The organism is Altericista sp. CCNU0014, assembly GCF_044923475.1.
Taxonomy (GTDB): Bacteria; Cyanobacteriota; Cyanobacteriia; order Thermosynechococcales; family Thermosynechococcaceae; genus JAAURS01.
Map to the genome: position 1 here is coordinate 3,771,729 of NZ_CP137338.1, position 56,140 is coordinate 3,827,868.

Genomic DNA, 56,140 nt, shown 5'->3' on the forward strand with positions numbered 1-56,140 from the left:
AAAGCGATCGCACGCTTCGATCAAGGCGCTGCGGATGCCCGGTTCGGTCATGGAATGGCCCGCATCTGGCACGACGATGAGTTCGGACTGGGGCAGCGACTTGTGCAGTTCCCAAGCCGAAACCATGGGGCACACGACGTCGTAACGCCCCTGCACGATGACCGCTGGCAGGTGACCGATGCGATCGCAGTGGCGCAGCAAGCGATCTTCCGTCTCGAAGAAGCCCTTGTTCGTAAAGTAATGGCATTCAATGCGCGCAAACGCATCGGCAAAACTATCTTGGGCGAAGCGCTCTTGAAGCCCCGGATCGGGAATGAGCTTGCTCGTGCTGCCCTCCCACACCGACCAAGCGCGCGCGGCCACCGCTCGAATCAGGGGGTCGGGACTCGTCAGGCGGCGGTAGTAAGCAGAGACTAAATCGTGGCGTTCTTCCGGGGGAATGGGTTTGAGGTAGGCCTCCCACGCATCGGGAAAAAGATTGCTAGCGCCCTCTTGGTAAAACCAGCGAATTTCTCGCTCGCGCAGCAGAAAGATGCCGCGCAGCACTAAGTGCGAGCAAGCATCGGGATAGGTTTGGCTGTAAGCCAGGGCCAGCGTGCTGCCCCAACTGCCGCCGAACGCAGCCCAGCGTTCGATCTCCAAGTGTCGCCGCAGGGTTTCGATATCGCCCACCAAACTCCAGGTCGTGTTTTCGCGCAGCTCTGCGTGGGGGGTGCTGCGCCCGCAACCGCGCTGGTCGAAGAGTACGATCCGCCATTTGTCGGGATGGAAATACTGACGGTAAAAAGGTTCGATGCCGCCCCCCGGCCCGCCGTGAAGCACGACAATCGGTTTTCCGCGGGGGTTGCCTGCCTGCTCGTAGTAGAGGGTATGCAAGTCTGAGACCCGCAGCATACCGCTGTCGTAGGGGTCGATTGCCGGATAAAGTTCGCGCATGGAGACAGAAGGGGGGAACAGCGACCTTCGCGCGATCGCGAGAGCCGCAGCGGTTTCAAAATCTTAAGGGGGCAGTTGTTTTGTCGCGCAGTAGGGTAGCGTCTTCAAACCTACCACAATGCGATCGCCCTGCCTAAAGGCCCTCCAGCATGGGAAAATGATGGGGGCTGTATTTCACGGATTTCTTTAGTATGCAATCGCCCCAAGACGTCAGCGCCGCCGTGGCCAAACTCTACGACACTTACCCGTTTCCCCCCGATCCGCTCTCAGACGATCCGCCCCCTGGCTATAACTGGCGCTGGAACTGGAATACGGCCTATAGCTTCTGCACGGGCCAAAAGCCCGCCCGGCAAAATATTCGCATTTTAGATGCGGGTTGCGGCTCTGGCGTGAGTACCGAGTACCTGCTGCACCTCAACCCTCAAGCAGAAGTGGTTGCCATCGACCTGAGCGCGGGCACTTTAGCCGTCGCTCGAGAACGCGCCCAGCGTTCCGGCGTAGCCGACCGGGCCGCGTTCGAGCAATTGAGCTTATTTGATGTCGCGCAGCTCCCAGGAGAATTCGATTTGATCAACAGCGTGGGCGTCCTCCACCACACCGCTGACCCCATTCGAGGCATTCAGGCGCTCGCCAAAAAGCTGGCTCCCGGCGGCATCTTTCATATTTTTGTCTACGGTGCGTTGGGGCGTTGGGAAATCGGTCTGATGCAAGAGGCGATCGCCCTGCTCCAGGGCGATCGGCGCGGCGACTACCGCAACGGCGTGAGCGTCGGTCGCCAGCTCTTTGCCGCACTGCCCGACCAAAACCGCCTCAAGAAACGCGAAACCGAACGCTGGTCTCTGGAAAACCATCGCGACGAATGCTTCGCGGATATGTACGTCCACCCCCAGGAAATCGACTACACCATTCCGACCCTGCGGGAACTCATCCAAGCGTCGGGACTGGAATTTTTAGGCTTCTCCAACCCCAAAATCTGGCAATTGGAGCGCTTAGTGGGCAGCAACCCCGATCTCGTGGAGCAGGCCGCTCGCCTAGACGAATGGGAACGCTATCGCCTGATCGAACTGCTCGACCCGGAATCCATGACCCACTACGAATTTTTCCTCGGGCGATCGCCCCTTCCTCGCACCGACTGGTCCGAGGATAAAACCCTCCTCGCCGCCATCCCCGAACTCAACCCCTGCCTCGATGGATGGCCCAGTCATTGCCTCTTTAACAGCGATTATCAAATTATCAATCTTTCCGAAACCGAACATGCCTTTCTGAGCGCCTGCGAAGCCAACCTTCAAGATCCGCGTCGTTCCGTCGCCCAGCTCGCGAGCGAGCATGCCATGACCCTAGAGGAAGTGCGATCGCTCTTAGAGCGGCAACTCGTACTGCTGTCCGCTGGCGACCCGCAAATGTAAAATTCCTATTAAGTATTGTTACCCTCGCGTGATATTATTAACCGTGGCCTGCCGTTTAGCACCTTAAGCAGCCAGCCTGTGAACCCAGCCAATTCGCCGATTCAACCGCCGCCTCCCGATGGGGAGGCCGTAACGACTGAATCCGAGTCGTCCAATCGCTCAATGGATGAATACTATCAACTCCGTCAGGAGCTGCTAGTGACCACCCTTGTTTTGATGGCGATCGCTGTTGGCCCCATCTGGTGGTTTTATTCCCTTAAAGTCGCCCTAAATTATTTAGTTGGGGCGTGCACAGGTGTGGTTTACTTAAAATTGCTGGCAAGAAACGTTGAACGACTTGGAACGCAAGAACAGAAAGTAGGAAAAAGCCAGCTCGCCGTCTTTGTTGGGGTCATCATTTTTGCAACCCAATGGGAACAGCTTGAGGTCTTGCCAATTTTTCTGGGGTTTTTAACCTATAAAGCTGCGATCCTAGTCTACACGCTAAAAATTGTGGCCAAGTCTCAATAAATTATACGACTTTCACAAACGTCGGGTAATTTGAGGCATTTTGCGTAAAGTTCCAGTGAGGTTGTGCAACCTATGCACCTTGGCAGCCTTCTGCTCAATTCTTTCGACCTTCATTCTCTGCTTCCAATCGCAAAATTGGAAGTGGGACATCACCTTTACTGGCAGGTGGGCGGCCTCAAAGTTCACGGTCAGGTATTTATTACCTCTTGGATCGTGATCGGTCTGCTGCTCATTGCGTCCTTCGCTGCCACTCGAAGCGTTCAGCGAATTCCTAGCGGTATTCAGAATCTCATGGAGTACGCGCTGGAATTTGTGCGGGATTTGACCAAAAATCAAATCGGCGAAAAAGAATATCGCCCTTGGGTTCCCTTTGTCGGAACGTTATTTTTGTTTATCTTTGTCTCAAATTGGTCTGGCGCATTGGTGCCATGGAAGCTCATCGAATTGCCGGAAGGCGAACTCGCTGCGCCCACCAACGACATCAACACGACCGTTGCGTTGGCGTTACTGGTTTCCTTGGCTTACTTTTACGCTGGGTTCAAAAAGAAAGGACTGGGCTACTTTGCGAAGTACGTTCAGCCAACGCCCGTTCTTTTGCCAATTGCGATTCTAGAAGATTTCACCAAGCCGCTTTCGCTCAGTTTCCGACTTTTCGGAAACATCCTCGCTGACGAGCTGGTCGTGGGCGTTTTGGTGCTGTTGGTTCCCCTCTTCGTGCCCTTGCCCGTGATGCTGCTCGGTTTATTTACGAGCGCCATTCAGGCTCTGGTGTTTGCCACCCTTGCGGCTGCCTACATTCATGAGGCGCTCGAAGGCCACGGCGAAGAGGAGCACGAGGCGCACTAGAGCCAATCTAGCGGCCTCATCCAAACCGTCCTACTCGTTCCATCTGGGTCCGGCGTCAGTCTTTCGTCTGACCTTTCAATCCAAATTTTTTTAATCTGTCCTCGTACTTGAATTCGCGAAAAGGAAAAGCATCATGGATTCGTTAGTTGCTGCTGCTTCAGTTATTGCTGCTGCCCTTGCTATTGGCCTCGCTGCAATCGGCCCCGGTATCGGTCAAGGGAATGCATCGGGAAGTGCTGTAGAAGGGATTGCCCGTCAGCCTGAAGCTGAAGGCAAAATTAGAGGAACGCTGCTATTGACCCTAGCGTTCATGGAATCCCTGACCATTTACGGCCTGGTCATCGCCTTGGTGCTGCTCTTCGCAAATCCTTTTGCGTAAATCAAGGTCGGCCTTTTGTCGTCAGGAGGCATCCAGACAGGTGCTTCCTGGTGGCAAAAGGCTTACTGCAATAGGAGAAAGAAAAGCATGTTCGATTTTGATGCCACTTTGCCCATGATGGCAATTCAGTTTTTATTGCTCACTGCCGTTTTAAACGTGGTGTTCTTTAAGCCACTATCCAAGGTACTTAACGAGCGCCAAGAATACGTCAACGGCAACAATACCGAAGCCCGCGAGCGTCAAGACAAGGCCAAGCGCCTCGCTCAGGACTATGCAGAGAAGTTATCCTCCTCTCGCCGTCAGTCCCAAGTCATTTTGTCGGACGCGCAGGCAGCGGCTCAAAAGCAGGCCGCCCAGCAGGTAGCTGAAGCTCAACGTCGCCTTCAGGAGCAGACCATGAGCGCTCAACTGGTGCTGGAGCAAGAAAAACAAACGGCATTCGGCCAGCTCGAGCGGGAAGTTGGGTCTTTGAGCCAGCAAATCCTCAAAAAGCTGCTGGGTTCCGAGTTAGCCCATTAAGCAACAGCTCCCCCGCCTTTAAGAATCGCCTCACAATCACCAGCACCGCAGTTACGGAAAAAGAACATGGGGATGTTTTACTGGCTAGCCATCGAATCGGGTATGGCTGAAGTTTCAGAAACGGCTGAAGCCCACGGCTTTGGCATTAATACCGATATTTTTGAAGCAAATCTAATCAACCTCGCCATTGTGATCGGCGTGGTGGTTTATTTTGGCCGAGGCTTTTTAGGCAAAGTTCTGTCTGAGCGTCGTTCTGCGATCGCCGCCGAGATTAAGGAGTCTGAGACGCGCAAGCAGACCGCCCTTAAAACCCAGTCCGAGCAGGAGCAAAAGGTGGCACAGGCGGAAGCAGAGGCGCAAAGGATTATAGCCGACGCGCAAGAGGGGGCGAAAAAGACCCAGGCAGAAATTTTGGCCCAGGCCATTGTGGAAATTCAGCGTCTTGAGGCCAGTGCCTCCCAAGATACGAACTCCAGCCAAGAACGGGCGATCGCCGAACTGCGCCAGCGCGTTGTCGAACTGTCTCTCAAGCAGGTCGAGCAAGAGCTGCAGGCTCAGTTGACCAACAATGAAAACGCTCAGCGCCAGCTGATCGACCGGAGTATTGCCCTACTGGGAGTTGACGCATGAATACTGCTACTGCTGGAATGGTGGATCCCTACGCCGAGGCGCTGATGGCCCTCGCTCGAGATTCGGGCTTGACCGACGACTTCGGGAATGATGCCCGCTCGATTCTAGAGATGGTCGAATCTTCGCCCGAATTAAAAGACGTACTGGCAAACCCGTTTGTGAAAGGAGATGCCAAAAAGAAAATTTTCAGGCAGCTTTTAGAAGGAAAGGTTCACGATTACTTTCTAAACTTTCTCCTGCTGCTGGTCGATCGCCGCCGCATCTTCCTGCTAGAAGACATCTGTCGTCAGTACCGCGTGCTGCTGCGCCAGCTCAAAAATACGGTGTTGGCTGAAGTGACCGCAACCCTCGAGCTGAACGAAGGCCAACGGGACGCCGTCATTCAAAAAGTCAAAGCCTTGACCAACGCCTCAGAAGTCGAGCTTGAGGTCAAACTCGATCCAGAACTCATCGGTGGCGTCATCATAAAAGTGGGGTCTCAAGTGCTCGACGCGAGCATTAAAGGCCAGCTCCGACGCATTGGTATTTCGTTGCTAACCGCGACGGCCTAAATCTTAACTTTCTTGATTTGCCCGTTTCAATTCGATTAACCCAGAACCCAGATTCAGAGCAAGCCCATGGTAAGTATCAGACCTGACGAAATCAGCACAATTATCCGCCAGCAGATCGAGCAGTACAACCAAGATGTCAACGTCGAGAACGTTGGCACCGTTTTGCAAGTCGGTGACGGTATCGCCCGGATCTATGGGCTTGAAAGAGCCATGTCCGGCGAACTTCTAGAATTTGAAGACGGCACCATCGGCATCGCCCTCAACCTCGAAGAAGATAACGTGGGCGCGGTGCTGATGGGAGACGGTCGCGAACTGCAAGAAGGCAGTACCGTTAAAGCCACGGGCAAAATCGCTCAGGTACCTGTGGGCGAAGCCATGATCGGTCGGGTGGTGGATGCGTTGGCGCGTCCCCTCGATGGCAAGGGCGCGATCGACACCAAAGAATTTCGGCTGATTGAATCTCCCGCCCCTGGCATTATCGAACGCAAGTCCGTCTACGAACCGATGCAGACCGGGATTACCGCCATCGACTCCATGGTGCCCATCGGTCGGGGTCAGCGGGAACTGATCATTGGCGACCGTCAAACCGGAAAGACCTCCGTGGCCATTGACACCATCCTGAATCAAAAGGGTCAGGACGTGATCTGCGTTTACGTGGCGATCGGTCAAAAGGCTTCGACCGTAGCCAATATTGCAAACGTGCTGCGCGAGCGCGGTGCTCTCGACTATACGGTTGTCGTCGCGGCTAACGCCAACGACCCTGCGACGCTCCAGTACCTCGCTCCCTACACGGGCGCGTCGATCGCCGAGTACTTCATGTACACCGGCAAGCACACCCTGATCATCTATGACGATTTGTCGAAGCAGGCTCAGGCTTACCGTCAAATGTCGCTTCTGCTACGCCGTCCGCCCGGTCGCGAAGCATACCCTGGCGACGTGTTCTATCTCCACTCTCGCTTGCTGGAGCGCGCCGCGAAACTCAGCCCCGAATTGGGCGAAGGCAGCATGACCGCGCTTCCCATCGTCGAAACCCAAGCGGGTGACGTTTCGGCCTACATCCCCACCAACGTGATTTCGATTACGGACGGTCAAATCTTCCTCTCTTCCGACCTATTCAACTCCGGCCTCCGTCCTGCCATTAACGCAGGGATTTCGGTTTCTCGGGTCGGATCTGCGGCGCAGATCAAGGCCATGAAGCAGGTGGCAGGGAAACTGAAACTGGACTTGGCTCAGTTTGCCGAACTCGAAGCGTTTGCTCAGTTTGCATCGGACTTGGATAAAGCGACCCAAAACCAACTGGCGCGGGGCGCTCGCCTGCGGGAACTGTTGAAGCAGCCTCAATACTCCCCCATTCCCGTTGAAGAACAGGTGGCCGTGATCTACGCAGGCACCAACGGTTACTTAGATGAGATCGATGTGGAGAAGGTGACGGCCTTTGTCGCCGGACTGCGAAGCTACTTGCATAACAGTCAGCCCAAGTATGGCGAAACCGTACGGGCAGCCAAGGCGCTCACGCCTGAGGCTGAGGGGATCCTGAAGACCGCTATTGCCGAGTACACCAAGACCTTCACCGCAGCCGCATAGGGGATTTACGATGGCCAATCTAAAATTCATCCGCGATCGCATTCAGTCGGTGAAAAATACTAAAAAAATCACTGAAGCAATGCGTCTCGTGGCTGCTGCTAAGGTGCGTCGCGCCCAGGAGCAGGTTATTGCAACGCGACCCTTTGCAGATCGTTTAGCCCAAGTGTTGTTCGGACTTCAAACGCGCTTGAAGTTTGAAGAAGCCGATCTGCCGCTGCTCAAACAGCGCCAGGTCAAAAAGGTAGCGCTGCTGGTGATTACGGGCGATCGCGGTTTGTGCGGCGGCTATAATTCCAGCATCATCCGCCGCGCCGAAGAGCGCATTCAAGATCTCAAGAAAGAGGGAATTGAATATACGCTCGTCTTGGTAGGACGAAAAGCAACGCAGTATTTTCAGCGTCGGGAACAGCCGATTTCCGAAACCTACGTGGGACTAGAGCAAGTCCCTACGGCAGCCGAGGCGGCTAAAATTAGCGACGAGCTATTGTCGCTATTTCTCTCGGAAACGGTGGATCGGGTGGAGCTAATTTACACGCGCTTTGTGTCGCTGGTGAATTCCCGTCCTGTGATTCAAACGCTGTTGCCTTTAGACCCGCAAGGTCTAGAAACCCCCGATGACGAAATTTTTCGTCTTACGACGCGGGGCGGACAGTTTAAGGTGGAACGCGAAAAGGCTCCTGCTGAAAAGCTACAAGACTTGCCTCAAGACATGATTTTTGAGCAAAACCCTGTAGATATTTTGGATGCGTTGCTCCCGCTGTACCTGAACAACCAACTCCTCCGCGCGTTGCAAGAAGCCACGGCTAGCGAACTCGCAGCCCGGATGACGGCAATGAATAATGCCAGCGACAACGCTAGCTCTTTGATTTCAGCACTGACGCTGTCTTATAACAAGGCACGTCAAGCCGCAATTACTCAAGAGCTGCTCGAAGTTGTGGGTGGTGCGGAAGCGCTGAAGTAGTTGCTTTCAATCGATCGAAAAGCCGATGTTGATGTCATATCAACATCGGCTTTTTTACGGGATGAGTGCTCTATAGAAGCGATGTTGGAAATGGCTCGCCAGTGTTGTCGATATAGGCCAACTCCAAAAACAGACGCGATCGCCATCTTTCAGTTCATTCGCAAAGCGATCGCCTTAAGTCCCGGCTGACAGAACTAGGCGATCGCTGTATTTTGGACTGCATGAAACAGTGTAAGTACATAACTCGCTGGAGTAGCGAAAGTGGTGACTTCTCATTTCAACATTGCCCCAAAAAGCATACTTTCCAGTAGCCTTTCTAGGCTTCGTTTGTTTGTAACCAGGTTCTCAAATCGGCAAGGGTTGAAAAATCCAGCAAGGCATCGGCAAGCGCTTCAAGCTGATAGAGGGTCAACGATTGAATCTGAGATTGCAGTTCGGGCGAAACGTCGCCAACGCGTCGCGCAAGTTGACGAAGAATGACCGTTTGCTCTCCTTTAAGGATTCCGCGTTCTTCGCCTTCTTGTTGAATTTCCTGATAAATCACGGATTCGCGCATAATGTCCTCCCGAAATACTTGACGGATCAAAGTTTTGTTGAACCGCAGCCCTGCCAGTAGCTGTACGTAAGCAGACGCTTCGCGGTGCTGCTGGGTTGACTCTATTGTACTGACCCGTTGAGCGACTTGATTCAAGAGCTGCTCTGGGGATTGAGTGGCAGCTAAGATTGCAAGGGGCAACAGCGCTATGTCTTCTAGAAAAATCGATGGGTTTTGCTCCCAAATGCGCCTTGGCGATCGCAGTCTCCCAAAGATATGAAAGACGATTGCACCAAATTTCAAACCCAAAAATACACTCATCCAAAAAAAAAGAACGATCTTTCTCCTAAAGACAGAAATGGTGGTCACATACTTCATTGCCCCTCACGTCATTTTTAAGCAATTCTGCTGTAAATAAGGTCGAAATCGCAGTGAGTATCATCTAACATACACTATAATTATTTGCAGCTAATGCTGAGAACTGTCAAAATTATTTTTCAATATATGCAAATAGACAGATCTAAATCGTCTCAAAAAGAAAATGATTCTACCCAAGCTTTATTTTCTTTAGTTTATGATTCATTTTGAATATGACAATAGCAAAAGCCAATCCAACCTCATCAAGCACGGAATTGATTTTGTTGAAGCTCAAAGACTTTGGAGTGATCATAATTTGATAGAAATTCCTGCTAAAGTCCAAGATGAGCCGAGATTTCTAGTTATTGCTAAAATAGATGACAAGCATTGGTCAGGAGTTATCACCTACCGTAATCAAAATATTCGAATCATATCTGTTCGTAGATCTCGTATACAAGAGGTTGAATTTTATGAAAGCTCAGGAATTTGACCAAAAATTTGATACTGGGGATGATATGACCCAAATGCTTGATCTCTCTAAAGCTCAACGTCCCTTGCGAGATCAGAAAAGCATCATAAGCACAAAAACCAACACGAAGTTCTTTGAAAATACAAATCAAGATTCAATCAAGATCGAAATATTACAAATTTCTGGATGGCTAAAATTATTAGAGCCATCATGGATAAATTTAGGAATCATGTCCAGTTTTTTGGGAGGGCTAATATTTTTAATTTATTTTGTCCATATCAAATATTTTCCAGAGCTTGATTCTCAGTCACTGCTATTTTTTATTGTAGCAACAACACCTCTAGGGCTTTTTTTGTTTTTGGCATTAGCTCTTTTATTACTTTATCCAGGATTTATGTGGACAAGCATTTTGAATTTAGATGTTTCCATATATCCTTTGTTTTCAGACAATAGAATCATGATTCTAAAAGAAATACCGAGAGAAAAGATCAAGTCGGAAAACAAAAACTATGTTTTAGACAAGGATTATAAATTCAGCAAAAACAACTATAATTTTAATAATTTTAAAATATTCATAATTTATGCGTATACATTTTTTGCTGGATTTCTATTCTTTAATCTGTATGCGTTTTTCATGCTAAAAAATGCAGTCATAAAAACAATAAATTTGACAAAAGAAATTAGATTTGATTTGACAACAAAAGAAATAGCTTATGTTTCCTTGAGTCTATATATTTTTATGTTTATTTTTATGATCTTAGTGATTCACAAGAATTATTTCAAGATCAGTAGTGGATTTGAAAGAAAGGTAAGTATATTTCAATCAAGCTGGATAGTTATAAGGTTGTTTTTATATTCAATAGTTAGTTTTTCTTTGTCCTTAATTTGTTGGTCTATAATTACTTACTTCTTTAGCCGATCTACAGATGGATCAAATTATTTTTCGCCCCAAAGTGAGCTGCTATCCATAGTATTTGCAACACTTATTTCTTTCTTGACAACAAACTTGATCGTGGTTTGTAGATATCCTAAAAAACAATTTTCATTTTTACTTGATTTTGGCATTGGTTCTATGATTCTAGTATTTCTAATTGTATCTCTGGACAAGATGCTAATTATACCTGGAAAAATCATGAATATTTATGGATGGGGAAATATAGATAATGCTTCCATAGTTGTAAATCGTACAGGATGCCAAGCGATTGAAAGTATGAACATTAAGATAGCAAAATCCTGTTCAGAGAAAGACAGAACTTACAAAGTCGAGAGAGTATGTATTCTGTCTTCTATAGGGAAAAACTACTACCTTAGATTTCCAAAATGTAATCTTCAGAAGGGAGATCCTATGCCCACAGAGTTTGCTCTTGAAAAGACTAATATAATCTCTTGGTCAAGGCAGAATTTGAATCAAGAAAAACTTAAAAAGCCCAAATAGCGTAATGTTTAGTGAAGATTTAATAATGATTTTTAGGAGCTGATAATACTTATGACAATGGCATTTGCGTCTAAAATTAGATCAGCCTAATTAATGATTTGGTCAAACGCCAGTGTTTTGCATCAGACTTAACAAAGTAGATAGTTTCTATAAGGAGCCTATCATGGTTGCTAGCCTCGGTTCTCGTTGGGACTTATCAGTAGACAACCGCGCGGGTCAGCTTGCCCTAGTGGTGGAGGTCAAGCGCAAAATCGGTGCATCGCCCCAATGGGCCGCAAGCCTCCGAAGCAATATTCTTGCCCATGGCACCTTCCCAAAAGCGCCCTACTTCCTGATGGTCTTTCCAGACCAATTTTATCTATGGACTGGTGCTGACGCGCAATTAGATCGGAGTGAGCCTACTTACACCACAGATGCACGTCCCATTCTTCAGCCTTACCTCGAACGAGCTGGGGTAACGGCTGAAAAAATCAGCAGCCAAAGCCTTGAACTCATCGTTGAATCTTGGCTTAGAGAGATTATTTACTCCGAGAACCCCCATGAAGACCTTGATGAGTCTCAGCATTGGGTAATTGACTTAGGACTCCATGCTGCCTTAGCCGGAGGCAAAATCGAGCATGAGGCCGCTGCGTGAATATTTATTATGTTGATGAACTCCAGCAATTGAACTGTCGGATGATTCCACGATTTGAACATGGGTATAGCTTTCTTCAGTCGCAGCGATCGCCCTAGAATAAGGTTTCCATTAGTCAAAATATCAAGATATTCGGATCGATCGTGGGGGGTAGAGACATACTCAGCAAATCCTCATCAAAAACTTAGGTCAGAGTCAGATTTTTTTCAACAATATGCTCCATAACAGATAAAGACCCACAAACTCAGCGGTTAGCCATGCTCAAAACCCGATCCTTTGTCCTCATGGCTGCGATCGCCCTTCTCACCAGCTGCACCAACACCCCGCCCTTGGCCCAAAGCGTCAACCCATCAGCAGCAACCGCATCGGCTCAACCGCTGTCCTATGACACCTACGGGACTGTGTTGAAAACCTACGTCAACGCCAAGGGCTTAGTTGATTACCCAGCCCTCCAGGTCAATCCCCAGCCCTTAAAAACCTTCATCGCAAACCTTGGGGCAGTTTCTCCCAGCACCTATGCCGCCTGGAGCGAACCCGATAAAATCGCCTTCCTCATCAACGCCTATAACGCCATTACCTTAGAATCCATCATCGACCAGAAGCCGCTCAAAAAGAGCATCAAAGATATTTGGGGCGTCTGGAACTCAAACAAACATACCCTCCTCGGCGAAGCTAAAACCTTAGACAACATCGAGCATCAAATCCTCCGAAAGCAGTTCGACGAGCCGCGCATCCATGCCGCCCTAGTCTGTGCCGCCATGAGTTGCCCGCCCCTGCTTCCAGAACCCTACACAGGCGCAAAACTCAACGCTCAACTGGACGATCGCGTGCGGCAGTGGTTATCTTCAACCGGATTGCAAATCGATCGCACCCAAAACAAAGTCAAGATCTCAGCCATCTTTGACTGGTTTGGCGACGATTGGCAAAAGCAATACAGTGTAGAAGGCAAATTTGCAGGCAATGCCAAACAACGCGCCACCCTCAATTTCATTAGCCGCTATGTCAGCGCCCCAGATCGAGACTATCTCGCCCAGGGCCAGTACAAGCTGAGCTACCTAAACTACGATTGGTCGCTCAATCGCCAATAAGGTGGACAGCCGCGAAAGCCGCACAGGCAGAACCCCAACGGTTCTGCAAACCGCCCACGATTTAACCTTCTATTTTTACGGAAACCGCCTGCATGAGTTACCTCGAAACCACCGCGCAATTTTACGCCGATGCCGCCGAAACGCCTCAAGTGGGTCTGTGCTGCGTCACCGCGCCGCCGATCCAGTTGCCAGGGCTAAACGTACCGGACATCATGCAGCAGATGAACTACGGCTGCGGCTCTACAGTCCATGCCGCAGAGTTATTCGGCAACCCAACGGTATTGTACATTGGCGTGGGCGGCGGTCTAGAAGCACTCCAGTTTGCCTATTTCGGACGCAAGCCCGGTACCGTCATTGCCGTCGATCCAGTGCCAGAAATGCGCTTCGCCGCGCAGCAGAATTTAGCCCTAGCCGCAGAGCAAAACGATTGGTTCGATCCCGCCTTTGTCCAGATTCTAGAAGGGGATGCCTTTTCGTTGCCCGTCCCCGATGCTTCGGTGGATGTGGTGGCTCAAAACTGCCTGTTCAATATTTTTGAGGCCGCAGACCTACGGAGAGCGTTACAAGAAACCTACCGCGTCCTCAAACCAAGGGGGCGGTTGCTCATGAGCGACCCCATTGCCAATACCCCCATCCCCGTCCATCTCCAGCGGGACGAGCGGCTGCGGGCGATGTGTCTATCGGGGGCGATGACCTACGCCGAATACACGGAATTTATCGTGGATGCGGGGTTCGGGCAGGTTGAAATTCGGGCGCGACGGCCTTATCGCCTTCTAGATTGCCATAACTATGAAATCGAAACGCCCCTCCTCCTGGAAAGCCTAGATTCCGTTTCCTATAAAGTGCCCATTCCCGAAGACGGAGCCTGCATTTTTACCGGAAAAACGGCCATCTACACGGGCGCAGAAGCACTGTACGACGACAATGCCGGACATGTTTTACACCGAGGTTTACCCGCCGCAGTCTGCAATAAAACGGCAGCAAAACTTGCCGCCAAACGCCCTGAGGATATCCTCGTCACTCCTTCGACTTGGCACTATACGGGCGGAGGTTGCTGTTAGGATTACTATGCATAAATCGCAAACTATCGCTATCAATTTGCCAGAAAATACGGTTGTTACGCCCTTCTCAGAACGGCTCGAAGCTCCGCTCAAGAAGGCACCCATAAGCGTCCTGCAAATTAACCTGGGTAAGCGCTGTAACCTTGCCTGTACCCACTGCCACGTCGAAGCAGGGCCAAACCGGACAGAAGAACTATCGGCAGAAGTCTGCGATCGCTTAATCGCCTTAATCCGTCAATTCCCGCAGATCGAAACCGTAGATCTCACGGGCGGTGCGCCAGAGATGCTCTACGGCTTTAAGCCGATTGTGGAGGCAGCGCGTCTGGCAGGCAAACAGGTCATGGTGCGCTCCAATCTCACCATTTACTTTGAAGAGGGGTTTGGAGATATTCCAAACTATTGCGCCCAGCACCAAGTGCATATCGTCGCCTCCTTGCCCTGTTACTTAGCCGATAACGTCGATAAAATGCGCGGCCACGGCGTGTATGATGCCTCGATTCGGGCGCTGCAATGGCTGAACCGCTTGGGCTACGGACAAGATCCAAACCTAAAGTTGGATTTGGTCTACAACCCGCCCATCCCCACCCGCGATAGCTCCGCACCAGGAGTCCGCCCGTTTTCTCTCACCCCCGACCAAAACCAATTGGAGCAGGATTACCGCGTATTTCTACAAAAACACTTCGGTATTTCCTTCAGCCATTTATTGACCATTACAAACCTGCCTGTGGGCCGGACAGGACAATATTTGGAACGCCAACAGCTTTACCAACCCTACGTCCAGTTCTTAGCCGACCATTTCAATCCCCGCACCGTGGCAGGACTCATGTGCCGCAACGAGCTATCGGTGGACTATCGAGGCTATGTTTACGACTGCGACTTTAACCAGATGGCTGAAATTCCCGCCAGAATGGCAGATGGAGAGCCGTTAACCGTCGCCAAACTTCTGGCCGCAGGCACTTTAGATGTCATCGACGAGATCCAGACCGCTCCCTATTGCTATGGCTGCACCGCAGGCTGCGGCTCTAGCTGCGGCGGGGCGCTAACCTAGCAAGAGAAGTAGTATCCAAGTCCTTTGCTTCCCATCGGTCTACCGCGAACAGGTTCTCCCCCTCAACAGGTCTCATGGCGCTCATGCATCCCTTGCGTTCCCTTCTTAAACTCAGGTTTTGGCTGCTGCTGGGGCTGGCCGCTGCGGCGGCGATCGCCCTCTACGCCTTCAACCTTCAGGGGACGCTGCACGCTGGCTGGCTTTGGCTCATAGAGGTAGGGTTCTCGGATCCCCTCATGTTCATCTTCTTTTTTAATCTCGCCACCCTCCTTTGCGTGCCCGCTTCTTTACTCGCCATCAAGGCAGGGTTTGTATTTGGACTAGGGTGGGGGTCGCTCTATGTTTTAATTGCCGCCATTATTGGGGCAACTCTTGCCTTTTTGATGGGGCGTCATCTAGCCCATCAGTGGGTGTGGCGCAAGGTCGAGCATAACGTGCGGTTTTATGCGATCGCTCAGTCTGTGGCTCACGAGGGTTGGAAGATCGTGTTGCTGACGCGACTATCGCCGCTGTTTCCCTTTAACCTCACCAACTACGCCTTTGGCGTCACTCAAATTTCCCTCAGGAATTACGTTCTAGGATCTTTAGGCATCTTGCCCGGCACGGTTTTGTATACCTACATGGGTTCTCTTGCCAACGAGTTAAGCATGACCGAATTCTCCGGCGCATCCATGCCGTTAGGGATTCAGATAGCGCAATGGGGAATGCGGCTGATTGGACTGGCAGCAACGGTTGCAGTCACCCTCTATATCAATCGAGTTGCTAAAAAAGCCTTAAATCAGCGCGTGGCTGCGGTTCCGCCGCAGGGGAGTCCGCTCCAGAAGTAGCTGGCTAGGAGTGGATTTCAACCCGCGTCGGCGGGTTTTGTTCTTGTAGCCGCGATTTCAATCGCTGGGTTTTATTTAATCCACGATCCTTACTTAATTGCTATAACTTGAGGCAAAACATCCATCGCGATCTTCAGAAAAACTCTACCCGCTTTCATCTGTCATTCATATTGGCGCAGTAGGGTTAAACTCATGCTTCTGCAAAGCACGTAACCATACAACTGAAACGTCGCCCCCCTTAATTCCCGTCGTCAGCCCTACAACGCCATGCCCTACAAACACCCATTCGCGATTCATCACCATCGCCGGATCTTGCCCTTTCTGGCCTGGATCGTACTGAGCTTTGGCCTTGTGTCCATGTTGACCGACTCCCCAGCGATCGCCCAAGCCGCCGTTCCGCAAGCCGCTACCGGATTTAACCCGCAAGAACTCCTCCGTAACGCCCTGGAATGGGTGAATGGACTGGGTGCTGTGGGGGCGATCGCCTTTATTGCCCTCTATCTGCTTGCTACGGTCGCCTTTTTTCCTGGTTCAATTCTGACGTTAGGTGCTGGCGTTATCTTTGGCGTTGGACTAGGGTCGCTGTATGTCTTTATCGGCGCTACCTTGGGCGCTACTGCCGCCTTTTTAGTGGGGCGCTATTTAGCGCGAGGCTGGGTTTCTCAAAAAATTGCGGGGAATCGTAAATTCCGCGCCATCGACGAAGCCGTCGGTCGGGAAGGATTCAAAATTGTATTGCTGACCCGTCTTTCCCCCATCTTTCCCTTTAACCTGCTGAACTATGCCTACGGCGTCACAGGCGTCTCCCTCAAAGACTACGTGCTTGCCTCCATTGGCATGATACCGGGCACCATTATGTACGTTTATATCGGCTCTTTAGCAGGCAGCATTGCTACCCTGGGGACAGGCGCACAACCGACTAATCCAGGCGTGCAGTGGGCCATCCGCATCATTGGATTCATCGCCACTGTTGCGGTCACGGTTTATGTCACTCGCGTTGCCCGTAAAGCTTTAGCAGACGCCGTTCCAGACTCTGAAGGAGAAATACATGTCTAATTCAACCGTCGAACCCGTCCGCATTTTGCCGATGGATGAATACAACCAGACCCTGGTGGCCGCCGTACATCCCAACGATTGGGTCAATCCCACGCCCGCAGCAACCTACGATCTAGTCGTGATTGGGGCGGGCACTGCGGGATTAGTGGTCGCCGCCGGAGCGGCGGGGCTAGGGCTAGGGTTAAAGGTGGCGCTAATCGAGAAACACCTGATGGGCGGGGATTGTCTCAATGTCGGCTGCGTTCCTTCCAAGTGCGTTATCCGGTCGTCGCGCGTCGTAGGGGAACTCTGGGAAGCCAAATCACTAGGGATTGAGGTACCTGAGGCGATCGCGATAGATTTCCCCGCCGTGATGGCGCGGATGCGACAGGTGAGGGCGGGGATTAGCCACCACGACTCCGCCACCCGATTCCAAACGTTGGGCGTTGACGTGTTTTTAGGCAATGGACGCTTTAGCGGCAGTTCCACGATTGAAGTGGGCGGTCAGACCCTGCGGTTCAAAAAGGCCGTCATTGCCACGGGTGCGAGAGCGGTACGACCCAACCTCCCAGGTATTGAAGACGTCGGATTTTTAACCAATGAAACGGTTTTTTCTTTAACCGAACGTCCTAATCGCTTAGCAGTCATTGGCGGAGGCCCCATCGGCTGCGAGCTGGCTCAGGCATTTCGGCGCTTAGGATGCGAGGTGATATTGTTTCATCGCGGCAACCATTTGCTCAATAAAGAGGATGCCGATGCTGCCGAGATCGTGCAAAAAACCTTCATTCGCGAAGGGATTCAGCTCGTACTGGGCGCACAAATGCAGCGGGTCGAAAAGACCGATGCCGGAAAGGTTCTTTACTTCCAGGTCGAGGGCAAGCTGGAGTCGATCGCCGTCGATGAAATTCTAGCGGGTGCAGGCAGAGCGCCCAATGTGGAAGGACTGAACTTAGAGACTGTGGGAGTAGATTTCGATTCTAAAACAGGAATTAAAGTGAACGACTATCTGCAAACCTCTAACCCTAAGATCTATGCAGCGGGCGATATTTGCATGAACTGGAAGTTCACCCATGCAGCGGATGCGGCGGCCCGCATTGTCATCAAAAATACCCTGTTTTCGCCCTTTGGGTTAGGTCGCGCCAAGCTCAGCGATCTCACGATGCCGTGGGTGACGTTTACGGATCCTGAAATTGCCCATGTGGGACTTTCGGAAGCGGAGGCCCACGATCGCGGAATTGCGATCGACACCATTTTAATTCCCCTGAGTCAGGTCGATCGGGCGATCGCCGACGGAGAGTCCGCAGGGTTTTTCAAAATCCATCACGAACGGGGTTCCGATCGGATCGTAGGCGCAACGATTGTGGCGCGCCATGCTGGGGAAATGATTTCAGAAGTCACCACGGCGATCGTCGGGAAACTCGGTCTTAGCACCCTGAGCGGTGTGATTCATCCCTACCCCACCCAGGCAGATGGCATTAAAAAAGCAGCAGATGCCTATCGGCGGACGTTACTAACGCCCAGAACAAAAACGCTGCTGAAATGGCTGACGAAATTTTCTTGAATATCCATGGGAGAGGGTTCGACGCACAATCGAGAGTTATCTCTGTGGAGGGGCGATCGCCCCAGGCAAAACTGCTGGTGGGCGTTTCCAAGGAGATCGCCGCCCAGTTTGTGAAAGCGTTAGATCGCGCCGAACGAGAGCAGCCGCTCACGGTAGAGGCCGCGATGGCGATCGCCCAAAAGCATAATGTGCAAATGGTTGCCTAGAAGCCTCGCGCCAAGCCACAGCAGCATGAGACTTGACCGATCTGCTATTAGGGAGGATCGATCGCTTCTTTGACGACTTTGTCAGAAACAATCTCCGATCCAAATAATCCAGGAGTTTTACCATGGCTGAAATCGAAATTTACAGTGCAACGCTCTGTCCTTTTGCCCACAGATCCCGTTTAACCTTACTGGAAAAAGGGGTTCCCTTTAAGTTAATTGAAATCGACTTGCAAAATAAGCCTGCCAACTTTCTAGAAATTTCTCCTTACGGCAAAGTGCCTGTCCTCAAACATGGCGATCGTTGCGTGTGGGAGTCTGCCATCGTTAACGAGTATCTCAACGACGTCTTTCCGGAACCCCCGTTGCTTCCCCAAGACCCGATTCAACGCGCTCAAGCTCGGATTTGGATTAATTTTGCCGATACCCGATTGTTTGCTGCCACTGGCCAATTGTTATACGGTCGGGATTCTCAACCGCGAACGGCAATATTAAAAGAGCTGACTGAACACTTGCGATTCATGGAATATGAGGGTTTGCGAAAAATTTCCGCTCGCGGGCCTTATTGGTTGGGCGCAGAACTGAGTCTCGTCGATCTGACATTTTATCCTTGGTTTGAGCAGTTGAGCGTACTGGAACAGTTCCGAGACTTTCAAATGCCGTCCGGATTGGATCGCCTTCAGCAATGGCAGGACGTATTAGCCCAACGGGAATCCGTGCGATCGATCGCCAAGTCGCCGGAATTGTATCTGGAGCATTATGGGCGGCTGGCTTACGCAAGCAGAAATTAGGCTACCTTAAGCCGTTATTTTCCCATCGGTATATGATTACGCTGCAAACGATGGATGGAAAACTCGCACAATCAGAGGAGATTATGCGATGAAAGCGGAACAATTCGAAGACGTTTTGCAGTTCTGGTTTCCTAACCTACCCAGTACCGATCCAGCCGCGCGGGTACGGCAGTGGGAATGGTGGTTTCGCGGGGGCAGAGATGCTGAAATCATCGAGCATTTTCCGCCGTTACTTGAACGAGCAATCCGGGGGGAACTCGACGACTGGTCGCAGGAACCGCGATCGCGACTGGCTCTAATCCTTGTGCTCGACCAATTCTCGCGCACCATCTATCAGGGTACGGCTCAAGCCTTTGCTCAAGACAAGAAAGCTTGCGAACTGGCGATCGCAGGGATCGCAAACGGTCACTACGCGGCGCTAAAAACCCCGTGGGAGAAAACCTTCTTCTTCTTACCCCTGGGACATACCGAGGATCTCCAGCATCAAGACCAGGCGATCGCCCTGGCCGATGAGCTAGTGCATGAGTCGCCTCCAGAATATCGTTCTTTACTGGAATTCTCCGCTGCCCAAGTCCGCCGCCATCGACATATTATTGCCCAATTTGGGCGACACCCGCATCGCAATGAGGTTCTAGGCAGGCAATCAACCCCCGAAGAACTGGAGTATCTCGCGAGGGGTCAGCTCGTTCATAGGCACCCGTTTCCGCCTGATTTAGCACAGTTTCTTTCATGATTCAGTCGTTCGGTTCGCACTTTCAAACTGATAGGTTCTTGTCTTACAATCGTTCGTTGAGGATATGACTTACAGCCTCTTTATATCGTATAGGAATAGGAAAACTCATCCACGCTGGGAATAAAGGAAAACGTGGTTAGTGTCCCTAGTTTTTCGCCACAGATTTGAGACGGTCATGCTTGGTATGGTCACGCTGTAAGACCAAGAAGAAAATGGTCAAACAACTGTCTTCATTGGGGAACGCACCAATTTCATCGGACTTGTTCCTAAACTCTCGAAACAATCGTTCGAGCGCATTAGTGGTTCGGACGAGTGGATATAAGGATGGGTTCAAATCATAGAAATTAAAGGTCAAAACAATATCTCTCAAAAAGGAGCGGATGGCATTAGGTTCAACAGACTGCCAAGTCTCGACAAAGACCACCAATCGCTCAATGGCTTCCATCCAATCATCGGTTTTATAGATGTCATAGGCGTCAGTCTTAATCTGGGTATAGCGAAGCTTCTTTGCTTCTGGAAGGTCTAGGGTCTGACCTTGCGCATCTTGGATGGATAAATTCTCATAGCCCAGATGACGCAGCATTGCCCTGATTTTATGAGTGATGCACAGTTGATGCTGGGCCTGAGGTACCCAGGCTTTGAGCACAGCGGGCAATCCATTGGTCCCATCACTGACGACAACCTCAACCCCATCAAGCTTCAATCCACGCTCCTGTAAACCCTTGAAAAAAGACTCCCAGGCGAATTGAGATTCACTCTCGGCAATCTCATAGTGCAAGATTTCACGAGTGCCATCTGGATAAATGGCCATTGCCACTAAAACAACCCGTTCTTCGGCTTGACGCAAGGCGCGCACATGTCCAGCTTGGTCTTCAAAGGTTTCCCCGCTTGCATATTGAATTCTCACCCAAACACCATCGACAAGCAAAATGGGTACAGCAGTGGTAATTTTTGCCGTGCGCCGTTGATTCATCTGCTGTTGAGCGGCTTCTGTGATTCGGTTGATGGCATTGACCGATAATACAGCCCCGAGTAATGGATAGAGCGCTTCTTGCAAGTCTCGCAAGGACAGGCCCATGACATACAGACTTAGACAAAAGTTTAATAGACTGCCAAGGCCCCGTTGATAGCGCCCCAAGATTTGCCAGTCTCGGTCTCTGTTCCCATGGCGCAGCTTGGGTACCGACAAGGATTCGATGCGCCCGTATTCGCTATCAAGGACTCGCTTGAAGTAGCCAGACCGACGAGGTCGTTCTCCCGCAAGCTGATTGAGATGCTCTTGTAATTCTTCGCACAGAGCTGCTTCTAAGACGCTTTGCGTAACCCCCAGAACCTCTGTATTCAGTTTTTCCTGTAGGACTTCGTTCAACTCTGGATATGGATTTTGGGTTTGAACCCGCAGTATTTGGGCTTTGCGTGTGACGATATCCATTCTCTGTTGGCCTGAATCTCTTATCCTCAGACCTTTTCACGCTTTGGCCTCTATGGCGAAAAACTCAGGACACTAACAAAACGTGGCTTATATCGAATCGTAAGAATATTGGGTTTCGATAGCTCCCAATTATATGACTTTATCCTTCGCCATGAAATGAATCTGAAGTAGGTACCCATGCAGATACCATTACTTCTGAATTCGGTTTTACTCAATCCTTGAGATATCAAAACAATATACAGAGACAGCAACAAAGCAAGGTCAGCTACTTTTTTTATCACTAAACTGGCGTACTGGGGATTACTCATTGAAATTTGCTTGAAGAATGACCAAGCATTGAAGCCTACAAATATCACCCCAGCCAAACCCAGTAATACTTGAGTTACCCATAAGTCCTCATTTTTGCCAATATCAAGTAATAAGATGCCAGCTTTTTGCTTCCGAACATACCAACCCAGCGACAAGGCGACAAAGGCTATAGCACCACAAAATTGAAGCCCATAAAGACCATAATCTCCTAACAAATAATAAATCAAAAAACAAGGCAAAAAATAGATAGGAATTGACAACAAAAATAAAATAAGGAAATCGCGTATTGACCTTTTTGCGACTTCATGTCCCATCATTTCGACTGTCGATATATAAGTTATTCCTAAAATAAAAGCTAAAGAAAAGAGAAGGATGCCCAATAACTTAAAAAAAAATCATAACATCTTCCTCATCTTAAGAGATGCCTAAAAACACGACTTTAATTAATAATTCCTAAATCAGTAACATTCCTGACAATCAAAAGGAGCGTCTAAGGGACTGTTTGAGAAGTCCCATTCATCCCTGCATTTGCCTCTCAGCCCTCCTAAACTGGGAGTTCTGAATAGCTCAAAGTAGATCAAAGTCCCCCAAAATGGGGGATTTAGGGGGCGAGTGCAACGATCTTGCAACTTTTCAAACCGTCTTTAAGCCAAACCAGTCATATTCGTGACGATCTGGGGGCGATCGCTCTCAATCATCTGTAAATTGATCGATCTGCAAGATAAATCCGGGCAAAACTGATTCTCCAGATAGGAGAGTAGGAAGCGATCGCACTTCTTTCGCTTGCCCTTGGCGATAAATTTCTGTCTGTTGATCTTGGGGATTAAACAGCCAGCCAAGCTTTACGCCACTGTCCATATATTCCTGCATTTTTTCCTGAAGCATTGACAAGCTATCCGTTCGCGAACGCAATTCGATTACAAAATCCGGCGCAATCGGCGGAAACTTCTGACGTTGTTCGGGGGTGAGGGCTTGCCATCGAGAGTTTTCTACCCAAGCCACATCGGGAGAACGGTCTCCTCCGCCTGGAAGCTTAAATATTGTGGAAGAGCTGAAAACTTCACCCAGTTTGGTTTGACGATTCCAGATATTCACGTCGGTAATGAAACCTGCTTCTCGTCTGCCGCTATCGCCGCCCACAGGTGGCATAAAAATCAAAATTCCTTTGGCGCTGCGTTCGATATTGAGGTCGGGATTGGCGATACACAGTTGATAAAACTGCTCATCGCTTAAATGAACGTGATTTAGATCGACCGTGAGGGGAAATGTCAGCGCGGTCATTGACCTGGCTCCGAAAAATCAAGCGGTTTGTTTACTTTACAGAATAGCGGTACTGAGATCTGGCGTAGCTGCTTCTATGGAAATTCCTGGAAGTGCAACAGCTCGCACCTCAGGCGTAAACCCAAGGCAACCCCGCGAAGAACGGGCAAACTGCTCGGGGCTACCGCTGACAAAAAAGCGGGTTGAGGGATGGCGTTTGCCACTTTTAAGGTTGAGCAGCTCCAATTCCTGAGTTGCCGCTGCCGCCATGTGCACAGCCGGATCCACCAGGGTAATGCGGTTTGGCAACAGGTCCTGAATGACTTGAGAGAGATGGGGGTAGTGCGTGCAACCATAAACCAGCGTGTCGATACCAGCCTCCACGAGGGGTTGGAGGCGATTCCACACAATGCTGGGTGTCTTGGGGTCGGCAACTCGATTGGCTTCAATCAGCGGCACGAATTCGGGACAGGCAACCTGAAAAACCTCTACCTCAGGATCGATCTCTAAAATCGCTTTGCGATAGCAGTCGCTGCCGACCGTCGCGGGGGTTGCAATGACCCCAATACGTCGGCCTTGCTTCACCGCTGCTTTTGCGCCAGGTAAAATGACACCCAAAATTGGAATGCTAAATTCGTTGCGCACTACATCTAATGCCACAGCAGAACTCGTGTTGCAGGCCATAATTGCCATTTTGACAGGCTGCTGGACCAGCCAATCTAAAATCTGACGCCCCAAACTTTGGATTTCGTGAGGGGGGCGATCGCCGTAAGGGACGTGGGCCGTATCGCCAAAATATAGAAAAGACTCCTGGGGTAGCTTCTGCTGAAGTGCCTTCAAGACCGTCAAACCGCCCACACCGCTATCAAAAACGCCAATCGGTAAATTCTGAGACGAGATAAAAGATGACTGACCGGGTGCGTATCCCGGCCCAACTCCACGATCGCGGCGACTCAGCACAGCTTCAGATTCCTTACACACTCACACTGAGTACGTATTATTACTGATAACTTCTAAAATGTCCCTATTTCATCGGTGAAATTTTAGATTTTGCCGATCTACTCTGCAAATGCATCGTTTTTTAAGACATTTTTGGGCGCCTGAGCTACAGCAAAAGACGGCCCTTAGGTCAATTAAGGGCCATTTATCCTCAGGAGCGATCGCGCAAAAGCAGCACCAGATAAAACGCCGCCTTCAAGGACCTTTCAAGGAGATGGACGCGCGGCGAACTGGCACTGAAGAGCACTATAGGAGCGCAAAAATCTAACCCCCCACAGAATATAGACAGGAGGTCTTTTTCACAGCGGAGATGGGCCTAATCTTCGTGATCTTCGTATGGATCGTCTAGCTGGGTTGCAGGCGGACCAAAAGCGGTGTAAACTGCAGCGCCAGTGATGACCACAAAAACTAGACCGAGGCTAATGCTAAGAACTGTTGCGGGGTCAGATAGAGACATAATTTTGAAATGACGCTTCCCTATATAATATTACGGAAAGTTAAAAAACTTCTGTTGTTGCTCAGTATTAAACAGGTGACGTATGGCAAAGCAGACCTGGCTTGGTAATGTCCTCAGGCCCTTAAATTCAGAATACGGTAAAGTCGTGCCAGGCTGGGGGACTACCCCGGTCATGGCCGTTTTTATGGCATTATTCTTAGTTTTCTTGCTCATTATTCTGCAAATCTTCAACTCCGAGCTAATTTTGGATGGCGTTGACGTCGATTGGGCACGCCTCACCAGCTAAAGCATCCGCTGACTTTGGGCTGCATGTATCTTTCATTCCATTCAAAAAACTTAAGTTGAATTCAGGCCTGGATTTTTCCAGGCTTTTTTGCGTTCGCGCTGCCGCTCCTCAACGGGAGGGGCATCTTACGGCAAGATAGGAGAATAAAGCCGAGCAGTACGGATGGCGTCGAACGAGGTTCTTCGGCCCCCTGTATTGCATTACAACGACTGCTACAGCAACCCATGAGGAAAGCCGATGAATATTTTTGGGATTGGTTTGCCTGAAATGGCCGTCATTATGGTCATCGCGCTTTTGGTGTTTGGCCCCAAAAAGCTACCGGAGATCGGTCGGAGCTTGGGGAAAGCGCTCAAAAGCTTTCAGGATGCGTCTAAGGAATTCGAATCCGAGCTCAAGCGGGGCGCGGCGGAATTAGAAAGAGCCGAAGATAAGCCTATGGAAGCCCGCTTAGAGCCGTCTGAGCCAGCCCAACTGGTTCAAGTAGCAGAGATTACAGAAGAGATTACAGCGCCAGCGGAATCGTCCGCGCCTTCCAATCCGGGTTAGAGATGGAGCTAGGCATAAGCTATTGGGGATTGGGCCACAGTTCGGCGGCCCGGTAGGCGGCGGGTGGAAGTCGGTATCGACCTAGCGTTCTTTCTAGAGGGGGTAGGGTCTGCATCCAGAGCAGGGTGGGCGGGGCGTCCGCATCTTCAACGACCGTTAGGTGCGATCGCCATCTCCCCAATTCCGGCAGCGGCAGTTCCAATACAGGCTGCTGCTTGAGGCTAAAGCGATCGCTGGGTGGGGGTAACGCAACATTCGCCAAGGGTCGTCGGACTTCATAGCGAAAGATAGCGGGGTTCCAAATCTGCGTTAGGGTGTCAGCCGCCACGAAGCGGTAGGGAACTTCATCACCCGTCCCGGCTTTTTCAAAAAATAGTCCCCGATCTACGATCGAAACAACGTGGTCGAGATATTCCCGCTGACCGTGGCGGTGGGACAGTAACAAAATATCGCCAGGTTGTTGGTCGTTGGCTGGAGTTGAAATCGCCCGCAGAGTTTCTAACATGGGCTGTGCGGCAGTGGCAAATAAAACAGGGGACTCCACGCTGGGCCGACGGGCTAACCTCAGCACCTCGTAGACGGTACCCCAGCAGTTCGTTGCGAGCTGAATTTTGGGCGAGGACGATCGTCGCGCGTCGAGCATTCGCGCTTGGGCGTAAAACCGATGTCGATCGAGGGCCTGAAGGGTGGGCGGCATAAAGTCCAGCAGCTCGTAGTTTTGCTGAGGGTTGTAAGGCGCTAGCAGTTTTGCATTGTGCCAAGCAGCATAAGTCTGGGTCAGAATCTGCCACTGCGATCGGGATAACCGCCCAAACTGAAACCCCAGAGAATTTCGCCAAAAAGGTAGCTTAGCCGTCTCATCCACCCAGCGAACGCACCGATAGGGGATTTGCTCTATTCTGGGAAGTCGAACAGAACAATTTTCAGTCCGGCTTGCTAAAATTTTGCGAAACGCTCCCTTTGCAGGTTCCGCGTCTAAAATCAGGAAGATAAGGAAGCCTAAAAAAATAATAGATTTATTCATTTTCCCTAACCCCACGCGGCAAAGCTGCCCGTATTACCATTAAACTTAACGATGTAAGTTGCCATCGTCCAAAGGCTGTCCACCAAAATAGCTTTTTTCAGAACTTAAGTTGCTTTGATTATGGATATCGCACGGTATTTAGCCAGTTACAAGAAACTGAACGTTGGAAGCCCGGAATACAACGACTTCATGAACAAGCTAGAAAAATTAGGAATAGTTGGAATCCCGCTGCCCACACAAAAAATGCCAAGGTTTACACCGAAATACTACACCGCTCAGTTTGTGGAAGAGAGACAAGAAGAGCTAGGGGAAGATGTTCTCAAAGCGTACTTGGCGATCGCAATTCAGACTTTAATTCTAAAGCGTAAAGTCGAAACACCTCAGTTTGAGGCGATCGAGGGGTCGATCGTGGATGAATATCTCAGAACGTTGGAAAGCGAATTTGAGCCGATCGACGATAAAACATTAAACAAGCTCTACGTCGAACTCACTCGAAAACCTAGAAAGCAGACTGAAGACACTGAAGACAAAGAAGAAAGCCTCGATACTCCACCTTCTCCAACTAAGGGGAAATGAAGTTCGCCGCTCTTTTAAAAAGTAAAAAGCCCCTCGCCCCAGACGCTAACGATCCATTCCGCGTAAAAGAGGCCTGCAAGATAACTTACAGGCCCCCATCGCTCGGCACTTTAAGGATCGGGGTTGCTAGGTTTGGCTAGCGACCGATCCCCACATACTGGAATCCAGCTTGCTGCAACTTGGCTTTATCTAGAAAATTCCGCGCGTCGACGATCACGGGGTTTTCCATGCGCTGTGCCATCATGCCATAGTCAAGGGATAGGAACTGCGCCCATTCAGTGACCAAAACCAACGCGTCGCACCCATCGGCCAGATGACCTGCATCCATTTCAACAATCAGATTGGACAGACCTTGGCCGACACCATTTTGAGCGACCAGCGGATCGTAAGCTTTAACCCGCGCGCCCAGTCTGGTGAGTTGTTCGACGAGGGTCAGCGCGGGGGCATCGCGCATGTCGTCTGTATCCGGTTTGAAGGTCAAACCGAGCAGCCCGACGGTTTTACCTTTGAGTACCTTCAACGCGTTCTGAAGCTTTTCAAGGACGATCGTGCGCTGATGCTCGTTGACGCTGACCGCTGCTTTGAGTAACTCAGCGGTATATCCATAGTCAGAGGCAGTATGAATCAACGCCGAAACATCCTTGGGAAAGCAAGATCCGCCCCACCCAATCCCAGCATTGAGAAACTTAGTCCCGATGCGCGAATCTAAGCCAATGCCCTTCGCAACTTCGACCACATTGGCTCCAACGCGATCGCAGATATTTGCAACTTCATTAATGAAGCTAATTTTAGTCGCCAAAAACGCATTTGAAGCGTACTTCACCATCTCAGCCGAGCTCAGATCCGTCACCACGACTGGGACCAACGGCAACGATTGGTTTTCTGCATGCTTGCGCTGGACGATCGGGGCATAGAGCGACTGCATTTGCTCGATGGCCTTAGAGGAGTTGCTGCCCAACACAATTCGGTCCGGGTTGAACGTATCGTAAACGGCTGAACCCTCGCGCAAAAATTCAGGGTTGCTCACAACATCAAATTGAGCTTCAACAGCCGCCATCGCATCGGACTGTTCGGCAGCGATTTTCTTCCGATCGGCAAAGCCATCTAAGATGAGCATTCGCACCCAGTCTCCCGAGCCGATCGGAACGGTTGACTTGTTGACAATCACCTTATATCCAGAATTTAGGTGACTGCCAATGCCGCGGGCAACTGCCTCTACATAACGGGTATCGCTTTCCCCATTAGGGAGTGCGGGGGTGCCTACCGCAATGAATAAAATCTCGCCGTGGGCGACACCTGCTGCTAAATCCGTTGTAAATTCAATCGTCTGATTTTGAATGGCCGTTTGTAAAATTTCAGGCAGTCCTGGCTCGTAAATAGGGGATTGCCCTTGCTGCATCAGCCGAACCTTTTCTTCGTTGTTGTCTACACAGATGACGGAGTGACCGATATGGGCCAAGCAGGCACCCGTCACCAACCCGACATACCCCGTTCCAATGACGCATACTTTCATATCTTTAAACCCTTAAAATTGCAGCAGAGTAAAATCCGGTTTGAGCGAGGCAGAGTAAATACAGAAACGAACAAACCCTCAGATCGAGCTCGTTTCTATACTTCCACCAAAGGAACAGAGGATGGGAGTTTAGTCTGCGATTCAATGCGGTTTCGAAAGTCCTCAATCGTTCGCTGCAAACCATCCGTCAACGAAATGGTGGGTTGCCAACCTAGCTTTTGCTTCGCGCAGGTAATATCGGGCTGGCGGCGACGGGGATCGTCTTGGGGCAATGGCTTAAACTGAACCTCTTCGCCGGAGCGAATCATAGACTGAATTTTCTGGGCTAGCTCCAACACCGTATATTCTTCAGGGTTACCGAGGTTGACGGGGCCGATATAGTCGCCATTCATCAGCCGAATCAAACCCTCAACCAAATCGGATACGTAGCAGAAGCTGCGGGTTTGCGATCCGTCTCCATAGACCGTGACCGGATCGCCCTTGAGAGCTTGGACCACAAAATTGCTGACGACACGACCGTCCTCTTCGAGCATGCGAGGGCCGTATGTATTAAAAATTCTGGCAACGCGAATATCGACATGATTTTGACGGTGATAGTCAAAGGCTAAGGTCTCAGCCACGCGTTTACCTTCGTCGTAACAGCTTCGCGGACCGATCGGGTTAACATTTCCTCTATAGTCTTCAGATTGAGGATGAACCTCTGGATCTCCATAGACTTCAGAGGTAGAAGAGAGCAAGAATCTAGCTTTTACTCGTTTCGCCAATCCCAACATATTCATGGTTCCCATCACGTTCGTCTTGATGGTTTTTACTGGATTGTGCTGGTAATGGACTGGAGAGGCAGGGCAGGCTAAATGGTAAATCTGATCTACTTCGAGGCGGATAGGCTCCGTCACATCGTGGCGAATTAGCTCGAATTTTGGCGAATTAAACCAGCGAAGCAAATTATCCTTTCGACCTGTAAAAAAATTGTCTAAGCAAATGACTTCATGATCTAATTCCATCAGTCGATCGATGAGGTGCGATCCAATAAATCCAGCTCCGCCTGTAACTAAGATTCTCATTTCTAATAATTGGTAATGCTTTCTAGAGGATAGTCATTTAGCCTAAACTGAGTACGTGCGCTCTAAAAAGGTGCCAAAGATAATGAATCTAGGGCACTGTACTTTTCAAGCATTGCAGCACTAAGGTTCATAAATCTAATATGTTGTTCTAAGCTTGCCTTCTGCAACCCTAATGTGTCAAGTAAGGTTCGATGTAAAGCAGAACCTTTGATTCGCAGAGGCTTTCAGGCTCTAGTCTTTTCCTGTGGGGGTAGATTTTACGGCAGTCAAGGCTTACTTGACCAGTTCTGCATTGACTTCATTAAGGGGGCGACGTTTGAGTTCGACTGATTCCGTGCGAGGCAATAAATCGAACAATTCCCTAAGGGTATCGTCAAATTCATCGAACGTTCCTTTGCCCACGACCTCTAAAACTTTTTTGCCGGAGGCGTCGAACAAAAGGGTCTGTGGAACTTTGTTTTTGTAGTAGAAGCCAGGTTCTTGCGGGGTGTAGCTTGCCTGCATGGGAATAGAATCGACATTGACGGGAATGAAGTCAATGACTCGCCCGTAATAAGCTTGCAGTTCGGAAATCACGTTGGAGAATTGCTTGCAGTCTCGACTATCTTCAATATAAAACGTCAGTAGCGTGGGTCTCTCGTCGCTGAAAGACTGAGCGAGCGTGACGCGAGGGGGGATGAGCGAGCCGTTGCCTGCGTACAGCGCAAAAATATTGCCGTCAAAGCGATCGTCTTGCAAGCTGGCTCGTGCAATGTCGGGACATCCTACGCTTAGGGCAATCCAAATCAATCCAGTGACGACGATTAATGCCGGCCTAAAGCAGACTTTAGGTAGCCCGTGTCGTACTTTGCCTGAGTGATGTCTCAATTTTGAAAAATAGCGTTGAAAATAAATCGCCATAGGAGGTTTAGTAAAACAAAAAAAGGCTCTAAAGCAATGAAAGTGAGTTGAAACTCGCCGTCTGTTCGCGCTACGCTTCAAATCATCTCTAAAGGAGTCCGAGCGTGCGTTGAAGCCATATTATTTTATCAAAGATGCTTTGCATCCTAATGTTTGCAGTGACGTAGTTTGGCAGCTCAGTTCTAGAATAGCGAGTGCGATCGCCCAAAACACCTGAAAAAATGTCAGATATTCTGGTCTAACAATACGTCTTCCTGGTGGGTCAAGATGACGCAATTTGAGCGCGGACAAGACTGGCAGGTCAAAATAAATCCTGCTGCAATTTCTGCTGGTTTTAGAAAGACGCTCTTTTGTTCTACTTCGCCCTCGAGCAAACGACTCACGCAGGTAATGCATTTGCCTGCGTTGCAGGAAGCGGGTAGCGTTACACCTTGATCCTCTGCCGATTCCAAGATGTATTCATCGCTTCCAACCTGAATCGTGGTGCGGATCGCTCGGTCTGGATTGACCAGCGTAATACTATAAACCAGATCGTCAGCGTAAGCCATTCCTGCGCTCGTTTTTGCCGTAGACCGCCATTAACGGTTTTTTCTATCTATATTCTAAGGATTCCCTGCATATAGATTGAAATCAACTTGGCGGATCGGTCTCAAGGGTTTCTTTTAACCTCACTTTTAACCTCAGGCGTCGGACTGGAGGCTTGCAGCCGCTCGATTTCTTGCTGCAATCGGCTGTAGTCTTGGCTATTGCCTTGTTGCTGATAGAGTTCGGCTGCTTTGCGGTAGTCGGCGAGCGCTGCCTCTGCGTTTCCTTGGGCGGAATGGAGTAAAGCGCGATTGTTGTAAGCGACGCTGTGATTGGGATCTAGCTCTAAAGCGCGGCTGTAGTCGGCTAAAGCCTCTTTTTGTTCGGTGGAGCCGCGCAGGTTAGCGCGGTTGACATAGGCTCCGGTCATTTTTGGATCGAGGGCGATGGCTTGGGTATAGTCAGCGATCGCGGCCATATTATCTCCCTTAGCGCTCTGAGCAACGCCCCGTGCGAAGTAAGCCGATGCATTTTTAGGGCTGAGCTTAATGGCTTGGGTATAGTCGGCGATCGCCTCGGGGTAGGCTTTTTGGGAAGAGTAAAAAATGCCTCGATTGAGATAGGCGCTCGTGAAGCCTGCATTGAGCTGGATGGCTTGGGTTAGGTCGGCGATCGCCGCTGTCACATTGCCCGTTTTACCTTGAATGAGGCCGCGTCGATAGAACGCTTCGGCAAGTTTGGGTTCGAGCTGGATGGCCCGCGTAAAATCTGTAAGGGCTTCGGCGTCTCGGCCTTGGGCTGCCGTTGCGATCCCGCGCCCTACGTAGGCGGCGGCAGTGGGTTTGAGGGCAATGGCCTTGGCAAAATCTTGCTGGGCAGCAGCGTAGTTGCCCTGGCTGGCGTAAATTTGCCCGCGCGTTTGATAGGCATCGCCGAACTTCGGATCCAATTGCACGAGACGGTTGAGGTCAGCAAGGGCTTCTGGATAGCGGCTTTGGGCAGCATAGATATTGCCGCGTCGGAGATAGGCTTCTTTGGAGGTCGAATCGAGAGCGATGGCTTGGGTGTAGTCGGCGATCGCGCTTTGAAAGTTGCCGAGGCCAACTTGAGCGTTGCCGCGATTGACAAACGGAATGGCATACTGAGCGTCTTTTTTGACAGCTACGTCGTAAATAGCGAGCGCTCCCCTATAGTCGCGTTTCAAATATTTAGTATTGGCCCCATCCATCAGGACGTTGGCTTCGCGACGCGCAACCCAGTTCACCTTATCGGTGCCTTTGGCGCTGCTTGCGGGCGTCGGCTGTTTGGGTGACGAGGTTGCAGCTTTATCAGCAGAAGGCTTGGTTTTTGCTGTTTTGGGCTGTACTGAGGCATCCTCTTTTTTCTTTGGCTCGGGCTGCGCTGTTTTGACGGAGGGGACGTCCTTTTTGGGTTTCGGAGCGGGTTGTGCTGTTTTGGCTGGCGGTGCGTTCGTTGTTCGAGCAGGGGGTATCGCGCCAGGGACTTCCGGTGCGGGTAAGTACTCAATCTCAGGCGGGGGCAAGGGATCGAGCTGAGCCGAGCTAGGTAAACCAGCTACGCCTCCTAGGGTTACAGCCCAAACGACCGGGTGGAGTGCCCCGACAGCGCATCGCCGAATCAATTGATTTGCGTTCATACGGTTAATTCACACAAAACGTCGAACTTTCTCGAGAGCGTAGATGAATCCATACGTGCCTTTTGCCCTAACACCATATTTAGGGCACCTCCTTAGACTGTCAAGGGTTAGGTAACGCCTTCGTTGCTATTTTTGAGGCTTACGACTTTATCAACTGTTTACTGGGTTATCCATTAGCCGCGTTATTGGTTTCAGAAACGATGTCATAGAAGGATTCCACGGAAAGCCGATGGAGTGTTTCTCTGCGCCACTCGGCATCTAGAGCGCGATCGCAGCCTATTTCCAACACCCTAATCCCTTCCGCTGGCAATGGATTGAGTAAGGTTTCTAGCGCCTCCCAGGATTGAATTTGGATATGCTCTACGCCGTAAGCCGCGCAGAGTTCGGCAAAATCTGCCTGTTGCGGGGTGGCAAAAAAGGTTTCGAAGGGTGGCTCAAATTGGGCAATGGGGAGCATTCCAAAAATGCCGCCCCCGGCATTATTGATTAACACGACGGTCAAATGACCTTGCCAATGGGGCCGAATCAAAAAACCGTTGGTGTCGTGGAGCAGGGATAAATCTCCAGTCAGTAGGACGCTGCTTCGATGGCGATGGACCATGCCTAGGGCACTGGACAGGGTTCCGTCAATGCCGTTGGCACCGCGATTGAAATAGGGCTGCACGTTTAAGTTTCCTGGCTGCCAAAATAGCTCTACATCCCGCACGGGCATGCTGTTGGCGATAAAGAGGGGGGTTCCAAGGGGAAGGGTTTGGGAGAGGAGCCAGGCAACTTTACTTTCGCGGAGGGGTTGGGTGGCGCTTAGGGTGCGGTGGAGGGATTTCTGAAGGCGGGTTTCGAGGTCGAGCCAGGATTTTAGGTAGGGAGATGGGGACGATGGGGAAGGAGTGGGGGCGATCGCCTCCAACGTAACGCGATCGCCGCTTTGCTTCAAGCATTCTGCGATCGCTTCGATGGAGGTTCTGAGGTGAACGCTATGGCTGTGGAGCGGATCTACATTTCGGTCGGAGGGTTCGACGATCCACTGGGGGATGGGCAAGGTTTGGAGCCATTGGCGCAGGGTTTTGCTGGTGGGCAACTCCCCGATGCGGATAATCTGGGCGGGCTGAAGCTGGGCGGTTACGTCGGGATTGCGGAGGGCGATGTCGTAGGTTGAGATTAAATGGGGGTTCAGGGCTACATGGTTGCGGAGGGGAGACAGTCCTTCGGCGAGGACGGGCCACCCTAGGGTTTGGGAGAGTTGGGCGATCGCCTTACAGTAGACGACGGCATCGTGGGGGATGGCTGGTCCTGCAACGATTAGGCCGCGATCGCAGGACAACCAGGTCTGAAGTGGCAGAGCGTCAGGGGGGAGTTGAGCGTTGCCAACGGTCAGGGAACGCGGCTTCACCATTTGGAAAAACTGCGCTTCGTCGAACTGTCGGGCAATGGGGTCTAAGGTCGGATCTGGAATCGGTTCTAGGGGTTCTCGCAGCGGAATGTTGAGGTGGACGGGACCGGGGACGGGGAATTGCGATCGTTCCCAAGCCTGAACGATCGTCTGCCGCAGATAGGCTAGCAGGGGCGGATTCGTTTCAGGAAGCGCCAGCTCCGTATACCAGTTGGGGTAGGTGCCATAGAGATGAATCTGGTCGATCGCTTGCCCCGCATGGCAATGGCGCAGTTCTGGCGGGCGATCGGCGGTCAAAAGGAGCAGCGGCACGTGACTTTCCTGGGCCTCGATTACCGCTGGGTAGAAGTTCGCGCCAGCGGTACCGGAGGTGCAAATTAAGGCCACGGGGATGCTCGAACGACGGGCTAAGCCTAGGGCAAAGAAGGCCGCCGATCGCTCGTCTAGAATCGGGATGGATTCGATGTGCGGGTGTTGGGCAAAGGCGACGGCTAGGGATGCGGAGCGGGAGCCAGGGCAAATAATAGCGGTCTGCAAACCCAGTCGATGTAGGGTTTCAGCTAAGATTGAGGCCCATAGCGTGTTGGTGTTGCGAAAGTCCAAAGGCATGGGATTGAGTTTTTGGTTCGCAGTTAGAAGGGGAAGAGATGGAGGTGGCCAGACTGTTGAGAAGCTGTTTTAAAAGCCTCGTTCATCCCTGCATTAGCCCCCCCGACCCCCCAATTCTGGGGGGAGAAATCCGAAGTACAGGGCCAGTTCCCCCCAGAATTGGGGGGATAGGGGGGCCAGTGTAATGTCTATGAAACTTTTCAAATCGTCTCTGAGCTAGGTCTAGATTTATACTCATTCCTCAAATTTTTATTACACATGATCCTCTATATCCCTCTCTTCTAACGACCTAGAGTTGAGCTAATACACACTGGGTGTATATCAGAAACAGTCTCATTTTTTATTCCGACCCAATGACTGGGTATGAATCTTTGTCAGGGTCGAATTCTCCTATCAGCTCTTTCAAAGGGCCAAAGGTTTGGGGCGGACTTGTAGGGGCATCAGGCTCTAAACCTACAAGTGTCCAGCAATCAGAAAGTCCGTCTTCAAAGCAATGACCTCCCTCTAGAATAGACATCAACCATTCAAGCAGACCAATTTGGAATTCTCGAATTACTGTAGTGATGTCGGCAGGATTTACTCCTGATGCTTTTATATTTTTCAAAGCTCCTAAAAACTCTGGCATTTCTGGCATAAATCTTAGAGCATATAAATCATCACGACCAGTCCGATTTTCTAGATCCTCAATTGACTCATCAATCCAAGAAATATCTGATTTACGAAGAATAGGCTTCCATGCTTCTCGCAAAAATATTGCTTTAGCTAAAACTGCAAGATCGTAATTATCTGCATCTTCAACCCATTCGTGAGGATTAGGAATCCTCGCTTCGTCTAGAATTTTTCTGAGGATTTGTTCGTCTTCAGGCTTCATAACGTTAAATTTAGATATTTCTGCCTAACTCTCCTCTCTTCCCCATCTTCATTCCCTGCATACACAGCCACCGCCAATATTAATCAGCGTAGGCATCTACGGGTAAACAGCTACAGACCAAATTGCGATCGCCAAAGGCATTGTCAATCCGTCCCACCGCTGGCCAAAACTTGCTCTCCCGCGTCCAAGAGGCTGGGAATGCCGCCCGCTGGCGGGAGTAGGCATGAGTCCACTGGTCGGCAGTCGCGACCGCAGCGGTATGGGGCGCGTACTTGAGGGGGTTGTCGTGGGGATCCGCTTGACCCGCCTCAATTTCAGCAATTTCAGCGCGGATGGCAATCATGGCTTCGCAAAAGCGATCCAGCTCGGCCTTGGATTCGCTTTCCGTTGGCTCGATCATAATAGTGCCTGGGACGGGCCAAGACACCGTAGGCGCGTGGAACCCGTAGTCGATCAAACGCTTGGCAATGTCTTCGACCTCAATCCCCGCCGATTTCTTGAGGTGGCGCAGATCTAAAATGCACTCGTGGGCCACCAGCCCGGACGTGCCCTTAAACAGCACTGGGTAGTACGGATCTAGCCGCTGAGCCATGTAGTTGGCATTCAGAATTGCGATTTTGGTGGCATCCGTCAGGCCGTCAGGCCCCATCATGGCAATGTACATCCAAGAAATCGGCAAAATACTGGCACTCCCCCAGGGCGCTGCGGAAACCGGGCCGAGGCTTTGGTCGCCACCCACGGTCGTAAGGGGATGGTTGGGCAAGAAGGGAATCAGATGGGCCTTTACGCCAATCGGTCCCATCCCCGGACCGCCGCCACCGTGGGGGATGCAGAAGGTTTTGTGCAGGTTGAGGTGGCACACATCCGCCCCAAAATCCGCCGGACGGCAGAGACCGACTTGAGCGTTCATGTTGGCCCCGTCCATGTAAACCTGACCGCCGTTGGCATGAACGATGTCGCAAATATCGCGGATGCCTTCCTCAAAAACCCCGTGGGTGGAAGGGTAAGTCACCATCAACGCCGCCAGATCGTCGCGATGGGCTTCTGCTTTGGTTTTGAGATCGGCCATGTCGATATTGCCATCGTCATCGCAGCCCACCACCACCACTTTCATGCCCGCCATGACGGCACTGGCCGGATTGGTGCCGTGGGCGGAGTCGGGGATGAGGCAAACGGTACGGTGGCGATCGCCCCGGCTTTCGTGGTAGCTCCGAATCACCAGCAGTCCTGCATATTCCCCTTGAGACCCCGCATTGGGCTGAAGAGAAATCCCGTCAAATCCCGTAATTTCCGCCAGCATTTGTTCGAGCTGCCGGAAGAGAACCTGATAGCCCTGGGTCTGGGAGACGGGCGCAAAGGGATGGATCTGACCGAACTCGGGCCACGTCACCGGAATCATCTCCGCCGTGGCGTTCAGCTTCATGGTGCAGGAGCCGAGGGGAATCATGGAGTGGGTGAGGGACAAGTCCTTCGATTGCAAGCGCTGGATATAGCGCAGCAGCTCGGTTTCCGAGTGGTACTGATTGAAAACCGGATGGGTTAGATACGCGCTCGTGCGGGCAAAGGGCGCTGCGTAACCCGACTCAAGCGTGTCGATTAGAGTCTCTAGGGTGAAGTCTAATGCGGCATCTCCGGCAAAGACCGTCAAAATATCCCACACGTCCTGCACCGAGACGGTTTCGTCGAGGGAAATGCCGACGGTCTGTTCGTCCACGGGACGGAAGTTGATGCGGAAGGACTGCGATCGCCCTGCCAATTCGCTCCAGGTTGTTGCGCCCAAATCCACCTGAATCGTGTCGAAGAATCGTTCTGTTTTGACGGCGTAGCCCAAACGGCCCAAGCCTGCGGCCAGCAGACAAGTCAGCTGATGGGTCCGCGTGGCAATTTGCTTGAGTCCCGTCGGCCCGTGATAGACCGCATACATACTGGCCATCACCGCCAGCAGCACCTGAGCGGTACAGATATTGCTCGTCGCTTTATCTCGGCGGATGTGCTGCTCGCGGGTTTGGAGGGCTAACCGCAAAGCGCTATTGCCTTGCGCGTCGTGGGACACGCCCACAATCCGGCCTGGGATTTGACGCTTAAAAGCATCCTTCGTCGCAAAATAGGCCGCGTGAGGCCCGCCGTAGCCAAAGGGAACGCCAAAGCGTTGGGTATTACCCACGGCAATATCCGCCCCAAATTCGCCGGGCGGGGTCAGTAAGGTCAAACTCAATAAATCTGCGGCGACCGTGACGAGTGCGCCGCTCGCATGGGCTTTTTCGACAAACTCGCGGTAGTCGTATACGGTGCCGTCGGTTGCAGGGTACTGGAGCAGTGCGCCAAAGGTCGGCACGGCAAAGTCGTAGGTTTGGCGATCGCCCACCACTACCTCGATGTTCAAGGGCACTGCGCGGGTGCGGACAACGGCAATGGTTTGGGGATGGCAGTCTTGGGAGACAAAAAACGTCTTGGCTTCTTTCTTTTTGCTGAGGTTGAAGCACATGGCCATGGCTTCAGCGGCGGCGGTGCCTTCATCCAGCAAAGAGGCGTTGGCAATTTCTAGCCCCGTCAGGTCCGTCACCATCGTCTGATAGTTCAGCAATGCCTCCAGGCGACCCTGGGCAATTTCGGCCTGGTAGGGGGTGTATTGGGTGTACCAACCTGGATTTTCGAGGACGTTGCGCTGAATGACCGGAGGCGTGATGCAGCCGGAGTAGCCCAAGCCAATATAGGAGCGGAAGACTTGGTTTTGGTCGGCGATCGCCCTCAACATCCCCAGCGCTTGGTGCTCGCTAGCAGCAGGCTCCAGCTTCAGAGGCGACTTCAGCCGAATGGAAGCGGGCACGGCTTTGTCTGCCAGATCGGCCAAGGAAGCTAGCCCTAGCGTGTCTAACATGGCCTGAAGTTCTTCGGAATTCGGTCCAATGTGACGCTGGGCAAACCCGATCGTCTGGGCGAGCTCTATCGCGTCGTCGCGCTTCGCTGCGTCGGGGGCAACGGTCGGAGGATGGCCATTAACTGAACCGTGGAGGCTCTCAACCGGTGACAGCGATGCCTGAACCGAACTATCTGTCATAGGAATTTATTTGCTTGAAGTTAAGGGTGGGTGAGGCTCGAATTTAGTTACATTTCATAAGATTGCTTAAAATTTTAGCAACAGTTTCCCGTCTGCGCATCTCTTCAACGGACAGAATCTTCAAAACCTTCCTAGGGCAGAGCCTATTGTTTGCTTATGGTTCCAAAAACAAAAGCATCGCGATTCGATCGCGATGCTTTATCCCAGCGCTAAAATAGGCTGCTTGGAGACTACAGCTCTGCTACAGCTCGTTCGATCAGCCGCCGTGCTAGGGTCTGGACCCCAGTATGGGAATAGTAGTGGGCGGTCATGTCTAAAAACGCGCCGAGGTAATCCAGCTTGTCCTTAGACACCTCCACAAACTTGGTGAGGTTGTCCACAACGCTCTCCGGGGTTAACCCGCGCGAGTCTACAAAATCCGTCATCCAACCTTTTACAGAATCGACGCTGCTGGTTATAAACGAAAGCTGCCCGGCGGAATCACCCCCTGGAATCAGCGATCGCACGCCCTTGAAGGTGTTGTTCTCCTCCAATTCCTTGGGCTGCATGTTGTTCAAGGTAGAGAGCCCCTTGAGGGCAAAATCCGGCCCGAGGGGAACTAACCCGTCAAAGCAAACCAAGGCTGCCATCCGCATCAAGGACTCGCCGCCGTAGTCGCCCAAGGCCGCCAAGAAATCTCCGATGCTGTCGCCAGGGATGCCGTTAATTTGACAGAAGGCGACTAACTCAACCACCAGCTTGACGGAGAGATCGATACTTTGGGCTTTTTCCGGCTTGGGCGTCAGGTTTTGCAAAAATCCTAGAAAAGAGATATCTTGGCCTACTTTATTGGCCATGGCCGCCGCCCCCAGGGCACCGGAGGCGCTGTCTACGGTTTGATAGAGCCAGAGGGCATTTTGATAGCCTTGAGACTTATCGTTAAAGAGCGCGACGGCTCGCTCTCCAATGGCCTGCACCATGGCAGGATCGGACTCGCCCGTGACGGCAGTAATGGTGTTATTGAAGCCAATCAAGTTTTGCCATTCGCCAGGAATTACAAAATCAAGAGACCTTAGCGCCATGACGGTTACTCCACCATTGGGGAGTTCGTCAACCAGTTCGTAAATGGGTTTGCTCATAGGAACTCCAAAGGTAGGGGGACTGAATTAACGGAGCTTCGATAGTCCGTTGAGGTCGAAATTCTGAATCCAGGCTTGGCGCTCGGCCTTTGTAAAGGACGGATCGCGGGACAGGACCTTGACCTGATAGCGATCGCCCACCAAAATCCCCGTTTGGGTGGCACCAATCTCTAAAGAAGGGAATCCCGCAATGTCTGTCGTGCTGCTGGCATATTTTTGGGCCGCACTGGGCAGGCTCTTGGTATCCGAAATCGAGAGCATGGCTACATTTTTACCATCTTTGTTCAGCTTGGCTTCGGCAAAGCCCTTTTTCTCCTGGACGTAGACGCGCTCGTAGCCATTGGCAGACTTTGGAAAATATTTATTAAACTGGCTCCCTTGAGTAGCGTCTTTTGCAATAGCCTTCGGTGCCCCCCGTTGAGTGGTCTCTTGCTGCACCTTAGCGTAGGAAGAGGGTGGCTGGCTTGCACAGCCCGAGCTGAATAGCAGTAATCCACAGAGGCAGATAGACAATAAAATGCTGCCCCAACGTTTCATAACGGGCATAATTATTTCCTCAATCGGTATTGCAGAAAAAACATCGCTATCCTGTAATGTAAGCTGCTGTCGGAAAACTTGCGGTCGAGATGCAGTTTATTTTATGTTTATTCACCTAGTGTCAGCGCGCCTTCCGGTAGAACGGTTGGGACGTGATATAAATAAAACCATTGCAGAGCGTATTGCTTTGCATTCAATCCTTCGCAAATGCAAATGCAAATTCAAACTGATTAAATAAGGATCCATCTCATGGCCGCTCAATTCTCGATCCGACTAACCCCGGCTCCGATTGAATTTGGTACTGATGGGTGGCGGGGGATTATTGCCGGAGATTTTACCTTTGAGCGGCTGGGCCAAGTTGCGCCCATTGCCGCCCAAGTCCTAAAGCAAACCTATAGCGCTGAAACCCGCGACAGCAATCTCATCGTTGTGGGCTACGACCGTCGATTTCTGTCCCCAGAGTTTGCTGAAGCCGTGGCGATCGCCGTGCAGCAGGCGGGCTTTGACGTCATGCTCTCCAACACCTTTGTCCCCACCCCCGCCGTGAGCTGGGCCGTAAAGCAGTACGGGGCGTTAGGCGGCCTGGTCATTACCGCCAGCCATAACCCAGCAGCCTACTCTGGACTCAAGGTGAAGGGAGCCTTTGGTGGGTCCGTCGCGCCCCATATTACTCAAGAAATACAGGCCCAGCTCGGTCAGCCCATGGTTCCGGCCCAGACGTCAGGCACCTTGACACGCTTCAATCCCTGGCCCGACTACTGCGCGATTTTGCGTTCCAAGGTGGATTTAACCGCGATTCAGGATGCCATCGCCAGCGGTCGAATTACAGTCTATGTCGATGTCATGCACGGGGCCACCGCCACAGGCTTGGAGCAGGTCTTGGGCTGTCCCGTCCGCGAACTGCGTTCCGCCCACGACCCCCTCTTTGGCGGAACTGCGCCGGAACCACTGGCCAAGTACATGCCGGAGCTATTGCAAACCATTCGCGATCGCGCCGCTTCTGGAAAAGCCGAGGGCGTGACCGTGGGGTTTGTCTTTGACGGCGACGGCGATCGCATTGCAGCGGTGGACGGTCAAGGCAATTTCCTGAGTTCGCAAATTCTGATTCCCATTTTGGTGGAGCACCTCGCGGGCAATCGCGGCTTGACGGGAGAGTTTATTAAAACCGTGAGCGGGTCGGACCTGATGCCCAAGGTGGCGCAGTTGTTTAACTTGCCCGTCTTTGAAACCCCCATCGGCTATAAATACATCGCCGATCGGATGCTGCAAACGGGCCGCGTGCTCTTGGGCGGCGAGGAATCCGGCGGCATCGGCTTTGGCACTCACATCCCCGAACGGGACGGGCTGCTGTCGGCGCTGTACGTCCTGGAGGCGATCGCCATCAGCGGCAAAGACCTCAGCGAACTCTACCAAGACCTGCAACGCCGCACTGGATTCAGCAGCGCCTACGATCGGATCGACTTGACCCTTTCGAGCGATGCCACCAAACAAGCGCTGATTCGAGAACTCAAGGAGCGCCCATTCACAGAAATTTTGGGCATTGCCGTCAGCGAAATAACCGACCCCGACGGGTTCAAAGTGCGGCTGGCAGACGGAAGCTGGGTTTTGATCCGCTTTAGCGGGACGGAACCCGTGCTACGGTTATATTGCGAAGCCGCAACTCAAGCGGAGGTAGAAGCTCGCCTAACTTGGGCCAAAGAATGGGCGATCGGTCATGAGTCATAAATCCCCCGAAAACGACGGGCCTCAGGAGCGGAGCAACGCTGCGGGGCTGGAGCGATCGCTCGGACTCATCGCGATTCCAGTACTGTTGGGACTGGTTGCCCTGCGTCAAGTGGAACGTCAGTTGACGCAGTTGGGTCAATTTAGCGAGAGCCTGCTGCAGGGCGAACGGCTTCCCATTTTAGACAGAAGGTGTTCGGGCGTACAGAATAGCGATCGCCCTAGGGCGGTACGATAGTGACGCGTCGGGAAGTTGGCAACTTTTGCGCGGGTAGATGCGGGTCTCCTTCAGAAAAAACGCCAACATAGAGTGAGGTTCCTTTCTAAATCCAAAGGATACCCCTAGAATTATCGAGTAAGCTTGCTGGGCTGAGTGCATCTTTGCGTATGAGTTCTACCCTAAATCGTGCCAATCGAGATCTGCTGTCCCATGCCAGCATCGACTTACTGCTGCAGCATCGGATCAAGGTCATCGAAGACCTTCTAGAAGCCGTCTTGCGCGAAGAATGCGGTCAAGAACTCGTGGATTTACTCCAGCAGTTGCGAGCGATGTGCTCGCCTGAGGGGCAAGCCCCGACCATCCCGCAAACCGAAGTTCTGAAAGTTGTCGAGAAACTGGCGCTGGAGGAAGCCGTCCGAGCCGCGCGCGCCTTTGCACTCTATTTTCAGCTCATCAATACCGTCGAACAGCATTACGAACAAGAAGACAGCATTATCCGCACCCACAGCCCCGGTCAGCCATTGGAGGACTCAAGCCACATCCTCAAAGAAAGACCTCGGCCAGAATCTTCCTTGAGCGGGGCCAACGCGCTCCATTTTGCAGATTCTCGCAGCGGGCAAAAAGAGCGTTTAGAAAGCAGCCTTTACGATCGCCAAGCCTCATCTGGCAAAAACGCCGGAACATTTTCGTCGCTCTTTCCCAAGCTGAAAGGGTTGAACGTTCCTCCCAAACACATTCAGAAGCTCATTGACGCGCTGGACGTAAAGCTCGTCTTTACAGCCCACCCGACGGAAATCGTGCGCCAAACGATTCGAGACAAGCAGCGCCGCATTGCCAAAATCTTGGGACGGCTCGATAGTGTCGAGGCCGGGCTGGCCGCTCACGTGCGCGCCAGTTGGGAGGTGGATGCCCTGCGCACCGAATTGATGGAAGAAATCCGGTTTTGGTGGCGCACCGACGAGCTGCATCAGTTTAAGCCCACCGTGATGGATGAGGTGGAATACAGCTTGCACTATTTTAAAGAGGTGATGTTCCATTCCATCCCCCAACTGCATCGGCGTTTGACCCAATCGATCCAGCAATATTTCCCGAAGCTGAAACCCCCCAGCTATAGTTTTTGTCGCTTCGGGTCCTGGGTGGGGGCCGATCGAGATGGAAACCCCTCGGTCACGCCGGACATCACCTGGCAGACGGCCTGCTATCAACGCAATGTAGTCCTGGAAAAGTACATCGAGTCGGTCAAAAAGCTGGTGACGCTGCTGAGCCTGTCGATGCATTGGAGCGATGTGTTGCCCAGCCTGCTGGAATCTTTAGAACAAGACCAGCTCCTGATGCCGGATATCTACAACCTCTTGGCGATTCGTTTTCGCCAGGAGCCCTACCGCCTCAAGCTGACCTACATTCTGGAGCGGCTCAAGAATACGGGCGATCGCAACCAGCAGCACGTCACATCCCAAAGCCCCCTTGTCACGCCCCACACGGGCGCGCCCCCTGCCACCCAATCCCCCTCGACCATCGGACTCCAGCCCCACTTTTATGCTTCGGAGCAGGAGTTTTTAGCCGAACTGCGGCTGATTCGCGAAAACCTTCAGGAAACGGGTCTGACCTGTCGGGAACTCGATAACCTGATCTGTCAGGTCGAGATTTTTGGGTTCAACCTGGTGGAGTTAGACGTTCGCCAAGAAAGCACTCGTCATTCCGATGCCCTAGCAGAGGTCGTGTCGTACCTCCAAATTTTGCCCAAACCCTACAACGATCTCTCCGAGGACGAGCGCGCGCTCTGGCTGGCGACAGAACTCCAAACCCGTCGGCCTTTGATTCCGACGGAGTTGCCCTTCTCCGACACTACGAAAGAAACCATCGAAACCTTCCGGATGATCCGACGGCTCCAGGAAGAGTTTGGCGTCAAAATTTGTCGCACTTACGTCATCAGCATGTGCCACGACGCCAGCGACCTTTTAGAGGTGTTGTTGTTGTCCAAAGAAGCGGGACTTTACGATCCGGTGACGGGTACGGGCACGCTCGAAGTGGTACCACTGTTCGAGACAGTGGACGATCTCAAGCAAGCGCCCGGTATCATGTCCCGGCTGTTCGAGCTGCCGTTTTATCTGGGTTATCTGGCCTCAGACAGGCGATCGCCCTCTTCTTCCGAAGCTCCTCTCCAAGAAAACCCTGCAGAGGAGCCTGCCTCCTATATTTTGCAAGAGGTAATGCTGGGCTATTCCGACAGCAATAAAGATTCCGGGTTCCTCAGCAGCAACTGGGAAATTTATAAAGCGCAGCAGGTCCTCAACCTAACCGCACAGCGCTATGGCGTCACCCTGCGAATCTTCCACGGACGCGGCGGTTCGGTCGGGCGCGGCGGCGGGCCTGCCTACGAGGCCATCCTAGCCCAGCCCGGCAACAGCGTGAACGGTCGCATTAAAATCACCGAACAGGGGGAAGTGGTCGCGTCCAAGTATTCTTTACCGGAGTTGGCGCTGTACAACCTGGAAACGATTACCACAGCTGTGATTCAAGCGAGCCTCCTGCACTCGACCATTGACTACATCGAGCCGTGGCACGACATCATGGAGCAGCTGTCGGTGCGATCGCGCGATCGCTATCGGGAGCTAGTCTACGGGCAAGAAGACTTTGTCGATTTTTTCCATCAAGTAACGCCCATCCAAGAAATTAGCCAGCTTCAGATTAGCTCTCGCTCCGCTCGACGCCCCAACCAACCCCAGCAGAAAAAAAGCATCGAAAGCCTGCGGGCGATTCCTTGGGTCTTTAGCTGGACCCAGAGCCGTTTTCTGCTGCCCGCCTGGTATGGTGTTGGCACTGCCCTCAAAGATTTTTTAGACATCAACGAAGCCGACCATCTTTCGCTGCTGCGCTACTTTTACTTCAAATGGCAGTTTTTTAAGATGGTGATTTCGAAGGTTGAGATGACGCTTTCTAAAGTGGACCTCCAGATTGCCCACCATTACGTGGAACAGCTAAGCGACCCTGAAGATGTGGCGCGCTTCGAACAGCTATTCGAGCAAATCTCCCAAGAATACTACCTGGCGCGGGACCTGATCCTGAAGATTACGGGCCACCAGCGACTTTTAGATGGGGATATCAACCTACAGCGATCCGTACAGCTCCGCAACGGCTCCATCGTACCGCTTAACTTTCTACAGGTTCTTCTCCTAAAGCGGCTTCGAGAGCATCACAATGCGGTCACCTTTGGGCCTACCACCAGTAAAGCCGAGCTATTGCGCGGCGCGCTGCTCACCATTAACGGAATTGCCGCTGGAATGCGCAATACGGGCTAAGAAAAGTGATAGGGGAGCAAGGCAAGGCCTTGCTCCCCTACGAGATGCTGCTCGACGCTAATCCAGGAAACCCATGAGTTCGTAGGGATCGTCAATTTGGTTCGAAGCAATGGGCCGATGGTTCGGCAAAGACTCTGAGTTCGGCAGAGGAAACTTAGACGCAACCACAGGACGGTGGTTCGGCAGCGTGTCCGTATCTACAATCACGAGACCCGACTTGACGACAGGGCGCTGATTGGGCAAGGTTTGGTCGTTGATCACTACGAGGTGAGCGGCGCTGACAGGGCGGTACCCTGGATAGCTGGTATCTTCCTTGACAATATCCAACCCCGACGATGCAATGGGTCGCATGTTTGGAAGAGAGGAAGGCTGGTAGAGTTCGATGGCCTTTGACTTAGCCGCGCCGACTTTGCGACGACCGGCAGTTTTGCTGGTCGTGGTGGCAAGGGCAGCCGTTTTGCCGGTCGCCAGTTGAGAGTCGGATGTGCCGTTGTTATCTGCCGCGTTATCTGTGGCGTCTGACGTTGTCATGACGATTTCCTATCGTAAATCTTTAAGACGATCATTAATATTTTCATCATACCCCGATAGGTTCGCGCTCCCATAACAGAAAGTATCGAGATAAGTTGAGTAAATCTTATGGAAACGTCAGCGATTCGTTATGACCTCGCAGATCTTTTAGCGCCGAACGGAACGAGTCTGGGCGATCGCCATCGTGACAACCCCCGATTCTACGGCGCGTCGAAGGATTTGCTTCGGTACGAGGATCGAACAAAGCGCATCCGGATGGGTCTGGGCCGCCGCCCTAAGGGCAGCAGCTTCGCAGACGCTGGACACCCCGATTGCGGCCTCGACCGCCGTAGAAGGATGGGGTGCGGCACAGGTCTGCAGCTCGGTTCGAGTAAAGAAAATCAACGGCCAGCCTCGGGTCGCGCAGAATTCCAACAGTCCGGCTTCTGTCTGCTTTACATCCAAAGTGGCTGCCCCGGCGATCGCCGTCACATCGACTCCAAAGCGTTCGCAGGTGGCGTTGATGGCATCGTCGAACAAAGTTACCGAGGCTCCGCGCCGGCAACCCAACCCCATCCATAGCTGTCTTTCGTCTGGCATCAGCGAGCCGAAGTTTCACAGCAAGGGAGCTGGTGCCGCAATCGGCTGAAATCTCTCATCGTCAAATCCATTTTGATGGTCCAAAACGCTTAAAAGAACGGAAATATACCCTTTAAGAGCTTGCGAATCCGTAGGAGGCCGACCGTCAGCTTTAGCTCTGGAGACAGTTGCGGGGGGACATCCGTCACCGCCACTTGAAGCTGCTGCTGTTCTCGGGCATAGGTTGCCGCATCCTGCGGAAGACCTGTCAGCTGAGAATTTGCTCGCACCTCGATCTGTAGCTGCAATACCTCTTCGGGAATATCTTCGGACAAGGAAATCGTTTGAGCGCCACTCGAGAGACAGCCGATCCCCACAGTCCAACCCGTACCGATACAGAACAGAAATAGTTTGACTGGCATAGCTAAACCATTAATTTACGTCCGACGGGATTTACGGATGGCCTATCGCGCGGTAGAAGGATTGATTTTTAGGGAGTTGTTTAATAGTTGCGATGCTAAATTTTAGGTTAACTCAAGCTCAAGCAAAATGTCCCGACAACGACCTCAAGGAAGAGGATTGCGGGACATTTAACGCCAGGCTGCCAGTGGCATTGCCTGACTGTTTAGAACGAACAATTTTCGATCGAAACAAGGGATAGATTTTTGAGATACGCGACAAGCCCCCCTAGGGCCGTCTTGCAATCCTAAATGAGTTAAGGAGACTTAGGAGACATCGCGGGAGAAGGAGAAGGAGAAGCAGTAGCAGTGGGAGAAACAGTGGGAGATGCTGCTGGAGTATCGGTGGTGCCGCCGCCGCAGGCACCCAAGGTTGCGGCAATACCTAGCGCAAGAATAGATCCTAAAACTTTAACGTTCGTCATTATCAAACTCCTCATTACAACAAACTGGCCATTACGCACATTCTACAGAAAAGCCGATCGAGCGATCGACAACCGCATACAGGCAGGTTAAGGCGACTTGGGCGACGCCGCAGGAGAAACAGCTGGCGATGTTGGAGCTGCTGGGGACGCTGGGGACGCAGCCGGGGATTCCGCTGGGGTTTCCGAACCCGAACCACAGGCTCCTAGGGGTAAAACGAGACCCACAGCAGATACGATTGCAAGAAACTTTAACTTCATAGACTATTTATTAAAACCACAATGAACATAGATTCTCTAGCGATCGCCCCCGTTCTGTCAATCTTTTAATCTGCAATCGTATAATTTTACAGCGCTAAATTGAGGTTAACCGTTAGCTTACTTTAGCGTGACGCGCTTGGTGAAGGTAGTCGAAAACCGTTTTATCGCCGACGTCTGGAGGAATGCGCTGCGTGTCTTTATCTAAGGCAAACCACAGAAATAGAATCGCCCAAGCAACGAGCAAACTTTTTTCGACGGGGACGGTCAATACGCCCAGCCAATGTCCCAACAGTAAAGAGGGCACTAGCAATATTAATGCTTTAGCCTGCAACCGATTGAAGCAAAAGGCTTCTTTGACAAAAAGTCCTGTCAGTGCGACGAAGACAAACCCTACACCTATGAGTTCGAGGGCAAAGGGGGGGTAAAGCGTCGCGAGTAAAGGTTCAGGTTGAAGGATCGAAATGGCCAGCGCCGCCGCACACCCGAGGCCCCAACAGAGCTGAAGGGCAATGTGAAGGGGTTTGAGGTAAATGTGAATGGTCCAAAGACTGAGTCCCAGTGCCGCACAAAACAACGCAAACAAAACATTGAGGACTGTAGTAGCTAAGCCAGGCTGGAGACTCCAACCTAGGGTTAATACGGTTCCGATGCCAAACGCTGCTGCCGCAACGGTCAACCCAACTCGGTATAAAACGACACCCAATCGGTCCTGGGCTGTCACGGTAAATTCTCCAAACTGCCCTTGATAGATCTCGCCGGTCTCTTGCAACCATGCAACCATGGAGCACCTCTTTAAATATTTATTGGAGTGGACTTCTTTTAGGTTAGGTCATCCCAGGAGAACCGAGCTAATGCAGTTCGACGCGATCGCCAATCTTTATCTCGGAGCGTCGGCTGGCGCTGACACCGTTGAGGGCAAGCTCGACCCAGATCCGACGCTCCTTTAGGGCGATCGCGCAGGTAGTCGCTCGGATTAAAGTCCGTTAAAAGCGCGACAATACCGTTGGATTTTAGGGAGATTTCAGTACATTCACGGATGACCCTTTTGTTTGAGCGCAAAACAGGGCATTCATAAATTTCTTTTTAGAAAAAAAATTAATTGAGCGGAGCGGAGTAGGTCAAAAAGAGTCTCAAACAGGGCAACCTAAAAAAGAGCGCGGGATGAGAAGACGATGGAGTAGGCGTCTTGGAACTGTGGCACGTCAGCGACTCGGCTCGAATATGCATGTATGTGAAATTACTTAAGTAATTGTGCGGAGAAGTTTCAACACGCTTCTCCGCCAAAACCCGTGTTTTAACGATGGTTCTGAGTGCGAGGTCTGCCGATAATTGGACGTAATGGTTCATCAATGAAAGCGGACTCCCATTATGGCTTACCAAACTTCTTCTCATTCCCAAACCATCGAACTGCTCATGGCTTATCGCCAGCGTCCGTCCGTTCAGCTGCGCAATCGCCTCGTAAAGCTCAACCTGGGTCTGGTCCGGAAAGTAGCCCATCGCTTGGCCCATCAGTGCGCCGAACCCTACGAAGATCTAGAGCAGTGCGGTTATCTGGGACTCATTACCGCAATCGAGCGTTTCGACCCGTCCCAAGGCTATGCGTTCAGCTCCTTTGCCGTCCCCTACATCCGGGGCGAGATTTTACATTTCCTCAGAGATCGCGCCAATACCGTTCGAATTCCGCGCCGTTGGCAGCAGCTCAGCCGCGATGGAGAGAAGGTAAGACAAGCGCTGACGATGGAATTGGGTCGCCAACCCAACGATCGAGAAATTGCAGCGGCCTTGGAAGTGAACTTAGACGAATGGCGCTCCGTGAAGCTGGCCTCTTCGAACCGGGTGCCGTTGAGCCTTAACGCTCGCGTGCCCTCCAGCAGCCACCAACAGGCCGATTCAGCCATGACCTTAGGCGACACCCTCATGGACGTCCGTACTTCAATCCAGCAAGGCAACGAAGAAGAGCGTTTGGAGTTACAGCACGCCCTCAACCAGCTTGAAGAAAAAACCCGCGAAATGATCGAGTCGGTTTTTCTACACCAGCATTCGCGCCAAGAAGTGGCGGCTCGGATTGGCGTCAGTCCCGTTACGGTAACGCGTCGCATTAAGAAAGGCGTTGAAGAACTCGTCGGGTTGCTCCAGCAGCAGACATCTCTAACGGTTTCGATCGAAGGATAACGGCTCCATCCAGACGCATGTTGTCAAAGTCTGACTTCGCAGTAGACACGAATGCAAATTGGCTTAGATAATAAGCGCAGACCTTGGGTTGTTTTTTAAGATGAGTCTGCGTGTGAGCGATCGACGTCTTCCCCATACTACGGCTCACGTTCGCGTTACTCGGCATTCTTGGCAAGACGGCCAGATTGCGGGAGAGGTGATTGCGAGTCAGTACGTGTGGCAGTTTCAGTGGGAGTTTAAGTTAGGTAAGCTCTGGGTTTCTCCTTCCTTGGGTCGGGCTCTGATTCTAGAACCGCTCGGGCGATTTTTGGAGCAGCAAGATTATCGTCTAGAACCCGGTGGCGATTACTCGTTCCAAATTCGGTCTCAGTTTTAGCTTCACTCGATCGCTCGGTCGGTCGGCAGCAGCGCTCAAAGCGTCTCTGCAACCTGCTTGAGTCGCAGGAGCTGCGCTTTCATATCGGCCTGGGTCCACCGGGCGGCAAATGTCTTGAACCCAAAAGCCACGATAGGATTGGGAATTTGGAACTCAAAGCGATTGGTAAGGCAGGTCCCATCTTCGGTGGAGACCGCTTCCCAGCGATCGCGTCCCGTAAAAAATCCATCGAACTCCCACACGATTAACCCCAAGCGCCGCTCGACGACGGTGCTGAGGAGGGCTGGATGGAGGAGCGGCACTTGGATGATAAAGCGACTTTTGGCCCCCAGATCGCTACTCCACTCTCCAATCGGATCGCAACGCAGGGCGGGATTGAGCCATTGATGCATGAGTTGGCGATCGACGATGGTGCGATCGACGGCTGCGAGGGAGGCTTGAATGGCAATGGTTTGCTCGAATATTTGGGAATGAGAATTCATCGAGACTGTCCCCTCGACACGACACCATTATTTATCCTCTGAGCGCTAGGACGATTTCGTCCGCTGTAACGCCTCGCCCAGAGCGCTAATGAGATTCTCGCGGGTTTTGGCATGCTGTCGCTGTTCTTGGGTTAAGGCTGCCGCCAGTTCGTCGTGGGACTGGATCAGTTGAGCTAGCTCGTACTTTAAGCGCTCGACCGTATTGGCTTGACCGTCCCGAGCGGGAAGCAAGGGCCGGGGTGCGGGTGCGGCAGGACGCGCGGCAGGACCAATCTGACAAAGCTGCGAGATCTCTGCCCGCAAATTGCGGATGGTCGCGTCCGCCGCTGCCGTTTCTGCTTGGCGCTGCTGGGCTTCTGTTTCGTAACGTCGCCGCCATTTAGCAGCGTCCTCTAGGGCGCGATCGCGCTCTAGCCGCAGTTTCTCAAGCGCGCCAAAAGGTTCGTGGAGCGAATCATTCATGAGAGTAATAAAACAATCCTAAAACCTGGAAGCGGGTTTAATAGATTCAAGGGACATTGCAGGCAAAAACCGCGCTCAAACGGAAACAACAGCCTGAACCGCCGTTTCCTGAAAACCTTGAGGATGAATGGCAGGGTTGTTCGAGGCGCTAAACAGTCGATTGAGCGCGTTCAAGTAGGCTTGCGCCGACGCGACGATAATATCGGTGTTGGCCGCATGTCCTGAATAGATGCGGTCTTCGTGCTGAATCCGAATCGTAACCTCGCCCATGGCGTCAATGCCAGCAGTAACCGACTGTACCGAAAACTCGATCAGGCGATTGGGAATTTCGACGAGACGATTGATCGCCCGATAAACCGCATCCACGGGGCCAGTACCCACGGCAGCATCGGTGAGTTCTCGACCGTCAGGCGTCCGCAAAGTAATAGTGGCCGTGGGACACGCGCGATCGCCGCAGGACACTTGCACTCGCTCTAACTGATAGCCGAGACCGTATTGAGCCTGGGTTTCATCCTGCACGATCGCCTCTAGATCGCGCTCTGTAATTTCCTTTTTCTTATCGGCAAGGTCTTTAAAGCGCACGAAAGCCTTGTTCAGATCCTGCTCTGACAGTTCGAAGCCCAACTCTTTGAGGCGGGAGCGAAAAGCATTGCGCCCGGAAAGTTTTCCGAGGACCAATTGATTGTCGGTCAATCCAATGGATTGGGCATCCATAATTTCGTAAGTAAGGCGGTTCTTGAGGATGCCGTCTTGGTGAATGCCAGACTCGTGGGCAAAGGCATTGGACCCCACGATCGCCTTGTTGGGCTGGACTAACATGCTGGTCAGGTTGGAAACCAGCCGCGAGGTCTTATAGATCTGGCGCGTGTCGATATTGGTCAAGGGCGCTTCGGAGTCTGCGGGACGCCCTATAAAAGGATTGAAATATTGACGGCGGACGTGCATGGCCATCACCAATTCTTCGAGGGCAGCGTTGCCAGCTCGCTCGCCGATGCCGTTGATGGTGCATTCTAACTGACGGGCACCGTTTTTGACGGCTTCTAGAAAGTTAGCCACCGCTAACCCCAGGTCGTTGTGACCGTGTACTGAAATGACAGCGCGATCGATATTCGGCACGTTCTCCTTGATGCCGCGAATGAGATCGCCGAACTCTCCGGGCGTCATGTAGCCCACTGTATCGGGGATATTAACGGTCGTCGCTCCAGCCGCAATGACCCGCTCCAAAACGGCGTACAGGAACTCTGGCTCCGAGCGCCCCGCATCTTCGGGGGAAAACTCGACGTCGGCAGTGAAGGATTTGGCATAGGCCACCATTTCTGCAGCGATCGCCATGACTTCAGACCGCGTTTTTTTGAGCTTGTATTTGAGATGGATGTCCGACGTTGCCAAAAAGGTATGAATTCGCCCCCGCGCAGCAGGCCGGATCGCGTCAGCCGCCGCTTTAATATCCTGACGGGTGGCGCGGGCGAGGCCGCAAATGACCGGACCGCCTTCTATGCCAACGGTCTCGGCAATCCGCTGCACTGCTTCAAAATCGCCAGGACTGGCGAAGGGAAACCCGGCTTCAATGATGTCTACACCCAGGCGGGCCAATTGTCGAGCGACGATCAGCTTTTCTTCGACATTGAGGGTCGCACCAGGAGATTGTTCGCCATCCCGCAGCGTCGTGTCAAAAATGAGGATGCGATCGCCATCTGGAGTTCTTCTTCCTGACTCATTCTGAGCCTCCTGCTCTGACTCGACCTGACTCGGCTGGTTTGTCATGGCAAATGTTTCAAACCTCGTTGCGCTAAAAAATTAATCGGATGCCCGCAAGCCGCAGACGCTCACCCCGACTGAGTTGAAGGTAGATGTCCTTAGGTCTTAACGATCCACCTTCAATTCTAGGATACGTCCTACCCATTCGCAGCACCTTCCAACATGCCTTTCAATCCGCCGCTCGCGGCCAAATCGCATCGGTAGCGGCAGATGAATGCTGCAGTCGATTGCTTCGGGACGAATTCAGCCCTTAAAAGTCCGATTTTTCGATTTCGCTGCGGAGGCTGTTTAAATCGATATATTGATCGGAGACGTTCCGCAACTCTCGGGCAATCATACCTTCCGTCGATACAACTGTAATATGAGTATTTTTAGAGCGCAATAACTCGATCGCGCGCTCAAAATCTCCATCTCCGCTAAATAGAACGACGCGATTGTATTGCTCGACCGTATTGAACATATCGATGACAATCTCAATGTCAAGATTGGCCTTTTGAGAATAACGCCCGGAATTATCGTCGTAGTATTCTTTCAAGAATTTTGTGCGTACCGTATAGCCCAAGCTGATCAGAGCGTCTCTAAAACCGCGTTGATCCTGATAATCTTTAAGCCCCGTATACCAAAACGCATTGACAAGTCGAATGTGCTGCTCGCGCGTAAAATATTCTAAGATCTTTCTAGGGTCAAAAAACCACCCATTTTTTTGCTGCGCATAAAACATATTGTTTCCATCCACAAAAATGGAAACATAATTAAATATATGATTCATAGAAAGTATTTTTTAAGCGTTTAAATCTATAGAAAAATAAAAGCCGATTAAATATAAAAAGACTTTAAGGGAGGTAGCTTTCAGTCTAGCAAGTTTATTCAGGATTTAACAGGAGCATCGCTCATTTTCGGCGGTGAAGGGATCGAATTTGACCTTAACCGATCCTCAATCTGGGCGTTAACTTCAGATCGAGCAGGATGGGACAGCGTCGAACCTCGCCCATCGATCCAAGCGCGGCTGTACTGAGCGACACGTTATCGGTCTACATCTTCATAAAATTGGAGGCTATCGGCGGGGAAGCCTTGGAGCATCCGACTTGCCTGCCGAATCAGCAATTCCGTTCCTTGAGCGACTAGCAAGTATTTACCTGCCTTAAGCCGCTTGTGAAAGGGCATTTTCTCTCGATCGATCAAAAATTGCCCTCCGCCTCCAAAGGTGAAGCCGCCCATGGCACTGGCGATCGCGCCAAAGAAACCGCCAATAATATGGTTTGCCAAGGCAGAACCTCGCTCTAAGATCGCGAGGTGCGTAATTTCGTTGAAGCTAAACCCCGCCACAAACCCAAACGGAACCACCCAATACAGCATGCGCGTGGCCTGCTGCCATGCAACTTGGTTGGGGTCGTAGAGATTTGTCTCCTGCAGGGTTCTATAACCCGTCCCTAGCAAATCGATCTGCCCGAGGGCTAGGTCTGAGCTTTTGAGTTTTTCGTAAGCAGCCTGGGCTTGGGCGCGATCGCTAAAGGTCATTACCAGATTTTGAGGCATAAAAAAGACACAGAGGAAAGTGAGTTGGAGAAAGCGAGCGCTTCTGACGCTCTCATACTAGCAGCACGCTAGCCCCCCTTTTATCCTGAAGTGCTCCCACCCCAAGCGATGACCGATCGATTCCGGCAACAGCAACAGTAAATATTTTTAATAAATATTTTTAATTGCTGCCAAACCACTTTTGAGCGTTTAAGCGCTGAATCACACCAAAGACTAACAAGTCCAACGTAATTTTGCGCTCGTCTCCTAAAAATGGTTCTAGAGTGCTAGGCGCAGCCTTACCAGTCGCGCAGGAAAACGCTCGCGCAGCGTTGAGGTTGGGCTGGGCAAAGTAAACGGTGAATCGCCTTTGCCCGTCTAACCACTGGCCCGACACTTGGTTATCGACAAAGGATAACTCGAGATCGGAGACATTTTTTGCCGCAAATGCTTTCTCTAGGGCTGGAAGGTAATCCTGAGAAATAAAATCTGGAAAAGGTTTATCTTCTAACGTTTCTTTTTTTGCGGCCTTCGCCTTGGGGGCTTCAGCTCCTTCTGCGCCTTCGACTGCGACCTTAGGCGCTTTTGCGGCTTTCGCTTGTTCTGTCGCTCCAGCTTTTGCGGCCTTCGCCTGAGGGGCTTCGGCTCGCTCTTGGGGTTGAGGTGCGGTTTCGTCTGCCATAATGGTTACGTATCGGATCGCCCCCCTGCGATCGCAGGGATAATGCTGACTTCATCCCCATCTTGAAGGGCTGTACTTTTGCCTTCCAAGAAGCGGATGTCTTCATTATTGACATAGAAGTTGACGAAACGGCGCAATTCGCCTTGCTCGTCGCACAACCGCGCTTTAATGCCGGGGCAATTTTGGTCGAGGTTTTCTAGCAGATCGGAAATGGTGCCAGCCTGACATTCGACGGTGGCTCGATCATTGGTTAGCTTTTGAAGCGGTGTGGGAATTAAAACTTTGACGGACATTAACTTAGATTCTCAACAACGTAAAGATTGGTTTGAGGAACGTTGGGCGGCGGGCAAATTAGACCAAGACGGGTTCCCAGTCGAGGCGCTCTAGGGTGCGGGAGCGCTCCAAGGCACGCTCGAAGCTATCGAGGTTGGCCTCAATGGTGAAGGGTTCTGAGATATAGCCCTGAACCGCTTCCATTGTTTTGAGTCCGTTGCCAGTGATGTAGACGACGGTTTTTTCGTCGGGGTCGATTTTGCCTGCTTCTACTAACTTTTTGAGAACGGCAATGGTGGTGCCGCCTGCGGTTTCGGTAAAGATGCCTTCGGTTTCGGCCAACAGCTTCATTCCGGCAATAATTTCGGCATCGGTGACAGACTCGACCTGTCCGTTGGTTTTGCGAGCGATGTCTAGGGCATAGACTGCATCTGCGGGGTTGCCGATCGCCAAGGATTTAGCGACGGTATTCGGCTTGACAGGGTTGATGAAGTCTCGACCTTCTTTGTAAGCTTGCGCGATGGGCGAACAGCCTTCTGCCTGAGCGCCGCTAAACCGGACGGACTTGCCTTCGATCAAACCGACTTCAACAAACTCGTTGAAGCCCTTATAGATTTTGGTGAACAAAGAACCAGAAGCAAGCGGCGCGACGATGTGGTCGGGTAATTCCCAGCCGAGTTGTTCGATGACTTCGTAGCCGAGGGTTTTGGATCCTTCGG

62 protein-coding genes (2 of these 62 only partly in view) are annotated in these 56,140 nt (G+C 51.7%); 31 read left to right on the plus strand and 31 right to left on the minus strand.

Annotation, left to right across the window (positions count from 1 at the left end; translation table 11 throughout):
• A protein-coding gene (gene pip, locus R6H26_RS17960; protein WP_404784297.1) for a prolyl aminopeptidase crosses the window boundary here: on the minus strand, positions 1-936 show its 5' portion. 12 nt of this gene lie to the left of the window's left edge; 936 of the gene's 948 nt are visible here — the first part of the coding sequence; it begins with the start codon at positions 934-936; its stop codon lies off the left edge, out of view.
• A 191-nt stretch (positions 937-1,127) separates the two neighbouring features.
• On the opposite strand from pip, the gene R6H26_RS17965 reads away from it, so the two are divergent.
• The 9 genes from R6H26_RS17965 to R6H26_RS18005 all read left to right on the plus strand — a co-directional run bounded on the left by R6H26_RS17965 (position 1,128) and on the right by R6H26_RS18005 (position 8,322).
• On the plus strand, positions 1,128-2,342 hold the full coding sequence (locus R6H26_RS17965) for a class I SAM-dependent methyltransferase (RefSeq protein ID WP_404784299.1): 1,215 nt from the start codon (positions 1,128-1,130) through the stop codon (positions 2,340-2,342).
• Positions 2,343-2,420: 78 nt separating this feature from the next.
• Positions 2,421-2,852: an ATP synthase subunit I gene (locus R6H26_RS17970; RefSeq protein WP_404784301.1), complete on the plus strand. Its 432-nt coding sequence runs from the start codon at positions 2,421-2,423 to the stop codon at positions 2,850-2,852.
• A gap of 72 nt (positions 2,853-2,924) precedes the next feature.
• Entirely contained in the window at positions 2,925-3,698 is a 774-nt protein-coding gene (atpB, locus tag R6H26_RS17975) for a F0F1 ATP synthase subunit A (RefSeq protein ID WP_404784302.1), read from the plus strand.
• Positions 3,699-3,831: 133 nt separating this feature from the next.
• On the plus strand, positions 3,832-4,077 hold the full coding sequence (gene atpE / locus R6H26_RS17980; protein ID WP_404784304.1) for an ATP synthase F0 subunit C: 246 nt from the start codon (positions 3,832-3,834) through the stop codon (positions 4,075-4,077).
• Between the two features lie 15 nt (positions 4,078-4,092).
• Positions 4,093-4,596 carry a F0F1 ATP synthase subunit B' gene (locus R6H26_RS17985; protein WP_404784306.1) on the plus strand — a complete coding sequence of 168 codons (504 nt, stop codon included), beginning with the start codon at positions 4,093-4,095 and terminating at the stop codon, positions 4,594-4,596.
• 72 nt (positions 4,597-4,668) lie between these two features.
• Positions 4,669-5,226 carry a F0F1 ATP synthase subunit B gene (locus R6H26_RS17990; RefSeq protein ID WP_404784308.1) on the plus strand — a complete coding sequence of 186 codons (558 nt, stop codon included), beginning with the start codon at positions 4,669-4,671 and terminating at the stop codon, positions 5,224-5,226.
• Positions 5,223-5,777, plus strand: coding sequence for an ATP synthase F1 subunit delta (atpH, locus tag R6H26_RS17995; RefSeq protein ID WP_404784309.1), 555 nt, complete (start codon positions 5,223-5,225; stop codon positions 5,775-5,777). The genes R6H26_RS17990 and atpH overlap by 4 nt, the downstream gene beginning before the upstream one ends.
• A 66-nt stretch (positions 5,778-5,843) precedes the next feature.
• A complete protein-coding gene (gene atpA / locus R6H26_RS18000) occupies positions 5,844-7,361 on the plus strand; it encodes a F0F1 ATP synthase subunit alpha (protein ID WP_404784311.1) in 1,518 nt (505 codons plus the stop codon).
• A gap of 10 nt (positions 7,362-7,371) precedes the next feature.
• Positions 7,372-8,322, plus strand: coding sequence for a F0F1 ATP synthase subunit gamma (locus tag R6H26_RS18005; RefSeq protein ID WP_404784312.1), 951 nt, complete (start codon positions 7,372-7,374; stop codon positions 8,320-8,322).
• Positions 8,323-8,638: 316 nt separating this feature from the next.
• Here R6H26_RS18005 and R6H26_RS18010 read toward each other — a convergent pair whose 3' ends face one another.
• Entirely contained in the window at positions 8,639-9,166 is a 528-nt protein-coding gene (locus R6H26_RS18010) for a DUF4351 domain-containing protein (RefSeq protein ID WP_404784314.1), read from the minus strand.
• A gap of 265 nt (positions 9,167-9,431) precedes the next feature.
• On the opposite strand from R6H26_RS18010, the gene R6H26_RS18015 reads away from it, so the two are divergent.
• The 12 genes from R6H26_RS18015 (at position 9,432) to R6H26_RS18070 (ending at position 20,099) form a co-directional block, all read left to right on the plus strand.
• Complete coding sequence (locus tag R6H26_RS18015) at positions 9,432-9,704, plus strand: BrnT family toxin (RefSeq protein WP_404784316.1); 273 nt, start codon at positions 9,432-9,434, stop codon at positions 9,702-9,704.
• On the plus strand, positions 9,685-11,118 hold the full coding sequence (locus R6H26_RS18020) for a hypothetical protein (RefSeq protein ID WP_404784318.1): 1,434 nt from the start codon (positions 9,685-9,687) through the stop codon (positions 11,116-11,118). The genes R6H26_RS18015 and R6H26_RS18020 overlap by 20 nt, the downstream gene beginning before the upstream one ends.
• Positions 11,119-11,281: 163 nt before the next feature.
• Complete coding sequence (locus R6H26_RS18025; protein WP_404784320.1) at positions 11,282-11,752, plus strand: hypothetical protein; 471 nt, start codon at positions 11,282-11,284, stop codon at positions 11,750-11,752.
• 257 nt (positions 11,753-12,009) lie between these two features.
• On the plus strand, positions 12,010-12,840 hold the full coding sequence (locus R6H26_RS18030) for a DUF547 domain-containing protein (protein ID WP_404784322.1): 831 nt from the start codon (positions 12,010-12,012) through the stop codon (positions 12,838-12,840).
• A gap of 92 nt (positions 12,841-12,932) precedes the next feature.
• Entirely contained in the window at positions 12,933-13,901 is a 969-nt protein-coding gene (gene arsM / locus R6H26_RS18035) for an arsenosugar biosynthesis arsenite methyltransferase ArsM (protein WP_404784323.1), read from the plus strand.
• 7 nt (positions 13,902-13,908) lie between these two features.
• The gene (gene arsS, locus R6H26_RS18040; protein WP_404784325.1) at positions 13,909-14,949 is read left to right on the plus strand and encodes an arsenosugar biosynthesis radical SAM (seleno)protein ArsS; all 1,041 of its coding nucleotides are present in this window, start codon (positions 13,909-13,911) and stop codon (positions 14,947-14,949) included.
• A 92-nt stretch (positions 14,950-15,041) separates the two neighbouring features.
• Positions 15,042-15,776 (plus strand): TVP38/TMEM64 family protein, encoded by a 735-nt coding sequence (locus R6H26_RS18045; protein WP_404784327.1) that lies wholly within the window; start codon positions 15,042-15,044, stop codon positions 15,774-15,776.
• A gap of 267 nt (positions 15,777-16,043) precedes the next feature.
• Positions 16,044-16,832, plus strand: coding sequence for a TVP38/TMEM64 family protein (locus R6H26_RS18050; protein WP_404784328.1), 789 nt, complete (start codon positions 16,044-16,046; stop codon positions 16,830-16,832).
• Positions 16,825-18,372, plus strand: coding sequence for a mercuric reductase (locus R6H26_RS18055; RefSeq protein WP_404784330.1), 1,548 nt, complete (start codon positions 16,825-16,827; stop codon positions 18,370-18,372). The genes R6H26_RS18050 and R6H26_RS18055 overlap by 8 nt, the downstream gene beginning before the upstream one ends.
• Entirely contained in the window at positions 18,351-18,578 is a 228-nt protein-coding gene (locus tag R6H26_RS18060; protein ID WP_404784332.1) for a hypothetical protein, read from the plus strand. The genes R6H26_RS18055 and R6H26_RS18060 overlap by 22 nt, the downstream gene beginning before the upstream one ends.
• Before the next feature lie 122 nt (positions 18,579-18,700).
• Positions 18,701-19,366, plus strand: coding sequence for a glutathione S-transferase family protein (locus R6H26_RS18065; protein WP_404784334.1), 666 nt, complete (start codon positions 18,701-18,703; stop codon positions 19,364-19,366).
• 88 nt (positions 19,367-19,454) lie between these two features.
• Positions 19,455-20,099 carry a DUF924 family protein gene (locus R6H26_RS18070; protein WP_404784336.1) on the plus strand — a complete coding sequence of 215 codons (645 nt, stop codon included), beginning with the start codon at positions 19,455-19,457 and terminating at the stop codon, positions 20,097-20,099.
• A 145-nt stretch (positions 20,100-20,244) separates the two neighbouring features.
• Here R6H26_RS18070 and R6H26_RS18075 read toward each other — a convergent pair whose 3' ends face one another.
• The 5 genes from R6H26_RS18075 to psbN form a co-directional block, all read right to left on the minus strand.
• A complete protein-coding gene (locus R6H26_RS18075; protein WP_404783412.1) occupies positions 20,245-21,531 on the minus strand; it encodes a transposase in 1,287 nt (428 codons plus the stop codon).
• Between the two features lie 50 nt (positions 21,532-21,581).
• Positions 21,582-22,220, minus strand: coding sequence for a hypothetical protein (locus tag R6H26_RS18080; protein ID WP_404784338.1), 639 nt, complete (start codon positions 22,218-22,220; stop codon positions 21,582-21,584).
• A 310-nt stretch (positions 22,221-22,530) separates the two neighbouring features.
• Positions 22,531-23,121: a Uma2 family endonuclease gene (locus tag R6H26_RS18085; protein ID WP_404784340.1), complete on the minus strand. Its 591-nt coding sequence runs from the start codon at positions 23,119-23,121 to the stop codon at positions 22,531-22,533.
• A 36-nt stretch (positions 23,122-23,157) separates the two neighbouring features.
• Positions 23,158-24,000, minus strand: coding sequence for a glutamate racemase (gene murI / locus R6H26_RS18090; RefSeq protein ID WP_404791368.1), 843 nt, complete (start codon positions 23,998-24,000; stop codon positions 23,158-23,160).
• Positions 24,001-24,415: 415 nt separating this feature from the next.
• Complete coding sequence (psbN, locus tag R6H26_RS18095) at positions 24,416-24,556, minus strand: photosystem II reaction center protein PsbN (protein ID WP_404784342.1); 141 nt, start codon at positions 24,554-24,556, stop codon at positions 24,416-24,418.
• A gap of 82 nt (positions 24,557-24,638) precedes the next feature.
• Between psbN and psbH the strand changes: the two genes are divergently transcribed.
• Both psbH and R6H26_RS18105 read left to right on the plus strand, forming a co-directional pair.
• A complete protein-coding gene (gene psbH / locus R6H26_RS18100; protein WP_404784343.1) occupies positions 24,639-24,842 on the plus strand; it encodes a photosystem II reaction center phosphoprotein PsbH in 204 nt (67 codons plus the stop codon).
• A 237-nt stretch (positions 24,843-25,079) separates the two neighbouring features.
• On the plus strand, positions 25,080-25,388 hold the full coding sequence (locus tag R6H26_RS18105) for a TatA/E family twin arginine-targeting protein translocase (RefSeq protein ID WP_404784345.1): 309 nt from the start codon (positions 25,080-25,082) through the stop codon (positions 25,386-25,388).
• 19 nt (positions 25,389-25,407) lie between these two features.
• Here the strand turns inward: R6H26_RS18105 and R6H26_RS18110 are convergent, their stop codons facing one another.
• The gene (locus tag R6H26_RS18110; RefSeq protein WP_404784347.1) at positions 25,408-26,412 is read right to left on the minus strand and encodes a hypothetical protein; all 1,005 of its coding nucleotides are present in this window, start codon (positions 26,410-26,412) and stop codon (positions 25,408-25,410) included.
• Between the two features lie 120 nt (positions 26,413-26,532).
• Between R6H26_RS18110 and R6H26_RS18115 the strand changes: the two genes are divergently transcribed.
• Positions 26,533-26,988 (plus strand): hypothetical protein, encoded by a 456-nt coding sequence (locus R6H26_RS18115; protein WP_404784349.1) that lies wholly within the window; start codon positions 26,533-26,535, stop codon positions 26,986-26,988.
• 136 nt (positions 26,989-27,124) lie between these two features.
• Here the strand turns inward: R6H26_RS18115 and R6H26_RS18120 are convergent, their stop codons facing one another.
• The 10 genes from R6H26_RS18120 to R6H26_RS18165 form a co-directional block, all read right to left on the minus strand.
• The gene (locus tag R6H26_RS18120) at positions 27,125-28,501 is read right to left on the minus strand and encodes a UDP-glucose dehydrogenase family protein (protein WP_404784351.1); all 1,377 of its coding nucleotides are present in this window, start codon (positions 28,499-28,501) and stop codon (positions 27,125-27,127) included.
• 95 nt (positions 28,502-28,596) lie between these two features.
• Positions 28,597-29,565 carry a UDP-glucuronic acid decarboxylase family protein gene (locus tag R6H26_RS18125; RefSeq protein ID WP_404784353.1) on the minus strand — a complete coding sequence of 323 codons (969 nt, stop codon included), beginning with the start codon at positions 29,563-29,565 and terminating at the stop codon, positions 28,597-28,599.
• Positions 29,566-29,838: 273 nt separating this feature from the next.
• On the minus strand, positions 29,839-30,465 hold the full coding sequence (locus R6H26_RS18130; protein ID WP_404784355.1) for a thylakoid membrane photosystem I accumulation factor: 627 nt from the start codon (positions 30,463-30,465) through the stop codon (positions 29,839-29,841).
• A 224-nt stretch (positions 30,466-30,689) separates the two neighbouring features.
• Positions 30,690-31,013, minus strand: a complete 324-nt coding sequence (locus R6H26_RS18135; protein WP_404784357.1) for a 2Fe-2S iron-sulfur cluster-binding protein — start codon at positions 31,011-31,013, stop codon at positions 30,690-30,692.
• Between the two features lie 101 nt (positions 31,014-31,114).
• Positions 31,115-32,647: a tetratricopeptide repeat protein gene (locus R6H26_RS18140; protein ID WP_404784359.1), complete on the minus strand. Its 1,533-nt coding sequence runs from the start codon at positions 32,645-32,647 to the stop codon at positions 31,115-31,117.
• 166 nt (positions 32,648-32,813) lie between these two features.
• Positions 32,814-34,646, minus strand: a complete 1,833-nt coding sequence (menD, locus tag R6H26_RS18145; protein ID WP_404784361.1) for a 2-succinyl-5-enolpyruvyl-6-hydroxy-3-cyclohexene-1-carboxylic-acid synthase — start codon at positions 34,644-34,646, stop codon at positions 32,814-32,816.
• A gap of 340 nt (positions 34,647-34,986) precedes the next feature.
• Positions 34,987-35,517 carry a hypothetical protein gene (locus tag R6H26_RS18150; protein ID WP_404784363.1) on the minus strand — a complete coding sequence of 177 codons (531 nt, stop codon included), beginning with the start codon at positions 35,515-35,517 and terminating at the stop codon, positions 34,987-34,989.
• Positions 35,518-35,596: 79 nt separating this feature from the next.
• Positions 35,597-38,575 (minus strand): aminomethyl-transferring glycine dehydrogenase, encoded by a 2,979-nt coding sequence (gene gcvP / locus R6H26_RS18155; RefSeq protein ID WP_404784364.1) that lies wholly within the window; start codon positions 38,573-38,575, stop codon positions 35,597-35,599.
• A 230-nt stretch (positions 38,576-38,805) separates the two neighbouring features.
• A complete protein-coding gene (locus tag R6H26_RS18160) occupies positions 38,806-39,693 on the minus strand; it encodes a hypothetical protein (protein WP_404784365.1) in 888 nt (295 codons plus the stop codon).
• Positions 39,694-39,720: 27 nt separating this feature from the next.
• On the minus strand, positions 39,721-40,239 hold the full coding sequence (locus tag R6H26_RS18165; RefSeq protein WP_404784367.1) for a hypothetical protein: 519 nt from the start codon (positions 40,237-40,239) through the stop codon (positions 39,721-39,723).
• A gap of 240 nt (positions 40,240-40,479) precedes the next feature.
• Between R6H26_RS18165 and R6H26_RS18170 the strand changes: the two genes are divergently transcribed.
• From R6H26_RS18170 to ppc, 3 genes are all read left to right on the plus strand, one after another.
• Positions 40,480-41,955, plus strand: coding sequence for a phosphoglucomutase/phosphomannomutase family protein (locus R6H26_RS18170; RefSeq protein WP_404784369.1), 1,476 nt, complete (start codon positions 40,480-40,482; stop codon positions 41,953-41,955).
• Complete coding sequence (locus tag R6H26_RS18175; RefSeq protein WP_404784371.1) at positions 41,945-42,190, plus strand: hypothetical protein; 246 nt, start codon at positions 41,945-41,947, stop codon at positions 42,188-42,190. The genes R6H26_RS18170 and R6H26_RS18175 overlap by 11 nt, the downstream gene beginning before the upstream one ends.
• A gap of 149 nt (positions 42,191-42,339) precedes the next feature.
• Positions 42,340-45,471, plus strand: a complete 3,132-nt coding sequence (gene ppc, locus R6H26_RS18180; RefSeq protein WP_404784372.1) for a phosphoenolpyruvate carboxylase — start codon at positions 42,340-42,342, stop codon at positions 45,469-45,471.
• 57 nt (positions 45,472-45,528) lie between these two features.
• Here the strand turns inward: ppc and R6H26_RS18185 are convergent, their stop codons facing one another.
• The 5 genes from R6H26_RS18185 to R6H26_RS18205 form a co-directional block, all read right to left on the minus strand.
• On the minus strand, positions 45,529-46,002 hold the full coding sequence (locus tag R6H26_RS18185) for a hypothetical protein (RefSeq protein WP_404784374.1): 474 nt from the start codon (positions 46,000-46,002) through the stop codon (positions 45,529-45,531).
• A 147-nt stretch (positions 46,003-46,149) separates the two neighbouring features.
• The gene (locus R6H26_RS18190; protein ID WP_404784376.1) at positions 46,150-46,581 is read right to left on the minus strand and encodes a cobalamin biosynthesis protein; all 432 of its coding nucleotides are present in this window, start codon (positions 46,579-46,581) and stop codon (positions 46,150-46,152) included.
• A gap of 89 nt (positions 46,582-46,670) precedes the next feature.
• Positions 46,671-46,982 carry a hypothetical protein gene (locus tag R6H26_RS18195; RefSeq protein ID WP_404784378.1) on the minus strand — a complete coding sequence of 104 codons (312 nt, stop codon included), beginning with the start codon at positions 46,980-46,982 and terminating at the stop codon, positions 46,671-46,673.
• A gap of 293 nt (positions 46,983-47,275) precedes the next feature.
• The gene (locus R6H26_RS18200) at positions 47,276-47,443 is read right to left on the minus strand and encodes a hypothetical protein (protein WP_404784380.1); all 168 of its coding nucleotides are present in this window, start codon (positions 47,441-47,443) and stop codon (positions 47,276-47,278) included.
• 370 nt (positions 47,444-47,813) lie between these two features.
• Positions 47,814-48,482, minus strand: coding sequence for a DUF2301 domain-containing membrane protein (locus R6H26_RS18205; protein WP_404784382.1), 669 nt, complete (start codon positions 48,480-48,482; stop codon positions 47,814-47,816).
• Between R6H26_RS18205 and R6H26_RS18210 the strand changes: the two genes are divergently transcribed.
• The 3 genes from R6H26_RS18210 to R6H26_RS18220 all read left to right on the plus strand — a co-directional run bounded on the left by R6H26_RS18210 (position 48,481) and on the right by R6H26_RS18220 (position 50,249).
• Entirely contained in the window at positions 48,481-48,648 is a 168-nt protein-coding gene (locus tag R6H26_RS18210) for a hypothetical protein (RefSeq protein ID WP_404784384.1), read from the plus strand. The two genes, R6H26_RS18205 and R6H26_RS18210, sit on opposite strands and share 2 nt — an antisense overlap.
• A gap of 421 nt (positions 48,649-49,069) precedes the next feature.
• On the plus strand, positions 49,070-49,873 hold the full coding sequence (locus tag R6H26_RS18215) for an RNA polymerase sigma factor SigF (RefSeq protein ID WP_404784386.1): 804 nt from the start codon (positions 49,070-49,072) through the stop codon (positions 49,871-49,873).
• A gap of 112 nt (positions 49,874-49,985) precedes the next feature.
• A complete protein-coding gene (locus R6H26_RS18220) occupies positions 49,986-50,249 on the plus strand; it encodes a DUF3146 family protein (protein ID WP_404784388.1) in 264 nt (87 codons plus the stop codon).
• A gap of 35 nt (positions 50,250-50,284) precedes the next feature.
• Here the strand turns inward: R6H26_RS18220 and R6H26_RS18225 are convergent, their stop codons facing one another.
• The 3 genes from R6H26_RS18225 to R6H26_RS18235 form a co-directional block, all read right to left on the minus strand.
• Positions 50,285-50,731: an SRPBCC family protein gene (locus R6H26_RS18225; RefSeq protein ID WP_404784390.1), complete on the minus strand. Its 447-nt coding sequence runs from the start codon at positions 50,729-50,731 to the stop codon at positions 50,285-50,287.
• 45 nt (positions 50,732-50,776) lie between these two features.
• Entirely contained in the window at positions 50,777-51,193 is a 417-nt protein-coding gene (locus tag R6H26_RS18230) for a hypothetical protein (protein ID WP_404784391.1), read from the minus strand.
• A 75-nt stretch (positions 51,194-51,268) separates the two neighbouring features.
• Positions 51,269-52,957 (minus strand): 2-isopropylmalate synthase, encoded by a 1,689-nt coding sequence (locus R6H26_RS18235; protein WP_404784393.1) that lies wholly within the window; start codon positions 52,955-52,957, stop codon positions 51,269-51,271.
• Positions 52,958-53,043: 86 nt separating this feature from the next.
• On the opposite strand from R6H26_RS18235, the gene R6H26_RS18240 reads away from it, so the two are divergent.
• A complete protein-coding gene (locus R6H26_RS18240) occupies positions 53,044-53,205 on the plus strand; it encodes a hypothetical protein (protein ID WP_404784395.1) in 162 nt (53 codons plus the stop codon).
• Here R6H26_RS18240 and R6H26_RS18245 read toward each other — a convergent pair.
• The 5 genes from R6H26_RS18245 to thrC form a co-directional block, all read right to left on the minus strand.
• Positions 53,202-53,720, minus strand: coding sequence for an NYN domain-containing protein (locus tag R6H26_RS18245; protein ID WP_404784396.1), 519 nt, complete (start codon positions 53,718-53,720; stop codon positions 53,202-53,204). The genes R6H26_RS18240 and R6H26_RS18245 overlap by 4 nt on opposite strands.
• A 254-nt stretch (positions 53,721-53,974) precedes the next feature.
• Entirely contained in the window at positions 53,975-54,487 is a 513-nt protein-coding gene (locus R6H26_RS18250) for a hypothetical protein (protein ID WP_404784398.1), read from the minus strand.
• Between the two features lie 160 nt (positions 54,488-54,647).
• Positions 54,648-55,148, minus strand: coding sequence for a DUF2996 domain-containing protein (locus R6H26_RS18255; RefSeq protein WP_404784400.1), 501 nt, complete (start codon positions 55,146-55,148; stop codon positions 54,648-54,650).
• Positions 55,149-55,153: 5 nt separating this feature from the next.
• Positions 55,154-55,441, minus strand: a complete 288-nt coding sequence (locus R6H26_RS18260; RefSeq protein WP_404784402.1) for a MoaD/ThiS family protein — start codon at positions 55,439-55,441, stop codon at positions 55,154-55,156.
• A gap of 58 nt (positions 55,442-55,499) precedes the next feature.
• Positions 55,500-56,140, minus strand: partial view of a threonine synthase gene (gene thrC / locus R6H26_RS18265; protein ID WP_404784403.1) — the final stretch only. Its footprint extends 658 nt past the window's final position; only the last 641 of its 1,299 coding nucleotides appear in the window; its start codon lies beyond the right edge, outside the window; the stop codon is at positions 55,500-55,502.

Coding starts and splice junctions, on each gene's coding strand:
- R6H26_RS17965 (WP_404784299.1), top strand. CDS start 1,128: ATGCAATCGCCCCAAGACGTCAGCGCCGCCGTGGCCAAACTCTACGAC.
- atpB (WP_404784302.1), top strand. CDS start 2,925: ATGCACCTTGGCAGCCTTCTGCTCAATTCTTTCGACCTTCATTCTCTG.
- atpE (WP_404784304.1), top strand. CDS start 3,832: ATGGATTCGTTAGTTGCTGCTGCTTCAGTTATTGCTGCTGCCCTTGCT.
- R6H26_RS17990 (WP_404784308.1), top strand. CDS start 4,669: ATGTTTTACTGGCTAGCCATCGAATCGGGTATGGCTGAAGTTTCAGAA.
- atpH (WP_404784309.1), top strand. CDS start 5,223: ATGAATACTGCTACTGCTGGAATGGTGGATCCCTACGCCGAGGCGCTG.
- atpA (WP_404784311.1), top strand. CDS start 5,844: ATGGTAAGTATCAGACCTGACGAAATCAGCACAATTATCCGCCAGCAG.
- R6H26_RS18005 (WP_404784312.1), top strand. CDS start 7,372: ATGGCCAATCTAAAATTCATCCGCGATCGCATTCAGTCGGTGAAAAAT.
- R6H26_RS18015 (WP_404784316.1), top strand. CDS start 9,432: ATGATTCATTTTGAATATGACAATAGCAAAAGCCAATCCAACCTCATC.
- R6H26_RS18020 (WP_404784318.1), top strand. CDS start 9,685: ATGAAAGCTCAGGAATTTGACCAAAAATTTGATACTGGGGATGATATG.
- R6H26_RS18025 (WP_404784320.1), top strand. CDS start 11,282: ATGGTTGCTAGCCTCGGTTCTCGTTGGGACTTATCAGTAGACAACCGC.
- R6H26_RS18030 (WP_404784322.1), top strand. CDS start 12,010: ATGCTCAAAACCCGATCCTTTGTCCTCATGGCTGCGATCGCCCTTCTC.
- arsM (WP_404784323.1), top strand. CDS start 12,933: ATGAGTTACCTCGAAACCACCGCGCAATTTTACGCCGATGCCGCCGAA.
- arsS (WP_404784325.1), top strand. CDS start 13,909: ATGCATAAATCGCAAACTATCGCTATCAATTTGCCAGAAAATACGGTT.
- R6H26_RS18050 (WP_404784328.1), top strand. CDS start 16,044: ATGCCCTACAAACACCCATTCGCGATTCATCACCATCGCCGGATCTTG.
- R6H26_RS18055 (WP_404784330.1), top strand. CDS start 16,825: ATGTCTAATTCAACCGTCGAACCCGTCCGCATTTTGCCGATGGATGAA.
- R6H26_RS18060 (WP_404784332.1), top strand. CDS start 18,351: ATGGCTGACGAAATTTTCTTGAATATCCATGGGAGAGGGTTCGACGCA.
- R6H26_RS18065 (WP_404784334.1), top strand. CDS start 18,701: ATGGCTGAAATCGAAATTTACAGTGCAACGCTCTGTCCTTTTGCCCAC.
- R6H26_RS18070 (WP_404784336.1), top strand. CDS start 19,455: ATGAAAGCGGAACAATTCGAAGACGTTTTGCAGTTCTGGTTTCCTAAC.
- R6H26_RS18075 (WP_404783412.1), bottom strand. CDS start 21,531: ATGGATATCGTCACACGCAAAGCCCAAATACTGCGGGTTCAAACCCAA.
- R6H26_RS18085 (WP_404784340.1), bottom strand. CDS start 23,121: ATGACCGCGCTGACATTTCCCCTCACGGTCGATCTAAATCACGTTCAT.
- psbN (WP_404784342.1), bottom strand. CDS start 24,556: ATGTCTCTATCTGACCCCGCAACAGTTCTTAGCATTAGCCTCGGTCTA.
- psbH (WP_404784343.1), top strand. CDS start 24,639: ATGGCAAAGCAGACCTGGCTTGGTAATGTCCTCAGGCCCTTAAATTCA.
- R6H26_RS18105 (WP_404784345.1), top strand. CDS start 25,080: ATGAATATTTTTGGGATTGGTTTGCCTGAAATGGCCGTCATTATGGTC.
- R6H26_RS18110 (WP_404784347.1), bottom strand. CDS start 26,412: ATGAATAAATCTATTATTTTTTTAGGCTTCCTTATCTTCCTGATTTTA.
- R6H26_RS18115 (WP_404784349.1), top strand. CDS start 26,533: ATGGATATCGCACGGTATTTAGCCAGTTACAAGAAACTGAACGTTGGA.
- R6H26_RS18120 (WP_404784351.1), bottom strand. CDS start 28,501: ATGAAAGTATGCGTCATTGGAACGGGGTATGTCGGGTTGGTGACGGGT.
- R6H26_RS18125 (WP_404784353.1), bottom strand. CDS start 29,565: ATGAGAATCTTAGTTACAGGCGGAGCTGGATTTATTGGATCGCACCTC.
- R6H26_RS18130 (WP_404784355.1), bottom strand. CDS start 30,465: ATGGCGATTTATTTTCAACGCTATTTTTCAAAATTGAGACATCACTCA.
- R6H26_RS18135 (WP_404784357.1), bottom strand. CDS start 31,013: ATGGCTTACGCTGACGATCTGGTTTATAGTATTACGCTGGTCAATCCA.
- R6H26_RS18140 (WP_404784359.1), bottom strand. CDS start 32,647: ATGAACGCAAATCAATTGATTCGGCGATGCGCTGTCGGGGCACTCCAC.
- menD (WP_404784361.1), bottom strand. CDS start 34,646: ATGCCTTTGGACTTTCGCAACACCAACACGCTATGGGCCTCAATCTTA.
- R6H26_RS18150 (WP_404784363.1), bottom strand. CDS start 35,517: ATGAAGCCTGAAGACGAACAAATCCTCAGAAAAATTCTAGACGAAGCG.
- gcvP (WP_404784364.1), bottom strand. CDS start 38,575: ATGACAGATAGTTCGGTTCAGGCATCGCTGTCACCGGTTGAGAGCCTC.
- R6H26_RS18160 (WP_404784365.1), bottom strand. CDS start 39,693: ATGAGCAAACCCATTTACGAACTGGTTGACGAACTCCCCAATGGTGGA.
- R6H26_RS18165 (WP_404784367.1), bottom strand. CDS start 40,239: ATGCCCGTTATGAAACGTTGGGGCAGCATTTTATTGTCTATCTGCCTC.
- R6H26_RS18170 (WP_404784369.1), top strand. CDS start 40,480: ATGGCCGCTCAATTCTCGATCCGACTAACCCCGGCTCCGATTGAATTT.
- R6H26_RS18175 (WP_404784371.1), top strand. CDS start 41,945: ATGAGTCATAAATCCCCCGAAAACGACGGGCCTCAGGAGCGGAGCAAC.
- ppc (WP_404784372.1), top strand. CDS start 42,340: ATGAGTTCTACCCTAAATCGTGCCAATCGAGATCTGCTGTCCCATGCC.
- R6H26_RS18185 (WP_404784374.1), bottom strand. CDS start 46,002: ATGACAACGTCAGACGCCACAGATAACGCGGCAGATAACAACGGCACA.
- R6H26_RS18190 (WP_404784376.1), bottom strand. CDS start 46,581: ATGCCAGACGAAAGACAGCTATGGATGGGGTTGGGTTGCCGGCGCGGA.
- R6H26_RS18195 (WP_404784378.1), bottom strand. CDS start 46,982: ATGCCAGTCAAACTATTTCTGTTCTGTATCGGTACGGGTTGGACTGTG.
- R6H26_RS18200 (WP_404784380.1), bottom strand. CDS start 47,443: ATGACGAACGTTAAAGTTTTAGGATCTATTCTTGCGCTAGGTATTGCC.
- R6H26_RS18210 (WP_404784384.1), top strand. CDS start 48,481: ATGGAGCACCTCTTTAAATATTTATTGGAGTGGACTTCTTTTAGGTTA.
- R6H26_RS18205 (WP_404784382.1), bottom strand. CDS start 48,482: ATGGTTGCATGGTTGCAAGAGACCGGCGAGATCTATCAAGGGCAGTTT.
- R6H26_RS18215 (WP_404784386.1), top strand. CDS start 49,070: ATGGCTTACCAAACTTCTTCTCATTCCCAAACCATCGAACTGCTCATG.
- R6H26_RS18225 (WP_404784390.1), bottom strand. CDS start 50,731: ATGAATTCTCATTCCCAAATATTCGAGCAAACCATTGCCATTCAAGCC.
- R6H26_RS18230 (WP_404784391.1), bottom strand. CDS start 51,193: ATGAATGATTCGCTCCACGAACCTTTTGGCGCGCTTGAGAAACTGCGG.
- R6H26_RS18235 (WP_404784393.1), bottom strand. CDS start 52,957: ATGACAAACCAGCCGAGTCAGGTCGAGTCAGAGCAGGAGGCTCAGAAT.
- R6H26_RS18240 (WP_404784395.1), top strand. CDS start 53,044: ATGTCCTTAGGTCTTAACGATCCACCTTCAATTCTAGGATACGTCCTA.
- R6H26_RS18245 (WP_404784396.1), bottom strand. CDS start 53,720: ATGAATCATATATTTAATTATGTTTCCATTTTTGTGGATGGAAACAAT.
- R6H26_RS18250 (WP_404784398.1), bottom strand. CDS start 54,487: ATGCCTCAAAATCTGGTAATGACCTTTAGCGATCGCGCCCAAGCCCAG.
- R6H26_RS18255 (WP_404784400.1), bottom strand. CDS start 55,148: ATGGCAGACGAAACCGCACCTCAACCCCAAGAGCGAGCCGAAGCCCCT.
- R6H26_RS18260 (WP_404784402.1), bottom strand. CDS start 55,441: ATGTCCGTCAAAGTTTTAATTCCCACACCGCTTCAAAAGCTAACCAAT.